Source organism: Streptomyces sp. BE303, assembly GCF_036290945.1.
Classification (GTDB): Bacteria; Actinomycetota; Actinomycetes; order Streptomycetales; family Streptomycetaceae; genus Kitasatospora.
Map to the genome: position 1 here is coordinate 1 of NZ_JAQYWZ010000485.1, position 57,671 is coordinate 57,671.

General features: G+C 73.8%; 43 protein-coding genes and 1 pseudogene (1 of these 44 running past the window's edge). 17 read left to right on the forward strand and 27 right to left on the reverse strand.

Annotation, left to right across the window (positions count from 1 at the left end):
- Positions 1 to 597 precede the first annotated feature (597 nt).
- Positions 598 to 1,170, forward strand: a complete 573-nt coding sequence (locus PUR56_RS09845) for a papain-like cysteine protease family protein (RefSeq protein ID WP_329882036.1) — start codon at positions 598 to 600, stop codon at positions 1,168 to 1,170.
- 21 nt (positions 1,171 to 1,191) lie between these two features.
- Positions 1,192 to 2,043, forward strand: coding sequence for a hypothetical protein (locus tag PUR56_RS09850; RefSeq protein WP_329948588.1), 852 nt, complete (start codon positions 1,192 to 1,194; stop codon positions 2,041 to 2,043).
- 97 nt (positions 2,044 to 2,140) lie between these two features.
- Here the strand turns inward: PUR56_RS09850 and PUR56_RS09855 are convergent, their stop codons facing one another.
- Positions 2,141 to 2,290: a hypothetical protein gene (locus PUR56_RS09855; protein ID WP_329948589.1), complete on the reverse strand. Its 150-nt coding sequence runs from the start codon at positions 2,288 to 2,290 to the stop codon at positions 2,141 to 2,143.
- A gap of 436 nt (positions 2,291 to 2,726) precedes the next feature.
- Here PUR56_RS09855 and PUR56_RS09860 point away from each other — a divergent pair, with 436 nt between their 5' ends.
- Positions 2,727 to 4,034 carry an alpha/beta fold hydrolase gene (locus tag PUR56_RS09860; protein WP_329948590.1) on the forward strand — a complete coding sequence of 436 codons (1,308 nt, stop codon included), beginning with the start codon at positions 2,727 to 2,729 and terminating at the stop codon, positions 4,032 to 4,034.
- 111 nt (positions 4,035 to 4,145) lie between these two features.
- Here PUR56_RS09860 and PUR56_RS09865 read toward each other — a convergent pair whose 3' ends face one another.
- Complete coding sequence (locus PUR56_RS09865; protein WP_329948591.1) at positions 4,146 to 4,727, reverse strand: TetR/AcrR family transcriptional regulator; 582 nt, start codon at positions 4,725 to 4,727, stop codon at positions 4,146 to 4,148.
- Positions 4,728 to 4,963: 236 nt separating this feature from the next.
- Here PUR56_RS09865 and PUR56_RS09870 point away from each other — a divergent pair, with 236 nt between their 5' ends.
- Positions 4,964 to 5,359, forward strand: a complete 396-nt coding sequence (locus tag PUR56_RS09870) for a VOC family protein (RefSeq protein ID WP_329948687.1) — start codon at positions 4,964 to 4,966, stop codon at positions 5,357 to 5,359.
- Between the two features lie 393 nt (positions 5,360 to 5,752).
- Here PUR56_RS09870 and PUR56_RS09875 read toward each other — a convergent pair whose 3' ends face one another.
- The 3 genes from PUR56_RS09875 to PUR56_RS09885 are packed head-to-tail and all read right to left on the reverse strand — an operon-like array spanning position 5,753 to position 7,544.
- Complete coding sequence (locus PUR56_RS09875) at positions 5,753 to 6,142, reverse strand: roadblock/LC7 domain-containing protein (RefSeq protein WP_329882041.1); 390 nt, start codon at positions 6,140 to 6,142, stop codon at positions 5,753 to 5,755.
- Positions 6,139 to 7,188, reverse strand: coding sequence for a DUF4388 domain-containing protein (locus PUR56_RS09880; RefSeq protein ID WP_329948592.1), 1,050 nt, complete (start codon positions 7,186 to 7,188; stop codon positions 6,139 to 6,141). Before PUR56_RS09880 ends, PUR56_RS09875 begins: the two co-directional genes overlap by 4 nt.
- Positions 7,185 to 7,544: a hypothetical protein gene (locus PUR56_RS09885; protein ID WP_329948593.1), complete on the reverse strand. Its 360-nt coding sequence runs from the start codon at positions 7,542 to 7,544 to the stop codon at positions 7,185 to 7,187. Before PUR56_RS09885 ends, PUR56_RS09880 begins: the two co-directional genes overlap by 4 nt.
- Positions 7,545 to 7,686: 142 nt before the next feature.
- Here PUR56_RS09885 and PUR56_RS09890 point away from each other — a divergent pair, with 142 nt between their 5' ends.
- A complete protein-coding gene (locus PUR56_RS09890) occupies positions 7,687 to 8,052 on the forward strand; it encodes a hypothetical protein (protein ID WP_329882044.1) in 366 nt (121 codons plus the stop codon).
- A 228-nt stretch (positions 8,053 to 8,280) separates the two neighbouring features.
- On the opposite strand, the gene PUR56_RS09895 is transcribed toward PUR56_RS09890, so the two are convergent.
- Positions 8,281 to 9,216 carry a GNAT family N-acetyltransferase gene (locus PUR56_RS09895; RefSeq protein WP_329948594.1) on the reverse strand — a complete coding sequence of 312 codons (936 nt, stop codon included), beginning with the start codon at positions 9,214 to 9,216 and terminating at the stop codon, positions 8,281 to 8,283.
- 302 nt (positions 9,217 to 9,518) lie between these two features.
- Between PUR56_RS09895 and PUR56_RS09900 the strand changes: the two genes are divergently transcribed.
- From PUR56_RS09900 to tuf, 4 genes are all read left to right on the forward strand, one after another.
- Positions 9,519 to 10,559 carry an NADP-dependent oxidoreductase gene (locus PUR56_RS09900; RefSeq protein WP_329948595.1) on the forward strand — a complete coding sequence of 347 codons (1,041 nt, stop codon included), beginning with the start codon at positions 9,519 to 9,521 and terminating at the stop codon, positions 10,557 to 10,559.
- A gap of 216 nt (positions 10,560 to 10,775) precedes the next feature.
- Positions 10,776 to 11,213, forward strand: a complete 438-nt coding sequence (locus PUR56_RS09905) for a RidA family protein (protein WP_329948596.1) — start codon at positions 10,776 to 10,778, stop codon at positions 11,211 to 11,213.
- 110 nt (positions 11,214 to 11,323) lie between these two features.
- Positions 11,324 to 12,247, forward strand: a complete 924-nt coding sequence (locus PUR56_RS09910; RefSeq protein ID WP_329948597.1) for a zinc-binding dehydrogenase — start codon at positions 11,324 to 11,326, stop codon at positions 12,245 to 12,247.
- Positions 12,248 to 12,506: 259 nt separating this feature from the next.
- The gene (tuf, locus tag PUR56_RS09915; protein ID WP_329948598.1) at positions 12,507 to 13,700 is read left to right on the forward strand and encodes an elongation factor Tu; all 1,194 of its coding nucleotides are present in this window, start codon (positions 12,507 to 12,509) and stop codon (positions 13,698 to 13,700) included.
- 78 nt (positions 13,701 to 13,778) lie between these two features.
- On the opposite strand, the gene PUR56_RS09920 is transcribed toward tuf, so the two are convergent.
- The 12 genes from PUR56_RS09920 to PUR56_RS09975 all read right to left on the reverse strand — a co-directional run bounded on the left by PUR56_RS09920 (position 13,779) and on the right by PUR56_RS09975 (position 28,249).
- The gene (locus PUR56_RS09920) at positions 13,779 to 14,213 is read right to left on the reverse strand and encodes an SgcJ/EcaC family oxidoreductase (protein ID WP_329948599.1); all 435 of its coding nucleotides are present in this window, start codon (positions 14,211 to 14,213) and stop codon (positions 13,779 to 13,781) included.
- Positions 14,214 to 14,384: 171 nt separating this feature from the next.
- Complete coding sequence (locus tag PUR56_RS09925; protein ID WP_329948600.1) at positions 14,385 to 14,981, reverse strand: hypothetical protein; 597 nt, start codon at positions 14,979 to 14,981, stop codon at positions 14,385 to 14,387.
- Between the two features lie 136 nt (positions 14,982 to 15,117).
- On the reverse strand, positions 15,118 to 16,137 hold the full coding sequence (locus PUR56_RS09930; RefSeq protein ID WP_329948601.1) for a hypothetical protein: 1,020 nt from the start codon (positions 16,135 to 16,137) through the stop codon (positions 15,118 to 15,120).
- Complete coding sequence (locus PUR56_RS09935; protein ID WP_329948602.1) at positions 16,134 to 17,438, reverse strand: MFS transporter; 1,305 nt, start codon at positions 17,436 to 17,438, stop codon at positions 16,134 to 16,136. The genes PUR56_RS09930 and PUR56_RS09935 overlap by 4 nt, the downstream gene beginning before the upstream one ends.
- A 174-nt stretch (positions 17,439 to 17,612) precedes the next feature.
- Complete coding sequence (locus PUR56_RS09940; protein WP_329948603.1) at positions 17,613 to 19,061, reverse strand: CBM96 family carbohydrate-binding protein; 1,449 nt, start codon at positions 19,059 to 19,061, stop codon at positions 17,613 to 17,615.
- A 472-nt stretch (positions 19,062 to 19,533) separates the two neighbouring features.
- Positions 19,534 to 20,553, reverse strand: a complete 1,020-nt coding sequence (locus PUR56_RS09945) for an N-acetylglucosamine kinase (RefSeq protein WP_329948604.1) — start codon at positions 20,551 to 20,553, stop codon at positions 19,534 to 19,536.
- A gap of 152 nt (positions 20,554 to 20,705) precedes the next feature.
- Positions 20,706 to 21,995 carry a 6-phospho-beta-glucosidase gene (locus tag PUR56_RS09950; protein ID WP_329948605.1) on the reverse strand — a complete coding sequence of 430 codons (1,290 nt, stop codon included), beginning with the start codon at positions 21,993 to 21,995 and terminating at the stop codon, positions 20,706 to 20,708.
- On the reverse strand, positions 21,995 to 22,909 hold the full coding sequence (locus PUR56_RS09955; protein ID WP_329948606.1) for a carbohydrate ABC transporter permease: 915 nt from the start codon (positions 22,907 to 22,909) through the stop codon (positions 21,995 to 21,997). The genes PUR56_RS09950 and PUR56_RS09955 overlap by 1 nt, the downstream gene beginning before the upstream one ends.
- Before the next feature lie 21 nt (positions 22,910 to 22,930).
- Positions 22,931 to 23,929 carry a carbohydrate ABC transporter permease gene (locus PUR56_RS09960; protein WP_329948607.1) on the reverse strand — a complete coding sequence of 333 codons (999 nt, stop codon included), beginning with the start codon at positions 23,927 to 23,929 and terminating at the stop codon, positions 22,931 to 22,933.
- 24 nt (positions 23,930 to 23,953) lie between these two features.
- Positions 23,954 to 25,309 (reverse strand): ABC transporter substrate-binding protein, encoded by a 1,356-nt coding sequence (locus PUR56_RS09965; protein WP_329948608.1) that lies wholly within the window; start codon positions 25,307 to 25,309, stop codon positions 23,954 to 23,956.
- A 278-nt stretch (positions 25,310 to 25,587) separates the two neighbouring features.
- Complete coding sequence (locus PUR56_RS09970) at positions 25,588 to 26,778, reverse strand: ROK family transcriptional regulator (RefSeq protein WP_329882059.1); 1,191 nt, start codon at positions 26,776 to 26,778, stop codon at positions 25,588 to 25,590.
- Between the two features lie 244 nt (positions 26,779 to 27,022).
- The gene (locus PUR56_RS09975; protein WP_329948609.1) at positions 27,023 to 28,249 is read right to left on the reverse strand and encodes a mechanosensitive ion channel family protein; all 1,227 of its coding nucleotides are present in this window, start codon (positions 28,247 to 28,249) and stop codon (positions 27,023 to 27,025) included.
- Positions 28,250 to 28,849: 600 nt separating this feature from the next.
- Here PUR56_RS09975 and PUR56_RS09980 point away from each other — a divergent pair.
- Positions 28,850 to 29,353 (forward strand): annotated as a pseudogene (locus tag PUR56_RS09980) (HNH endonuclease); the annotation flags it as partial.
- A 389-nt stretch (positions 29,354 to 29,742) separates the two neighbouring features.
- Here PUR56_RS09980 and PUR56_RS09985 read toward each other — a convergent pair.
- Positions 29,743 to 33,840, reverse strand: coding sequence for a beta-N-acetylglucosaminidase domain-containing protein (locus PUR56_RS09985; RefSeq protein WP_329948610.1), 4,098 nt, complete (start codon positions 33,838 to 33,840; stop codon positions 29,743 to 29,745).
- A gap of 360 nt (positions 33,841 to 34,200) precedes the next feature.
- On the opposite strand from PUR56_RS09985, the gene malQ reads away from it, so the two are divergent.
- Positions 34,201 to 36,360 carry a 4-alpha-glucanotransferase gene (gene malQ, locus PUR56_RS09990; protein ID WP_380359653.1) on the forward strand — a complete coding sequence of 720 codons (2,160 nt, stop codon included), beginning with the start codon at positions 34,201 to 34,203 and terminating at the stop codon, positions 36,358 to 36,360.
- 20 nt (positions 36,361 to 36,380) lie between these two features.
- Positions 36,381 to 36,611, forward strand: a complete 231-nt coding sequence (locus PUR56_RS09995) for a hypothetical protein (protein ID WP_329948611.1) — start codon at positions 36,381 to 36,383, stop codon at positions 36,609 to 36,611.
- Between the two features lie 205 nt (positions 36,612 to 36,816).
- On the opposite strand, the gene pepN is transcribed toward PUR56_RS09995, so the two are convergent.
- Positions 36,817 to 39,399, reverse strand: coding sequence for an aminopeptidase N (pepN, locus tag PUR56_RS10000; protein WP_329948612.1), 2,583 nt, complete (start codon positions 39,397 to 39,399; stop codon positions 36,817 to 36,819).
- Between the two features lie 201 nt (positions 39,400 to 39,600).
- On the reverse strand, positions 39,601 to 41,448 hold the full coding sequence (locus PUR56_RS10005) for an outer membrane protein assembly factor BamB family protein (protein ID WP_329948613.1): 1,848 nt from the start codon (positions 41,446 to 41,448) through the stop codon (positions 39,601 to 39,603).
- A gap of 420 nt (positions 41,449 to 41,868) precedes the next feature.
- On the opposite strand from PUR56_RS10005, the gene PUR56_RS10010 reads away from it, so the two are divergent.
- From PUR56_RS10010 to PUR56_RS10020, 3 genes are all read left to right on the forward strand, one after another.
- On the forward strand, positions 41,869 to 43,071 hold the full coding sequence (locus PUR56_RS10010; RefSeq protein WP_329882065.1) for an ROK family transcriptional regulator: 1,203 nt from the start codon (positions 41,869 to 41,871) through the stop codon (positions 43,069 to 43,071).
- A 319-nt stretch (positions 43,072 to 43,390) separates the two neighbouring features.
- Positions 43,391 to 45,310: a 1-deoxy-D-xylulose-5-phosphate synthase gene (gene dxs / locus PUR56_RS10015; RefSeq protein ID WP_329948614.1), complete on the forward strand. Its 1,920-nt coding sequence runs from the start codon at positions 43,391 to 43,393 to the stop codon at positions 45,308 to 45,310.
- A gap of 228 nt (positions 45,311 to 45,538) precedes the next feature.
- Entirely contained in the window at positions 45,539 to 47,080 is a 1,542-nt protein-coding gene (locus PUR56_RS10020) for an ArnT family glycosyltransferase (protein ID WP_329882067.1), read from the forward strand.
- A gap of 151 nt (positions 47,081 to 47,231) precedes the next feature.
- Here PUR56_RS10020 and PUR56_RS10025 read toward each other — a convergent pair whose 3' ends face one another.
- The 5 genes from PUR56_RS10025 to PUR56_RS10045 form a co-directional block, all read right to left on the reverse strand.
- Positions 47,232 to 49,361: a 3-hydroxyacyl-CoA dehydrogenase NAD-binding domain-containing protein gene (locus PUR56_RS10025; RefSeq protein WP_329948615.1), complete on the reverse strand. Its 2,130-nt coding sequence runs from the start codon at positions 49,359 to 49,361 to the stop codon at positions 47,232 to 47,234.
- Positions 49,362 to 49,363: 2 nt separating this feature from the next.
- Positions 49,364 to 50,581, reverse strand: coding sequence for a thiolase family protein (locus tag PUR56_RS10030; protein ID WP_329882069.1), 1,218 nt, complete (start codon positions 50,579 to 50,581; stop codon positions 49,364 to 49,366).
- Positions 50,582 to 50,998: 417 nt separating this feature from the next.
- Entirely contained in the window at positions 50,999 to 52,249 is a 1,251-nt protein-coding gene (locus PUR56_RS10035) for a ribonuclease D (protein ID WP_329876431.1), read from the reverse strand.
- Positions 52,250 to 52,500: 251 nt separating this feature from the next.
- Positions 52,501 to 53,220 (reverse strand): response regulator transcription factor, encoded by a 720-nt coding sequence (locus PUR56_RS10040; RefSeq protein ID WP_327681609.1) that lies wholly within the window; start codon positions 53,218 to 53,220, stop codon positions 52,501 to 52,503.
- A gap of 319 nt (positions 53,221 to 53,539) precedes the next feature.
- Positions 53,540 to 54,202, reverse strand: coding sequence for a DUF3000 domain-containing protein (locus PUR56_RS10045; RefSeq protein WP_329948616.1), 663 nt, complete (start codon positions 54,200 to 54,202; stop codon positions 53,540 to 53,542).
- Between the two features lie 247 nt (positions 54,203 to 54,449).
- Between PUR56_RS10045 and hemE the strand changes: the two genes are divergently transcribed.
- A complete protein-coding gene (gene hemE / locus PUR56_RS10050; RefSeq protein ID WP_329876460.1) occupies positions 54,450 to 55,463 on the forward strand; it encodes a uroporphyrinogen decarboxylase in 1,014 nt (337 codons plus the stop codon).
- A gap of 83 nt (positions 55,464 to 55,546) precedes the next feature.
- Here hemE and PUR56_RS10055 read toward each other — a convergent pair whose 3' ends face one another.
- Positions 55,547 to 56,605: a DUF4349 domain-containing protein gene (locus PUR56_RS10055; RefSeq protein WP_329948617.1), complete on the reverse strand. Its 1,059-nt coding sequence runs from the start codon at positions 56,603 to 56,605 to the stop codon at positions 55,547 to 55,549.
- 455 nt (positions 56,606 to 57,060) lie between these two features.
- On the opposite strand from PUR56_RS10055, the gene hemG reads away from it, so the two are divergent.
- Positions 57,061 to 57,671 carry the 5' end (the start) of a protoporphyrinogen oxidase gene (gene hemG / locus PUR56_RS10060; RefSeq protein ID WP_329948618.1) on the forward strand. The gene runs 826 nt beyond the window's last position, so only the first 611 of its 1,437 coding nucleotides appear in the window; the start codon lies at positions 57,061 to 57,063; its stop codon lies beyond the right edge, outside the window.

Below are 57,671 nucleotides of genomic sequence, written 5' to 3' on the forward strand. Positions count from 1 at the left end.
CCGGCGACCACCTCGCCGTCCCCCTCACCCGCGCCCAGGCCCGCGACCTCCTCGAAAGCCTCGCCCACCACCTCGGATACCTCCGATGACCGACTACCTCGTCGCCACCGCCTTCGCCGTCCTCCTCGCCCTCGCCCTCGCCCTCGCGACCGTCGTCGTCGGCGTGGTCACGAGCCTGCGGATCGAGGACACCCCACCCCCCCATCACCCGCCACGGCCGCTGGGAACTGCGCCACCACCCCGACGGCACCACCGAATACGCCTGGATCGCCCGCCAGGCCGGCCACTTCAGCCCCGAGAGCAATCCGATCCCCGAGCAGCGGCAGCATCCCCGGGGCCGCCACCGCATACCCCGCTGACCGACCCGCGCTGCCCGGGCCGCCCCCGGCCCGGGCCGCTCGGACGACACAGGTCGCCGCGCGTCCGGTGGAATCCAGGCGCCCCAACGTCCCTCTGGCTACGCACATTTCAAGCCATCCAGCTCTTATATGGCTAACAACCCCTTCGGCTGTAGTTTCCACGAGCCCCCTGGGGATCGGCGGCGGTCCGCGCTCTCATGTCGCTGGGCACTCACTCGCCCCATGGGAAGGCAGGGATATGAGCAGATTCAGGTTCGCGGCCACCGGACCGGCCTTGGCGCTGGCGGCCTCGGGGATCCTCCTGGCAGCAGGCGGTACGGCCCGGGCGGAGGCCGGCTACGACCAGATCACCATGCTGAAGCAGGAGAAGAGCCAGTGGTGCTGGTCGGCCGCCGGGCTCACCATCGCCAAGTTCCAGGGATTCGGCACCACGCAGGCGGACTTCTGCGACCGCGCCTCCCAGTACAGCGGCGGTCCGAGTTGCAACAACCAGCCCGCCACGCTCGGGGACATGGCCAACGCCTGGTCGAGCCTGGGCCTGTCCAAGACCGGTACCGGGATCAGCAGTGCGGCCTCGTTCGCCCAGGTCACCACTGACGTCAAGGCGGCCCGGCCGATCGGCGCCCGAATCGGATGGACCTCCGGCGGTGGCCACATGAACATCGTCTACGGCTTCGACACCTCGAACAACACCATCGCCGTCGCCGACCCGTGGCCGGACACCGCCACCTACACGTGGTGGAACTACGGCGACTACGTGAACAACAGCTCGTTCAAGTGGACCCACTCCCGTACCGGCATCTCCCGATAGACAGAGCAAGGAGGGCGACACATGCGTGACCAAGGAATGCCCGTCAAGCGGGAGACCATTCGGTTCTCCCGGCTGCCCATCGTCCTGGCGCTGAGCGCGTCCGCACTGCTGTCCGCCGTCGGCCCGGCCCGCGCGGCCGACATCCCCGACTACCAGGCCGCCCTCGACCTGGTGAAGTCGGCCGACGTCCGCGACGCCGTCTGCCGCTTTCTCGGAACGCCGCTGCCCCAGGGCGGATCCGACACCGTGGTGACGATTCCCGACACGGCCTCGCCGTGCGAGGGCCTGCCCGCGTTCACACTCAAGGACCCGCTGGCGGTGAACGAGATCACCCCGGGCTTCGCCGCGGGCACGGCCCCGCCGCTCCCCACCGAGGCCATCAGGCTGAGCCACCTCGTCTCCTCGCTCAACGCGACCGTCAACGACCGCACCGCCACGGTGCTGCTCGCCCCGACCGAGGGCGGCGGCTGGCACCTGGCGGGGGTGCGCGACGGCGACAGCGACGCCACGTACGCCGGCAAGGCGGGCTTGGGCACCCTGGTCTTCACCGAGCCGCAGATCCGCGGCTGGTACCAGCTGAAGCTCACCACCGTGGAGCCGCTCAACGACCAGGCCCGGGAGGGGCTCGACGGCCAGTCGGCGGTGTCGCTCGCCGACTACCAGAAGCTCCTCAAGGCCCGGTACGCCGACAAGCTGCCCGGTTCCGAGTACGACACCCGGGGCCTGTCCAGCGGGTACGGGACCACTGACCGGGCAGCCGACCCGTCCTCCCGGACCCCGTTGCTCGCCGGCGGCTCGATCGCGGCGCTCGCCCTCGTGGGCGGAGCCGTCGTCCTCGGCCGGATCCGGCGCCGGAACCGCGACACCGCCTGAGTCCCACGTCGCCGCCCCGGACCCCGGCAGGATGCCGGGGTCCGGGGCGGAGAGGCCGTCGGACCCGCTCCCACCGGCGGGTCCGAGTTCGTGAGACCTAGATCCTGACCTCGGCCTTGTGGGAGTCGCCCCGGGGCGTCTCCGTGGTGCTCCGGGAGTGGGCCGTGCCGGCCGTGCCCGCCGCGCCGCCCATGGCCAGCGCCATGGCGGCCACCGCGGTGGCGGCGGCCCTCTTGATCCTCTTCATCCGTGTCCCCGGGTGACGAGCGGTCCACTCCGCCGGGCGGCGGGGCGGGGCGGGCCGGACACCCACGGTCGAAGGACCGGGGCAGCGGGTGCCGGCCTCGCCGAGAACCTTCCGGAATCGGCTGTCGATTCGTCAACCTGCCATGAGAACAAGGGACTTGAAAGTCGCATCGACGTGCCTCATCGGGCACGGAATCACCGTGTGTCGCAGGTGGACGCAACCCGGCGGCGGTGGTGGCGGGTTGTTCACGGGCATGAGTATGCGTGGGAAGACCCATCCGAACCGAGGGCGGCGCGTACTGTCCGCCCTCCTGGCGCTCTCCGCCTCAGTCGCGACCCTCGCGCTGACCGGACCGGCCGCCGCCCAGAACCAGTCGGAGCCGAGTACCTCCGCGGCGCCGATCAGGTGGGGCTCCTGCCCCAGGAGCGAACCGCCCATGCCGGACCCGAACCCCGCCGCGCAGTGCGCGACGGTCGAGGTGCCGGTGGACTGGTCGAAGCCGCACGGCCCGAAGACCGGCATCTTCGTCGCCCGCCTGCGGGCCGCCGACCCGGCCCGGCGCATCGGCGTCCTGATGTCGAACCCGGGCGGCCCCTGGGCCCCCGGGGCCGACGACGCGCTGCACGCCGGTCACCCCCAGAAGGGCGTCTACACGCCGGAGATGCTGCAGCGGTTCGACATCGTCGGCTTCGACCCGAGGGGCAGCCACCGCAGCCAGCAGGCCCGCTGCGACGAGTCGATCGCGGGCGGGATCACGTCCCGCCCGCGCGACGCGGCGGCCTTCGAGCAGATGCGCACCCTGAACGGCCGGCTCGCGGCCGGCTGCCTGCGGCTCACGGGCCCGCTCGCCGCGCACATGGACACCGAGAGCGTGGCGCGGGACATGGACGCGATCCGCGCCGCCCTCGGCGAGCGCCGGATCAGCTTCCTCGGCCACTCCTACGGCACGCTCCTCGGCGAGCGCTACGCGCGCCTGTTCCCGGAGCGGCTCCGCGCGCTCGCCCTCGACAGCGTGATGGACCCGGACCGGCCGAACGCTGAGCGCTTCCTCACCGACGCCAGCGTCACCGCCGACGACACCTTCAAGCGCCTGGCGGCCTGGTGCTCGACGGCGCCGTCCTGTGCGTTGAGCGGCCGGGACCTGGCGGCCGTCGCCGCCGAACTGTTCGCCCGCGCCGAGGCCGGCACGCTCCGCGTCCCGGGACCGGACGGGCCGACACAGGCCGTGGCCGACGCCGACGGCCTGTCCGACTTCCTCACGTTCCTGACCTGGGGGTGGGACCCGGAGCGGGCGACGCGGGAGCTGGCCGCCGTGTACACCGGGACGGGCACGGTCCACTGGCCCCAGTACCAGGGCCCCAGCCGTGACATGCAGCTCGTGCTCTGCCGGGACTACGACCTCCGGATCCGCGACCACGCCGAGTACCGGGCCATCCGGGAGCGGGTCGCCCGGGCCGCGCCGCACGTCCGCGTCAGCACCCAGGGCCTGGACATCGTCCTCGGCTGCCAGGGTTGGACCGTCCCGCCGAAGGCCCGGCCCGCCCGGGTGGCGGGCGACCTCCCGCGCGTCCTGGTGGCGAACGCCACCCTCGACCAGCGGACGCCGCTGCCGGGTGCGCGCCGGATGACGCAGTCCTTCCCGAGGGCCACCCTGCTCACCCGGGACGTCGTGGGCCACTGGCTCTACTCCTCCGAACCGACGAAGGGGGCGTTCGACGCCTACCTCACCGACCCGCGGGGTTGACCCGCGAGACCGGGGCGGGCGGTGGGAGGGCCGGCGACGGGCCGCTGTGGGGGCGGCCCCTCGCCGACCGGGCATCCGTGGGGCGTTCGGCCGGGCGTCGGGTGCGAGCGATCAGGCCGACGTGCGCAGTCCCGACAGGAGCCGGTCGAGCGCCTGCTCGGCGGCCCGGGAGTCCCCGCCCCGTGCGATCCAGAGCGCGGCCTCGTTCATCGCCCCCGAGAGCAGCCGGGCCAGCGGCTCCACCGGCTGCTCGGCGACGGTCCCGGCCGCCACGAGCGCCGTCAGGGCCTCCGCCAGGTGCCGGGCGGACGACTCCTCGTCCAGCGCCCGCCACTCGTCCCAGCCCAGCACGGTCGGCGCGTCGACCAGCAGGATCCGTCGCACGGCCGGGTCGGTCCCCGAGGCGAGGAAGGCGCGGCAGCCGGCCCGGAGCTGCTCCCAGAGGTCCTCGTGCCGTTCGGCCTCCGCCGCGACCCGCTCGCCCAGCTCCTGCTGCACCTCGGCGACGACGGCCCGGAAGAGTCCGGCCTTGCTGTCGAAGTGGTGGTAGGCGGCCCCCTTGGTGACCCCGGCGCCCCGTGCCACCTCGGCCAGCACCACCTGGTGGTAGCCGTCGGCGGCGAACCGCTGCCGCCCTTCGGTCAGCAGCGCCCGCCGGGTGGCTGCCCGCTGCTCCGCCCGGTTGACCGCCATCGCGTCGCACCGCCCTTTCCATTTCGCGTACCCCGGGTATGCTAACGCCAAGATTCACATACCCCGGGTATGTGAAATGGACGCGAAGGGCCTCCGCCATGACGAACGACCTCAGGAGCGACCTCGGGACCGGCCTCGGGGCCGAGCCCGCGAACGGAACTGCGAACGGAACTGCGAACGGAACTGCTAACGGGGCCGCGAACGCGCCCGCGGCCGGGCTCGGTGGCTTCTACCCGGTGATCGCCACCCGGGACGTGGCCGCCTCCCGCGCCTTCTACACCCGCCACCTCGGCTTCGAGGTCACCTTCGAAGCCGACTGGTACGTGAGCCTGCGCCGCCCCGACGCCCCGCAGTACGAGCTGGCCCTGCTGGACCACACCCACCCGACCCTCCCCGAGGGCCACCGGACCCCACTCCGGGGCGGCCTGCTGCTGAACTTCGAGGTGGACGACGTGGACGCCGAGCACCGGCGGCTCGTCGCCGGGGCCGGCCTGCCCGAGGTGCTGCCGCTGCGCACGGAGGAGTTCGGCCAGCGTCACTTCATCGTCGCCGCCCCGGACGGCGTGCTGATCGACGTCATCACCGTCGTCCCGCCCAGCGAGGAGTACGCCGCCCAGTACACGGGCGCCTGACCCGCGGCCGGCCTCGCGGAATCCGCGGCGTGCCCCATGGGGCACGAAGGCGACGCCGCTCCGGTCCGGTCCGCCCGGGCCCCGGAGTGCGGTGCACCCCTCCAGCTGGGGCGCTGTGGCGGCCTTCGCAGCCCAAGTCCTTTCGTGAGAGCGTCCGTTGAGGCAGGCGGGTCGGTCCGCGCGGCCCTTGCCGACCGGTTGCGGTGACGACATGTCAGGCTATGGGCGACGCTGTCCGGGAGGGGCCGGTGCCTGCGTACGCGGATGCGGACGCGTCCGCGGGCGTGCCGTGACCGACGGCCGTGTCGGGCGGCCGGGCCCCGCCCGCCTGCCGTCCGGCAGGCCCGCCGTTGTGCGGATCCCGGACACCCCCGTCCGTCGCCGGGGCCTGCGCTAGGCCGCGGGGACCATCCCGAGCAGCTCGCTCAGCCGCCGGATCGAGGCGGGCGACTCGCGGTGCAGGCCGGCGATGTCGAGGCCCTCGTCGCCCAGGACCATCAGCAGCGCCTGGTCCCCGATCGCCAGCACCACGACGTAGCCGCCGTTGCAACGGGTGACCACGTCGCGCAGGCCGCCCACGCCGACCTCGGCCGCGGTGCGCCGGCCGAGGCCGAGCATGGCGGCCGACAGGGCGGCGGCCGACTCGGGGTGGACGGCGGCCGTGTCGGCGGCCACCAGCAGGCCGTCGGCGGTGGAGATGACACTCTCGGAGATGCCCATGACCCGTTCGCGGAGGGACTTCAACTCGGCGACGAGAACGGCGGTCGGTGTCTGGGTGCTCATGGTCTGCTCTTCTCGGTCGTCTCTGTCGTCTCGGTGCGGTGTGCGTTCGGTGGACCGTCGGAAGCGCCCGCCGCTTCCTCGGGCCGGGAGTCCGGCCGGCCGTGGCCGCCCGCGTTCCCTGCGCCGCGTGCGCCGGGGACGCGACGCGGCAGCGGCCCGGTCGCGGTCGGCAGCGGTCCGCTCGGCGGCGTTCGCGGGGCCACGCTCGGTGCCGTGGCGGCCGGGAGCGCCGTTTCGCGGTGGAGAAGGTGTCGGGCGTCCATCCGGACGACGTCGAGCAGCACCGAGAACACGCCGCGCCCCAGCGCGAATCCGATGTCGCGCGGGGTGCGGCGGCCGGTGGCCGCGGCCAGGACCTCCCGGTACCGGACCGGGATCCGCGACGCAGCGGACTCGGCCGCGGCGGCAGGGCGGATCCGGGTGCGGGCCAGCTCGCCGGGCGGGCCCCAGAGGCGGGTCAGCAGCGCCACCCGCCGGGCGGTCTCCTCGAAGAGCCGCTGCGGCTCGATCCCCGGGCACAGCGCGATCCGGGCGGGCGGCGCCGATTCGGCGATCTCCCAGCTGCCGGGCGGGCTGAGCACCAGGGCGAAGGCTCCGTCGAAGGCGGCGGCGGCGCAGACGGCTTCGAGTTCGGTGGCGCCGATCGACCCCTGGGCCACCAGGGCCGCGCCGAGGTCGCCGCCCCAGGCCGCGGGAGCGTCGACCGGGCGGGCGGCGGAGGCGGCCGTCTCGGCGGTCGCCCAGTCCGCCTCGCCGACGCGCCGCGCCTTCAGCAGCAGGGTCTCGGCGGTCGGGGCCCCGGGGGTCTCGATCGCCGTGACCAGCCCCTGTTCCAGGTGGATGGTGCCGCCCGGTGCGCTGGAGACGGTGACCGAGCCGGTGAAGCCCGTCCGGTGCAGCGCGAGGAGCAGCGCGGGCACGTTACGGGCCGCAGGCGGCACGGGCGGTGCCGGGTCGTGGGCCCGGCCGCCGGCCGGTCGGTGGGCAGGGTGGCGGGCAGGGTGGTGGGCCGGGTCGTGGGACAGCTCGTCGGGAGGGCCGCTCATGCCAGCAGGCCCCCCGCACGGTCGGCGGTCTGGCGGATCGCCAGCGCCAGGTTGGTCCGCCCCCGGTCCAGCACGGTGGCCAGCAGCAGGGGGTCGCCCTGACGGGGCACCACCTGGACGACCTGGTGATGGCGGGTGCTGGTGACCACCACGCTCTCCAACTCGCTCTCCACCCCGGCCTCGTACAGACGCTCGCCGATCAGATTGGTCAGCTCGGCGAGCTCGGCCCCGCTGCCGAGCAGCCGGTGGTCCCCGGCGGAGTGGTAGCTGAGGCCCGTGACGGCGTCGACGAGAGCGGCGCCGATGACTCCGGGGGAGTCGAGCACGTCGGAGAGGGAAGCTTCGAGTGCGCGCACCAGTACCCCTTCACGTTCCGAACTGTTGGCAGCGTACTTTATTCCACCATTTCCGCGGGGTGACCACCGAGGGTGGCTTCTTGCTACTTTGTTCCCGCACACGGGAGTTCTGCCCGGAAGTCACGCAAAGGACGAACAGCGCATGAACATTGACAACGCACTCAAGGACGCGATGGCCATCGAGGGCGCCATCGGCGTGGCTCTGGCCGACTACGAGAGCGGTATGTCACTCGGGTTCCTCGGCGGGGGCCAGCAGCTCGACCTGGAGGTCGCGGCAGCCGCCAACACCGAGGTCGTCCGGGCCAAGATACGGGCCCTGGCAGCGCTGTCGATCGACGACGTCATCGAGGACATCCTGATCACCCTCGGCACCCAGTACCACCTGATCCGCCCGCTGGCGCGCAGTCACGGATCCCTCTTCCTCTACCTGGCGCTGGACCGCTCGCGCGCCAACCTGGCGCTCGCCCGGCACGGTCTCAAGCGGATCGAGGCCGATCTCGACGTCTAGGGTGCGCGCCGCACCGGGAATTCCCGGTGCGAATGCGAAGCGTGATGAACCGGCTACGGCGTTCCGTCCGTGGGGGTGGGGTGCGGAAATTGCAGGTGCGCATCAATCACGGAAATGCGTGACTTTCCGATGACTGGGCGTCATATTCTCCCCCCGGCGTTCCGCACCGAGCCCTAATCCCGGAACCGTGGAGCGGCCGAACGCCGGAACGCCGCACCGCCCCCCGCCCTACCGGGGCTCCTCGTCGAGCACCTTGCCGTACATGGACGAGGTGCGCCGGACGGTCATCCCGATCCGCTCGTACAGCGGCAGCGCGCCGGTGTTCGAGTGCGTCCACAGGGTGCACAGCTCCCGCCCGTGCCGGTGGAACGCGCCGAACACCTCGCCCAGCAGCAGCCGTGCGATGCCCCGGTTCCGGTGGTCGCGGCGGACGGCCAGCCGTTCCACGTAGCCCTCGCTCCCGCCCGGCACGTCGAGCGACAGCGCCGCGCCCACCATCTCCCCGTCCGCGAGGGCCACCCGCGAGAGCGCGGGCGCGAACGCCTCCCGTCCGACGGTCCGCAGGGCCCACTCCTCGTAGGAGCTGCGCCGCACCTGCCACTCGTCGAACGCGTCCTCGGTGAGCAGGTAGGCCTCCTGCTCGTCACCGGGGGCGAAGGGCCGCACCGTGATCCCGTCCGGCGGGCCGGCCGCCACCGGGCGGGCGGGCAGTGCGATCCCCAGCTGCCACTGGGAGACGAACGGCCGGTACCCGCGCGAGCGCAGCAGTGCCACGGCGGCCCGGTCGCCGTCCTCCACGGCCTGGGCGAGCCGTACGCCGCCCGCACGCCGGGCCTGCGCCTCGGTCCAGTCGAGCAGCCATCCGCCCAACCCGGCGCCCCGGTGGGTCGGGTGGACGTCGATCCGGCTCCGGCGGCCCCCGCGGACCCACGCCCAGCCGGCCACCTCGCCGTCGCCGTCCTGCACGAGCAGCGCGTCGCGGGCCGGGTCGAGGTCGGGGAGGGCCAGGTCGGCGGCGATGTCGTCGGACCCGGTCTCGGCCCGGCCCAGCAGGTCGCGCTCGCAGGCGTCGACCAGCCGGTGGACGGCCGGGGCGTCGTCGGCGGCGGCCGGCCGGCTCCGGTAGCGGGCGGGGAGCGGCGGCAGTTCGGGGAGCACGGTCATGCTTCCCGACTCTCCGCCACCCGGGCCGCTCCTGTCGACCGGTTTCGCCGCACCGGCGTCGTTCGCACCGGCGTCCTTCGCACCGGCGGACGTGCGGGCGTCCGCGCCGGACGCCCGGGCCGAGGGTTCCCGCACCGGAAGTCGGCCGGTCCGACGTCCCGTGCGCATGCCCGCCGGGCGGCCCTGTGCGTACGGGCCGGGCGGCCGTGCGCGGACCGTCAGCCGATCGTGCGAGGCCCCCGGCAGAGTCTTCCTCGTCAGCAGGAAACGGCAGCACCGGACGAAGAACGAGGAAGCCCGCCATGAGCACCCAGCAGACCACCGTGACCCCCGCCACCACCTTCTCCGCCGAGGTCCGGCTCGCCTCCCGCCCGGTCGGGTCGCCCACCGCCGACACCTTCGAGCTGGTCCGCACCGCCGTCCCCGAGCCGGCCGAGGGCGAGATCGTCGTCCGCAACACCTGGATGTCGGTGGACCCGTACATGCGGGGCCGGATGGACGACGCGCCGTCCTACATCCCGCCGTTCGAGCTCGGCGCGGCCCTGGACGGCAGCGCGGTCGGCGTGGTGGTCGCCTCCCACTCCGACGCCGTGCCGGTCGGCGCGACCGTCTCCCACTTCCTCGGCTGGCGCGAGTACGCCGTCCTGGACGCCGCCGCCGCGACCGTCGTCGACACCGGCCTCGCCCCGGCCTCCGCCTACCTGGGGGTGCTGGGCACCACCGGCCTCACCGCCTACGCGGCGCTGACCGAGATCGCCCCGGTCCGCGAGGGCGACGTCGTCTTCGTCTCCGCCGCCGCCGGGGCGGTGGGCAGCGTCGCCGGGCAGCTGGCCCGCAGGCTCGGCGCCTCGAAGGTGATCGGTTCGGCCGGCGGCCCGGAGAAGGCAGCGAAGCTGGTGACGGACTTCGGTTACGACGCCGCGATCGACTACCGGGCCGGCTCGCTGGACGAACAGCTCGCCGCAGCCGCCCCGGAGGGCATCGACGTCTACCTCGACAGCGTCGGCGGCGACCACCTGCGGGCCGCCATCGGCGCGATGCGCACCGGCGGCCGGATCGCCCTCGTCGGCGCGATCAGCACCTACAACGCGACCAGCCCGGCCCCGGGTCCCGACAACCTGTTCCAGGCGGCGGCCAAGGAGCTGAACCTGCGCGGGATGCTGGTCAGCAGCTACTTCCACCTCTTCCCCGAGTGGATCGGCCGGGCCGCCGGCTGGCTCGCCGACGGGAGCCTGCGGACCGAGCAGACCGTCGTCGAGGGCATCGAGCAGGCGCCGGCCGCCTTCCTCGGCGTGATGCGCGGCGCCAACACCGGCAAGATGCTCGTCCGCCTGGAGGGATGACCGGCCCGGAGGAGGACCGCCCGGAGGAGGACCGCCGGAAGGAAGCCCGGCGGGCGGGGGGACCGCCCGCCGGGATGATCGCCGCCGCGCGGAGCGTTGCCACCGGAGGGCTCCGGGTCGACGCCGAGCCGCCGGAAGGCGTGCGCAGCACCGCACCTGACGTCACGACAACGACCCGTCGCACCCACCGCACCACAACCGAAGGAACCGTCGACCATGAGTGACCTCCACGACCACCGCGCCCTCACCAACCCCGCCGGCCTGCACGACCCCACGCCGTTCGGCTACAGCCACGCCGCCTCCGCGCCCGGCGAACCGGTCTTCATCGGCGGGCAGTACGCCTCCGACGAGAGCGGCCAGGTCGTCCCCGGCGACTTCGCCGCCCAGGTCGAGCGGTCCTTCGACAACCTGCGCACCGCGCTGGCCGGCGTCGGCCTCGGCTTCGAGCACGTCGTCCGGCTCGGCTCGTACGTCGTCGACCACGACCTGGAGAAGCTGGGTGTGCTGGGGAAGGCCCTGCACGCCGCCTGGGGCGACCGGCTGCCCGCCCAGACGCTCAGCGGCGTCGCGTCGCTGGCGCTGCCCGGGATGCTCTTCGAGATAGACGCGGTCGCGGTGCGCCCGGTCGACGGCGCGGAGAGCGCCACCCGCTGACCCCGCGGCGCCCGGCGCCACTCCAGGGGGCCGCCGATCGTGGCGGCCCCCCTCCGCGGCACCCCTCCGCGGCACCCCCTCCTCCGATCCTCCGCACTGAAGGGCCCGCCATGAAGGCACTCGTCCACGACCCGAACGCCCCCCGGCAGCTGAGCTTCGCCGAGGTGCCGGATCCGAAACCCGGGCCCGGACAGGCGCTGATCGAGGTCGACGCGGTCTCCTTCAACTTCGGTGAGATCGTCTACCGGTCGCCGGACACCCCACCCGGCACGGTGCCGGGCTGGGACGCGGCGGGTGTCGTCGTCCGGTCGGCCGACGACGGATCGGGTCCACCCGTCGGGGCCCGGGTGGTCACCTTCGGGTGGGGCGGCGCCTGGGCGCGGCTGCGGGCGGTGGACACCGCCGAGCTGGCGGTCGTGCCCGACGCCGTCGAGCTCGGGACGGCGAGCGCCCTCCCGGTGGCCGGGGTCACGGCGCTCCAGGCGGTCCGCCGCCTGGGCTCCGTCCTCGGCCGTCGGGTCCTGGTCACCGGCGCCTCGGGCGGGGTGGGGCGCTTCGCCGTCCAGCTCCTCGCGCTGGGGGGTGCGCACGTCGTCGCCTCGGTCGGCGGCCCGGCCCGTGCGGAGGGCCTGCGGGAGCTGGGCGCGGCCGAGATCGTGCACGGCCCGGAGGAGCTGACGGCGCCGGTGTACGGCGTGCTCGACAACGTCGGCGGCAGCCAGCTGGCCGAGGCGTTCTACCACCTCGAACGCGGCGGCGTCGTCCAGGCGATCGGGAAGGCCTCCGGCGAGCCGACCGTCATCGACTTCGAGCGGGCCCGCGTCGAGAGCCCGAACGGTCGGCTGGAGAACTTCAACGTCAGCACGCCCGTCGGTGCCGACCTCGGTCACCTGCTCCACCTGGTGGCGACGGACCGGCTCTCCCCGCAGATCGGCTGGCGCGGCTCCTGGACCAGGGCCCACGAGGCGGCGGACGCGCTCGTCGGGCGCTGGGTCCTCGGCAAGGCCGTCCTGGACCTGGGCCCGGACGACTAGCCCGGACGACTGGCCCGGACGGCCGGGCCGGGACCGGCGGGCCCGCGGGGCCGGGCCCGCCGGAGGGCGTGGTCCCGGCTCCGCCGCACCTCCGGCCAGCTATGGTTACCCTCTGCGCGGGGTCGGTCACTCCTGGTCGCGGCGGCGGGGGTACGCCCTCCCCGCGTGCGACGGCCGCGCCCCGCGCTTTCCATGAGCAGCGCGGGCAGGCGGTCGGCCGATGGCTCTCCGCCCCGGTCCGACATCTGAGGAGGAGCGCGTGGCGAAGGCGAAGTTCGAGCGGACGAAGCCGCATGTCAACATCGGCACCATCGGCCATGTCGACCACGGGAAGACGACGCTGACGGCGGCGATCACCAAGGTCCTGCACGACGCCTATCCGGACCTGAACCCTTTCACGCCGTTCGACGAGATCGACAAGGCGCCGGAGGAGCGGCAGCGCGGCATCACGATCTCGATCGCGCACGTCGAGTACCAGACCGAGGCGCGTCACTACGCCCACGTCGACTGCCCGGGTCACGCGGACTACATCAAGAACATGATCACCGGCGCCGCCCAGATGGACGGGGCGATCCTCGTCGTCGCCGCCACCGACGGCCCGATGCCGCAGACCAAGGAGCACGTCCTGCTGGCCCGCCAGTCAGGGGTCCCGTACATCGTCGTCGCCCTGAACAAGGCCGACATGGTGGACGACGAGGAGATCCTGGAGCTCGTCGAGCTGGAGGTCCGCGAGCTCCTCTCCGAGTACGAGTTCGACGGCGACAACACCCCGGTGGTCCAGGTCTCCGCCCTCAAGGCCCTGGAGGGCGACAAGGAGTGGGGCGAGAAGCTGCTGGGTCTGATGAAGGCCGTCGACGAGAGCATCCCGCAGCCCACGCGGGACATCGACCACCCCTTCCTGATGCCGGTCGAGGACGTCTTCACCATCACCGGCCGCGGCACCGTGGTGACCGGCCGGATCGAGCGCGGGGTGCTGAAGGTCAACGAGACCGTCGACATCATCGGCATCAAGCCGGAGAAGACCACGACCACGGTCACCGGCATCGAGATGTTCCGCAAGCTGCTCGACGAGGGGCGGGCCGGCGAGAACGTCGGCCTGCTGCTGCGCGGCATCAAGCGCGAGGACGTCGAGCGCGGGCAGTGCATCATCAAGCCCGGATCGGTGACCCCGCACACCGAGTTCGAGGCGACGGCCTACATCCTGTCCAAGGACGAGGGCGGCCGGCACACCCCGTTCTTCAACAACTACCGGCCCCAGTTCTACTTCCGCACCACCGACGTCACCGGGGTGGTGACCCTCAAGGAGGGCACCGAACTGGTCATGCCCGGGGACAACGTCGAGATCACCGTCACCCTGATCCAGCCCGTCGCGATGGAGGAGGGCCTGCGGTTCACCATCCGGGAGGGTGGCCGGACCGTCGGCGCGGGCCAGGTCACGAGGATCACCAAGTAGGAGAAGAGGGAGAAGGGGGCCGCCTCCTGGCACGATCGAAGGATCGGAGGCGGCCCCCGGCTCGGGACCGGTCGTCACTCACCCTGCGGACGGGGCATCGACCGCGTTGTTCTGACCGGCCACGATCTTCCAGCCGTCCGCCTGGCGGGCCACCACGTAGAGGGCGGCGCCGTGCGCCCCCTCCACGGGTTCGCCCGCGGCGTCGGTGGGCGTCTGGGCGACGTTCACCGCGACCACGTCCTCCGCGATCGCCAGGATCTTCACCACGTCGTACCGGGCGTAGGAGTCCCGCAGGAAGCTCTCCATCGCCGGCCTGCTGAACTCGGCGATCGCCGTCCGTCCGTCGAGCCGCAGGCCGCGGGCGTTGGTCCACGAGGCCTGCTCGCCGAACTGCTCGCCCAGCGCGGTCGCGTCCTTGGTGTTGAACGCCTTCTCCAGGGCGGCGACCACCCCGGTCACCGCGTTCCTGACCTCGGCCGGAACGGCCCCCACCACCAGTACGTCGTTCGCCATGGCGAACCCCTCCTCACGTGCCGTGCCGGCGGTGGTGATCACCGCCTGGGCCCTATCCGACAACGTGAACCCCACTTGAGGTCAAGCCCGGTGGGCGGAGGCCGGTACGGGCCACCGCGGGAGGCCGGCGCCGTCCGGGGCGGAGGGGCAGCGCCCCGGCGCCTCGGGTCCTCAGGGGCGGTACAGCTCCGTGATGCGGGTGATGCGACCGCGGGCGTCGAGGACGATGTCGTAGGTGTCGCCGTAGCAGCCGTACGGCGGGTCGGGCTCACGGTCGGCCAGGCAGTCGCCGAGGTGCTCCAGGAGGACGGGGAGCTGGACCTCCTTGGCGGGCTCACCGTCCTCAAGGGCGACGAGGGTGGCGGTCACCCGGGCGGCGAGCGGGTAGGCGGTGGGGATGCCGACCGGGTCGTAGGAGCCGTCGTCGGGGGCGTCGGAGTCGCAGACGTACCGGGTGGGGAGGGCGGTGAGGCGGCCCTCGATCTCGCCGACGACCCGGACGACCTGGTGGCCGGGGCTCAGCGAGAGGTCGGTGCACTCGGGCGAGGGGGCCGTCGGCGCGGAGTCGGTCGCGGCGCCGTACGCCTCCTCCGTGCCGTCCTCCCACGGGGTCGCGTCGTCGAGGTCCTCGGCGTCGACCGTGTCCTCGTCGTCGTCCGAGGCCATCGCCACCGTCGGGTCCTCGTCGATCGGGGTGCAGGCGGCCAGGCCGGCGGTGACGGTACAGCAGAGCAGCACGGCGAGGAGGAGGCGACGGGGGGCGGTCATGGGGCGAGTCTCCCAGGAAGACGACCGGACACGGCACCCCCGTACACGCGGAATCCGTACACCCGGTTCCGCTCCGCCGGTTCCGCCGGTCCGGCGGAACCGGACGGCGGCGGGCAGGCGGGCGGACGGCGCACGGTCAGGACAGCGGGGCGGGGGAGTTGGCCTCGGGGACGAGCAGCGCGGGCGCCGCCGAACCGTCGGCCGGTACCCCCCAGACGTCGTTGACCCCGTCCGAGCGCTGGATCGCGTACGCGACGGTGGCGTCGTCGAGCCAGGCGGGCTGGTCGTCCACCGAGCGCTGCTCGGGCAGCCGGGTGGCGGCCATCGTGGCGAGGTCCAGCACGGCGGGGCGCCAGCCCTTGGCGGGGTCGCCGTCGACGGCCTGCTTGAACGCGATCCGGCGGCCGTCGGGGGAGAGCGACGGGCACTCGACGTTGTCGGCGAGCGTGCGGACGGTCCGGGCGGCGAGGTCGCCCTCCACCAGGTAGCGGTGGCCGTCGGTGGCGAGGGTCGCGTAGAACCGGTTGTCGTCCGCGGTGAAGGTCACCCCCCAGTAGTTCACGTCGGCGGCGCGGTACGGCCGGCCCTCCCGGGTGATCGTGAACTCCTCCAGAGTGTTGAGGAGTTGCCCCCCGGAGGTGTCGAGGACGCCGGTCCGGGTGGAGAAGGAGTTGCCCGCGTAGGAGTCGCCGCCGACGAAGAGCGTCCAGGAGACCATCCGGCCGCTGGCGGAGACCCGGAGCCGGTTCGGGAGGCCGGTCAGCGAGACCTTCCTGCGCTCGTTCGACGCCCGGTCCAGCACGACGAGTTCGGGCCCCTCCAGGGCGCCGGCCGGGGCGAGGCAGGCGACCGTCCCGGCGGCGGCGTACGCGCGCTCGCAGCGGCGGCTGCCGACCTCGCGGCTTCCGCCCGGGTCCTGGCGGGAGACGGACGAGAGCAGGCCGTTGCTCAGGACCTGGATGCGCGGACCGGCCGCCGTGCCGCCGGGGTCGCCGTCGGGATCGGAGTCGGAGTCGGGGGCGGAGCCGCGGCCCGGGGCCGTCGCGGCGGTGCCCGGTGCGGAGCCGGCGGTCAGGGTGTACGTCGTGGCGGCGCCGCCGAGCAGCAGGGCGGCGGTGGCGATCGCCAGCAGCCGGGCGCGCGGGGTGAGGTTCAACGGGGGTCCTTCGCAGGGGTGTCGGAGGTGGTCACGGGAGCGGCCGGGCCGGCGGGGCGGCGCGGACCGCCGGACAGCAGGACGACGGTCCCCAGCAGCGCCACCGCGACGGCCGCCGCGGCCGCCCGGCTGGCGGTGGCCGGCCCCCAGTACTGCCAGGCCAGCCCGAACAGCACCGAGGAGGCCAGGTAGGCCAGGGCCTGTCCGCTCTGCACCAGGGCGATGCCGGTGGTCCGCAGCGCCTCGGGCAGCCGGGGCCCGGCCAGGGCCATCAGCACGCCGTCGGTGGCCGCGTAGAAGAGGCCGTGCAGCGCCAGCACCGCCACCGTCGCGCCCGTCCCGTCGAGCGGCCCGTACAGCAGCAGGTACGCGCCGGCCAGGGCCGCGTAGCCGCCCAGCAGCACCGGGAGGCGGCCGATCCGGTCGGCGAGCGCGCCCAGCGGCGCGGCCAGCAGCAGGTACGTCAGGCTGGTGCCGACCGCCAGCAGCGGGAACCAGCCCAGCGAGAGGTCCGAACGCCGCTGCAGCAGCAGGTAGACGAAGCCGTCGCCGATCGTGGCCAGCCCGAGCAGCGCGGCGGCCAGCACCAGCCGCAGCACCGGGCCCTGCCGCAGCAGGCCCAGCGCGGCGCGGGCGGAGATCGCGCCGGCCGCGGGCATCGGGGTGCGGTGGTCGCGGACGAACAGCACCAGGATCAGGACGCCGAAGGCGGCGACGCAGAAGCTGGTGACGAAGACCGCGTCGAAGGCCTGTCCGGCGGCGGCCAGGACCGCCAGCGCGAGCAGCGGGCCGGCGAAGGCGCCGGCCGCGTCCATGGTGCGGTGCAGGCCGAACGCCCGGCCCAGCGAGCCCTCCGGGGCGGAGAGGGTGATCAGGGCGTCCCGCGGGGCGCTGCGCAGGCCCTTGCCGGCCCGGTCGGCGGTGATCACCAGGCCGAGCGCGGCCGGTGCGGAGCCGGCGGCGAGCAGGCCGAGCTTGGCGACGGCGGAGATCGCGTAACCGGCCCCGGCGACGACCTTGCGGCGCTGGATCCGGTCGGCGACGAAGCCGCCGACCAGGCGCAGCAGCACGGTCGCGCCGCCGTAGAGACCGTCGATCACCCCGTACGCGGCCGGGCCGAGGTGCAGGGCGGCGGTCAGGTAGAGCGGGAGGACGGCGGTGACCATCTCGGAGGAGACGTCGGTCACCAGGCTGACCGTCCCGAGGGCGACGACGTTGCCGCCCACCAGGGCCCAGCGGCGCTTCCTCGGGCCGGCGGGGGGATCGGCGGCGGCCGGGCGGCCGATGGTGGACAGGTACACGGGTGGCCTTTCGCCGGTGCGAGCTCGGCACGGGGACGGTCGGCGCGGGACGGTCGGCGCGGGACGGTCGGCGCGGGACGGCGGCGCGGGGTGGTCCGCGCGGGGTCGGCGGAGCGGCGGGACGCGGCCGGGGGAGGTCCCGGCCGCGTCGTCGCTCGGGGGGTGCGCCGGGCGTCAGTGGCAGGCGGTGGTGCCGCTGTCGTTGTACGTCTTGCCCGCCTCGGGGACGAACTGCCAGGTGTAGCCGTTGTTGTGCAGCGTGAACTTCAGCACGCCGTAGGTGTCGCTGTTGCGCGCCTCGCTGTTGGCCTGGATGGTGCCGAAGCTGTAGTGGCTGGCGCCGCCCATCCCGGCCACGAAGTGCCGGATGCCGCGGGTGGTGTCGAGCGCGCCGCCCGGGTTCATCGGCGCGAACCGCTCGTACTGGTGGTTGTGGCCGGTGACGATCACGTCGGCGTTGTAGTCGTACAGGGCCTGCACCAGCGGGCCGACGGACGTGCTCGGGCCGTGGTTGGAGCCGGACGTGAACCGCGGGTGGTGCCAGTACGCCAGCGTGCAGGGCTTGTTGCTCGCGGCGAGGTCGGCGCGGAGCCACTGCTCCTGGGCGGAGCCGGTGCTGGTGGAGATGTTCGAGTTGAGCGCCACGACGTGCCAGTTGCCCAGGTCGTAGGAGTAGTAGCCCTGGCCGGCGGTGCCGGCCGCGGCGCCGAAGTAGTTGTAGTAGCCGGTGGCGCCCGAGGTGTTGTACTCGTGGTTGCCCGGCGCCGGCTTGGTGCGTGCCTTGTGGCGGCCCCAGGTCGGTGCGTAGTAGTTGGTGTAGTCCGAGGCGCTGCCGTCGGGGTAGGCGTTGTCGCCCGCGTTGAACACCGTGCCGGGGATGCCGTCGAGCAGCTTGGCGGTGGCCTCGTCGCCGTTCCCGGAGTTGGCGATGTCGCCGGCGCCGACCAGCACCGGGTCCGCGCCGCCGGTCGGGGAGGTGGTGGGGGTCGGGGTGGCGGTGGGCGTGGCGGTCGGCGACGAGGTCACGGTCGGCGACGGGGAGGGCGTGCCGGTGTCGGTGGTGATCACCAACTGCGGTGCGGTGGAGCCGGATTCGCGCGAGTCGTAGTCGGCGCCGTCGCTGGACGCGGAGGTCACGCCGATGGCGAAGGTGCCGTTCCCCTGGACGTAGGAGGTGACGTCCACCTCGTACCAGGCGTTGCGGGAGACGGAGCCGATCGAGCCCAGCACCGGGCCGTCCACGGCCGGCTGGTTGTTCCAGGTCAGGCCGGTCTCGGACCAGGTGGTGCTGCTCAGCGAGCGGAAGGTGCCGCCGCTGCCGCTCTCGGCACCGGACACGTCGTCGGTGTGGATGCGCAGCTTGGCGCCGGTCACCGGTGCGGTGAGGCCGGCGACGGTGAACTTCAGGAAGGTCCGCTTGGCCGGGCTGTTGTCCACCCCGAGCTGGCCGGACGTTCCGTAGTTGGTGCTCGGGTTGCTGCTGTACGCGTAGGTGTCGGCCACCGGGGTGAACGTGGTGGTCCCGACCGCCGCGGTGGCGGCACCGGAAAAGGCGGTGACGGCCAGCGCGCCGGCGGTCATGGCGCCGAGGGTGGCCGCGGCGACGACTCTGCGTCCGGGCATGGGGTGACCCTTCGTGAGAGGAGGGGGACGGTCGGCGGTGCGTCGGGAGACGCTAGGGACGGCAGCCTTCTCCCGGGTGATGGACTTCCCCTGGACCGATGGCCGGTCGGTGAACGCCTGGTGCCGTCGCCCCACCGGCCTCTCCGGTCCCACCCCGCCCCGGCCGTCGGCCCCCGCGCCGCCTCGCTCGACCGGTCCGTCGACCGGTCCGAGCAACTGACTGTCCGTCAGGTTACCGCGCCGTAGCGTCCCGTCCACCCCTCCCGTCGCCACCCGCCCGTCCGCCGCCCACCCGCCCGATCCCGCCGCCCCGCCGTGAACACCCCGCCGTGAACGCCCCGCCGCGCCGCCCGGCCGTGAACGCACGACCGCCCCCGCCGGGTGTGCGGACCCGGCGGGGGCGGAACCTGTGGGGACGGAAGCGGCGAGGGCGGAAGCGGTGCGGCGGGGGCGGAAGCGTCGGGACCGGGCGCTACGCCGCCACCGGCCGGTCGGTGTCGTACGCCTCCCGCACCCGGGCCTGCGCCTCGGCGCCCGCCGCCAGGTGGTCGAGGCCGAGCAGCGCCGCGCCCAGCACCGGCGGTGCGACGACGACGCGCGGCTCGGCGAGCGGCGCGGCCTCCGCCAGCCGGGCGGTGAGGTTGTCGATCAGCAGCGACTGCCGCGAGGCGAGCACGCCGCCACCGAGCACCAGCGGGGTGGGTTCCTCCAGGAGTTCCAGCCGGCGCAGGGCGACGACCGCGAGCCGGGTGATCTCGTCGGCCTGCCGGTCGATCAGCTCCAGCGCGACCCGGTCGCCACCCTCCGCGACCGCGAACAGCACCCGGACGATCTCGTGCAGCCGGCCGTACGGCAGGTGGTCCAGGTGGACGGCCTCGGCGACGGCGCCGGCGCTGGGCAGGCCGAAGTGCTCGGCGATGGCCGGGGCCAGGACGGTCGGCCCGCCACGGCCGTCCTCCGCGCGGACGGCGTGCCACATGCTGGTGAGCGCGAGGCCGGCGCCGCCGCCCCAGTCGCCGGTCAGTTCGCCGAGGGCGGGGAACCGGGCGGTGCGGCCGTCGGGCAGCAGGCCGACGCAGTTGATGCCGGCGCCGCAGACGACGGCGACGCCGCGCGGGCCGTCGGTTCCGGCGCGCAGCAGGCCGAAGGTGTCGTTGACGACGGTGTTGCTGGCGCCCCACGGGTGGGACTCCAGGGCCACCCGCAGCGCCTCCTCCTCGACCGGGAGGTCGGCGTTGGCGAGGCAGGCGCTGACGTGACTGGTCAGCGTGCCGTTCCAGGCGGTGATCCCGGACGCCGCGGCGGCCTGCTCGACCAGCGGCGCCAGGTCGGCGACGGCGGCGGCGCCGCCGACCTTCTGCGGGGTGAAGCCGCCACCCCGGGCGGAGCCGAGGACGGTGCCGTCGGCGCCGATGAGGGCGACGTCGGTCTTGGAGTTACCCGCGTCGATGGCGAGGACGCCGGGCAGGTGTGGTTCGGGCTGGTGGGTCATCAGGTCCCCGCGGCTCGTACGTGGCCCGGCCGTGGTTGGTCCCGGCCGGGGGTGGGAGGTCTCCTCGCGGCCTCCTCGCGGAGGGCCGGCGGGCCCTCGGCGGCCCGGCCCGCACCCCCCACGGAGTGCGGGCCGGAGTTCGGCCGGGCGGGTCAGGCCCAGGCGAGGTGCTCGCGGTTGTGGGCGAGCAGCCGGTCCGTCAGCCGGTCGGCGAGGTCGATCTGGCCGACCAGCGGGTGGGCGAGCAGGGCGTCGAAGACCCGGTCGCGGCCGCCGCGCAGGGCGGCGTCCAGGGCGAGGTTCTCGTACGCGGTGACGGAGGCGATCAGGCCGGCGTAGAGCGGCTCGACCGGCCGCTGCGGCAGGGCCCGTACGCCCGCCGCGTCGACCTCGGCCGGCACCTCGATGACGGCGTCGTCCGGCAGGAACGGCAGGACGCCGTCGTTGCGGGTGTTCACCACCTGGACCGAGGTGGCGCCGTCGGTGCCGAGCAGCGCCGCGATGAGCTGCACGGCCGCTTCGGAGTAGAACGCGCCGCCGCGCTTGCCGAGCAGTTCGGGCTTGGTGTCGAGCGCGGGGTCGGCGTACATCTCCAGCAGCTGCCGCTCGATCTCGGCGACCTCGGCGGCGCGGGAGCCCTTGACCTTGAGCTCCTCCACCACCTGGTCGTGCTGGTAGAAGTACCGCAGGTAGTAGGAGGGGACGACGCCGAGCCGCTCGATCACCCGCCGGGGCAGGAGCAGGTCGTCGGCGATCTCCTGGCCGAAGCCGGCGAGCAGCTCCGGCAGCACCTCCCGGCCACCGGCGGCGCCGGGCGCGTCGAGCAGGGTGACGCCGCGCTCCCAGGTGAGGTGGTTGAGGCCGACGTGGTCGAGCCGGATCAGCTCCGGGTCGACGCCCAGGTGCCTGGCGAACCGCCGCTGGAAGCCGATGGCGACGTTGCAGAGGCCCACGGCCTTGTGGCCGGCCTCCCGCAGGGCCCGGGTGACGATGCCGACCGGGTTGGTGAAGTCGACGATCCAGGCGTCGGGGTTGGTGCGCCGGACCGTCTCGGCGATGTCGAGCACCACCGGGACGGTCCGCAGCGCCTTGGCGAGCCCGCCCGCGCCGGTGGTCTCCTGGCCGACGCAGCCGCACTCCAGCGGCCAGGTCTCGTCCTGGTTGCGGGCCGCCTGCCCGCCGACCCGCAGCTGGAGCAGGACGGCGTCGGCGTCCGCGACCCCCGCCTCGACGTCGGTCGTGGTGGTCACCACGGCGCCGTGCCCCTGCTTGGCGAAGATCCGCCGGGCCAGCCCGCCGATCAGCTCCAAGCGGTCCGCGGCCGGGTCGATCAGGACGAGCTCGCCGATCGGCAGGGTGTCCCGCAGCCGGGCGAAGCCGTCGATCAGCTCCGGGGTGTACGTCGAACCGCCGCCGACGATGGCCAGCTTGAGTGTGGACATCAGCCCTTGACCCCTGTCAGTGTCACGCCTTCGATGAAGGCCTTCTGTGCGAAGAAGAAGAGGAGGATCACCGGGGCCATCACCAGCAGCGTGGCGGCCATGGTGAGGTTCCAGTTGGTGTGGTGGGCACCCTTGAAGGACTCCAGGCCGTAGGAGAGCGTCCAGGCGCCGGGCTTGTTGCTGGCGTAGATCTGCGGGCCGAAGTAGTCGTTCCAGCAGTAGAAGAACTGGAAGAGGGCGACGGCGGCGATGGCCGGCTTGGCCATCGGCAGGACGACCTTGAGGAGGGTGCGCAGGTCGCCGCAGCCGTCGATCCGGGCCGCCTCGATGTACTCCTTGGGGATGGTCAGCAGGAACTGCCGCAGCAGGAAGATCGAGAAGGCGTCGCCGAAGGCCATCGGGATGATCAGCGGCCAGAGCGAGCCGCTGAGCCCGAGCTCCTTCGCCCAGAACAGGTACATCGGGATGATGGTGACCTGGGGCGGCAGCATCATCATCGAGATGACCGCCATCAGCGCCAGATTGCGGCCGCGGAAGCGGAACTTGGCGAGCGCGTAGGCCACCGGAAGGCTGGAGACGATGGTCAGCAGGGTGCCGAGGCCGGCGTACAGCAGGGTGTTGCGCCACCAGGTGAGGAAGCCGGGGGTGTCCCACACCTTGGCGTAGTTGCCCCACTCCCAGGAGGTGGGCCAGTAGTCGGTGGTGAGCGCCTGGCTGTCCGTCATCACCGACGTGAGGAAGGCGAAGACGAGCGGGAGCAGGAAGAACAGCGCGGCGGCGACGGCCAGCGAGTGCACGGCCACCCAGTTGAGCAGCGCGCGGCGGCGGGCGGCGCGGGCCGCGGCGCCGGGGGCGCCGCGCCGGGCGGGCCCCTCCGCGGGGGCCTTCGCCGTGAGGGTGGAGCTGAGAGTCATGATCGTGTCCTCACTGGGCCGCTAGTCGTCGCTCGCCATGAAGCCGGACTTGCGGCGGAGCAGGAGCGAGGTGACGGCCATCGAGATGGCGAACAGCACCAGGGCGACGACGCACGCCGCGCCGTAGTTGAAGCGCTGGAAGCCGAGGTTGTAGACCATCTGCGGCAGGGTCCAGGTGGATCCCTGCGGGTAGCCCGGTTCGAACTGCTGCCCGGAGTTGCCCGCGTTGCCGCTGGTGACCTTCGCGGCGACGATCGCCTGGGTGTAGTACTGCATGGTCTGGATGACGCCGGTGACCACCGCGAACATGATGATCGGCGAGATGTTCGGCAGGGTGACGAACCGGAACCGCTGGAACGGCCCGGCGCCGTCGAGTTCGGCGGCCTCGTACTGGTCCCTCGGGACGTCCAGCAGGGACGCCATGAAGATGACCATCAGGTCGCCGATGCCCCACATGGCGAGCATGGTGAGGGCGGGCTTCGACCACGTCGGGTCGGCGAACCAGCCCGGCTGGGGCAGTCCGATCTCGCCGAGGAAGTGGTTGACCGGTCCGGTGCCGGGGTTGAGCAGGAAGGCGAAGGCGACGGTCGCGGCCACCGGCGGTGCCAGGTACGGCAGGTAGAACGCGGTGCGGAAGAGTCCGGCACCGGTCTTGACCTTGGTGATCAGCAGCCCGATGCCGAGGCCGAACGCCACCCGCAGGCTCACCATGATGAAGACCAGCCACACGGTGTTGCGCAGGCCCTTCCAGAAGGCCGGGAGGTCGTTGAAGACGTAGTCCCAGTTCTTCAGGCCGTTGAAGGCGGGTGCGCCGAAGCCGTTGTACTTGGTGAACGAGAAGTAGACCGTGGAGATCAGCGGGTACAGGAAGAAGACCGCGAAGCCGATCAGCCAGGGGGAGAGGAAGGCCAGGGTGCGGGCCGCCTCCCGGCGGCGCTTCCGGCGCAGCAGGTGCTGCGTGGAGGGCGCCGCCGGGTCGGTCGGTCCGGTGCCCCTGCGGGTGTCGGACGCGAGTGACATGGGAGCTCCGTGAACCGTTCCGCGCTACTTGGCCTGGGCGATGGCGGCGTCGATCTCCTTGGCGGTGGCCGCGAGACCGGCCGCGAGATCGGTCTGCCTGCCGGACTCGAACTCGTAGCCGAGGTTCTGCACCGAGACGATGTAGCCGCCGCCGTTGACGCTGGCCGGCGTGGTGCTGGAGTTCGCGTTCTTCGCGATGTCCAGGAAGGTCTTGAAGTTCGGGTCGCTGATCAGCTTCGGCGAGTCGAGCGCCGCGAAGGTGCTGGGCACGTTGTGGATCGCGTTGGCGAACGAGACCACCGCGTCGGTGTCGGTGGTGAGGAACTTCGTCAGCTCCCAGGCGGCGGCCTGCTTCTTGCTGGTGCTGGCGATGCCGATGATGGTGCCGGTCTGGTAGCCGCGGCCCCAGGTGGAGGCCAGCTCGTCCGGCACCGGGAACGGCGCGGTCGCCCACTCGAAGTCCGGCTTGTTCTCGGCGAGCGAGGCGGTGCGCCACTCACCGTCGATGGCCATCGCGACCTGGCCGGTGTGGAAGGGGTTCTTGGCGCTGAACTCCTCGCCGAAGGTGGCCCGGAACTTGTCCAGCTTGTCGTAGCCGCCGAGCTTGTCGACCAGGCCCTTCTGCCAGTTCATCATCGCCGCGACCTTCGGGTCGGCGGCGATGCTGGACTTGCCGGAGGCGTCGAAGTAGCTCGGGCCGTACTGGCCGAGGAAGTGCTCGGTGGTCGACTCGTAGCCGTGGTACAGCGGCATGAAGCCGAGCTGCTTGTAGCTGTCGCCCTCGGCGAGGGTGAGCCTGGCGGCGGTCTCGGCGAACTCGCTGAAGGTCTTCGGCGGGCCGGCGATCCCGGCGTCGGCGAAGGCCTTCTTGTTGTAGTACAGGCCGAAGGCGTCGCCGAGCAGCGGCAGGGAGCACTGGTTGCCCTGGAACTGCGTGTAGTTGAGCATCGCGGCCGGGAAGGTCTTGGCCGGGTCGATGTTGTCCTTCGCCAGGAAGGGCTTGAGGTCGGCGAAGGCCTTGGTCGAACAGAACATGCCGACGTTGTTGGTGGTGAACGAGGAGACCACGTCCGGGGCGGCGTCGCCACCGGCCCGCAGTGCCTGGTTGACCTTGTCGTCACCGATGTTCTCGGTCGTCTTGACGTGGATGTTCGGGTGGGCCTTCTCGAAGGCGGCGATGTTGTCGTTGATCGCCTTCACCTCGGCGGGCTGGTTCCAGCCGTGCCAGAAGGTGATGGTGACGTCCTTGCCGCTGGCCGAGTCGTCGCTGCCGCTGCCGTCGCTGGATCCGGTGCAGGCGGTGGCCAGCAGGGCCAGGACGGCGCTGCCGGTGACGGCGGCGATCGTACGGCGGCCTCTGCGGGAGGTGGTGGAGTGCACTTCGAGGTCCTCCTGGGGGTGCGCGGGCAGGCGTCATTGCCTCGGGTCCCGCGTAGGGGGTTGGGGAGAGTGGGTGCAGGGGTCGAGCGGTGCGGGTGGTGCGGGTGGAGCCGGGTGGTTCAGGCGGTGCTCGGTGGGAGCGCCGGTGACTCGGGCGCCGATGGGTCGGACGCCGGTGGTTCTGAACCGGTGGTTCTGAACCGGTGGTTCGGACGCCGGTGGTGGAAGCGTCCGTGGTGGGAGCGTCGCTGGTGTGAACTTCGGTGGGCGGGTGGACCTCAGTGGGTGGAGAAGACCGCCTCGCGGGCGGCCGCCAGCGCGCGTTGCAGCGCGCCCAGCAGGACGGGCGAACCGGACAGGGTGCTGCTGCGGACCTCCGGGCGGGCGATCGAGATCCGGGCCAGCTCCTCCTCGACCAGCGCCCGCAGCCGTTCGCCGCCCGCGGTCGGCACACCGCCGGAGACCACCACGAGCTGGGGGTCGACGACGGCGACGATCACGGCCAGTCCGACGGCCAGCCGGCCCGCCAGCTCGGTGAGGAACGCGTCGCCGGCGCCCGGGGTCCGCAGCGCCTTGGCGAGCGTCTCCTCCGCGGTCGGCGCGCCGAGTCCGTGCTCCCGGGCCAGGGCCCGGACGGCGGGGGCGCCGACCAGCTCCTGGAACCCGCCGGAGTTGCGGCGGCGCACGTCCCGCAGCACCGGGGCGCCGGGCACCGGCATGTAGCCGACCTCGCCTGCGCCGCCGGTGAAGCCGCGGTGCAGGCGGCCGGCGATCACGATCGCGGCGCCGGTGCCCTCGCCGGCCCAGAGCAGGACGAAGTCCTCGAACCCGTGCGCCGCGCCGGAGGCCTGCTCGGCGACGGCGGCCAGGTTCACGTCGTTCTCGATCGACACCGGCGCGCCGATCGCCCCGGACAGCTCCTCGACCAGCCGCGGCGCGTGCCAGCCGGGCAGGTGGGAGGCGTACCTGAGCTTGCCGGTGCCGGGGTCGGGCGCCCCGCCGACGCCGATCACGACGGTGTGCAGGCTGCCCTCGGCCAGCCCGGCGGACCGGGTCGCGTCGGCGACCACCCGGGCGACCCGGGGGACGGTCTCGGCGGCCGTCCACCCCTTGGTGGGGACGACGTCCTCGGTGAGCGTGGAGCCGGTGATGTCGGCGACGGCGACCCGGACGTGGCTGTTGGTGACGTCCAGCCCGGCGACGTGGCCGGCGGCCGGATTCACCTGGTACAGCTGCGCGTTGGGGCCCGGTCCGCCCGCCGTGGTGCCCACCGGCAGGACCAGCCCGGCCGCCTCCAGACGGGCCAGCAGCTGGGAGGCGGTGGGCTTGGAGAGTCCGGTCAACGTGCCGATCTGGGTACGGGAGAGCGGGCCGTTCTCCAGCAGTAGTTCGAGGGCGGCGCGGTCGTTGATCGCGCGCAGCAGGCTGGGGGTGCCGGCGAGGGGGGCCTTGGCGGTGGTCCTGGTCACGCGGAGATCCTCCTCCTCTTCCTGCTGGTCGGCTGCCCGGCGGACGGGCCCGGGCGAACTGTTAGGAAACTTTCCAGTCGCTTGAGACAGGACCGTACGGTCCCCGTCACGAGGGTGTCAATGGCCCTTCCCCCGGTGGATGCCGAAGCGTTACCGGGCAGCAGTGAGCCCCGCCTCCGGCGTGCGCGGAGACGGGGCCCTCGTTCGTTCACGGGCTCCGCCGGGGCGGCGGCCCGCTACCCGGTCAGGGCGCCTTGGCCGCGTCGTCGACCGGCTTCACGGGAGCCGGTATCGGCGCCGTCGCCTGGTAGCGGGGCGAGTTCGGGTCGGCCAGCGCCGACGGCGGTGCCGGGTCGGCGCCCGGCGAGGCCGCCGACGCGGTGGTCAGCACCACCCCGGCGGTGGCCGTTCCGGTGGCCGCGCCCGCATCGGCGGCGACCGGCGCGACCTCCTCCTTGACCTTGATCCCGGCCTGGTCGAACGCGACCTTCAGGCGCTGCCGCAGGGCCCGCGCCACGCTCAGCGACTTGCCCGGAGCCGTCCGCGCCTCGACCCGCAGCACCACCGAGTCCACGGCCACCGACTCCACGCCCAGGATCGAGAACGGCGCCCAGACCAGCTCGTCGAACGGCGCCTCCTTGGCCAGGGCCTCCGCCGTCTCCTGGATCAGCGCCTCGACCCGCAGCAGGTCCTCCTTGTACCCGACCTGGACGTCCACCGAGGCGGTCGACCAGCCCTGGCTCATGTTGGCGATCCGCTTCACCTCGCCGTTGCGGATGTACCAGATCTCGCCGCCCGCGCCGCGCAGCTTGGTCACCCGCAGGCCGACCTCCAGCACCGTGCCGGTGGCCACCCCGGTGTCGATCTCGTCGCCGACGCCGTACTGGTCCTCCATGATCATGAAGACCCCGGAGAGGAAGTCGGTGACCAGGTTGCGGGCGCCGAAACCGATCGCCACACCGGCCACACCGGCACTGGCCAGCAGCGGGGCCAGGTTCACCCCGAGCGCCGACAGCACCATCAGCGCGGCCGTCCCCAGGATGCTGAAGGACGCGACGCTGCGCAGCACCGAGCCGATCGCCTCCGAGCGCTGCTGCCGCCGCTCGGGGTTGACCACCCCGGTGTTGGCCAGCAGCCCGCCCAGCCGTCCGGGCTCGTCCTCGCCCTCGCCGGGCTTGACCATCCGCGCGATCAGCTGGGAGATCAGCTTGCGGACCATCGCGCGCAGCACTAGGGCCAGCACGACGATGAAGACGATCCGGACCCCGCTCGCCAGCCACTCCTGCCAGTGCGAGTCGAACCAGCTGGCGGCCTGCCGGGTGGTGTCGGAGACCTCCTGCGCGCTGGTCGGGATTCTGAGGTCGAGCTGCGGCAGCCCCGGGGCCGTGGGACTGGGGGACGGGTTCGGCGTCGAGGCCGACGGCGTGACGGACGCGTCGGCGAGGAGGCCGGCGGCACCGGACCTGAACACGTGCGGGACCTTCCTGCAGGGTGCGTGGCACAGCCCGCCGCCGCGGAGGCACACCCGGGAGGCACGCCCCTGGCCTGCGGACCGTCCGCTCTACCCTATCCGCCGCCCACCCGGCACCCTGACACGCCGACGGCCTCTGCACCGCCCTCCCACGGCTCTCCCACGGTCCGGCCACCGCTCTTCCGAGGGCGCGCGGCGGCCGGACGGACGCCCCGTCAACGCCCCGGCGCGCTGCCCGCGGCCCCGCCCGCCCCGCGGTTCACCCCCGCCGCCCCCTCCGGCCGGGCCCGCCGTCCGCGCTGCTCCGACGGGGTCCGACCGGTTCCCGCCCCGTGCGCCCCGCTGCTCCGACCGGCCCAGCCTTCCCCCGCGAGGGCGCCCCGGAGCACCCTCCGGGCACCGGGGTGCAACCCGCCCTTCCCCCGGGCATACCGGGTATGACAGAAGCCACATCCGGAGTTCACGTCAGGTCCGTTACACAGGAGTGGTGGCGCCGTACAAAGGCGTAAGGCGACACTGGGGGAGATCACGCACCCGCTGTGTGATCCAACCGCTCGTCCCGGCGCGAGCCACGCGCCGCAGGCGTCCAAGGAGGCATCCGTGCCGCATGTCCTGGTCCTCAACGCGTCCTACGAGCCACTCGGCGTCGTATCGATGCGCCGCGCACTCATCCTCGTCCTCAATCACAAGGCAGTCAGCCTCGAGGACTCGGGTGTCACTCTGCACAGCGCCACCAGCGCCCTTCCGGCGCCGTCCGTCGTCCGACTGACCCGCTTCGTCCGGGTCCCGTTCTGCGGGCCCGTCCCGCTCACCCGTCGGGCGCTGTTCGCCCGCGACCACGGCCGTTGCGTCTACTGCGGGGCCGCCGCCACCAGCGTCGACCACGTCATCCCGCGCAGCCGGGGAGGCCAGCACCGGTGGGACAACGTGGTGGCCGCCTGCCGCCGCTGCAACCACACCAAGGCCGACCGCCACCTCACCGAACTCGGCTGGCGGATGAAGCGCCCGCCGGCCCCGCCGTCCGGCCTGGCCTGGCGGATCATCGGCACCGGGATCAAGGATCCGCGCTGGCGGCCCTACCTGGAGCCGTACGGCGGCGGCGACCAGCTGCGCGCCCCGCAGTGGGGCGAGTACGAACACCACGACCATACCGAGGCCACCCATCCGGTGCCGCTCGGCCGGGCGCACTCGGCCCACTCCGCCCACTCGGCCCACTCCGCCCACTCCGCACCCGTCCGCCGCGGTGAGCAGCCCGAACCGCTCTCCGCCTGACCACCGCTCCACAAGGGCTTGCCCGACAGATTTCCCGGTACGCCTCATGGGCCGCCACGCACCCCGCAAACGGGGAGCGCGGCGGCCCGCCGCGTTGCCGGGCCCGGCCGCGCTCCCGCCCACCGTGCGCACGCAGGCCCCGCGTGCCCGTGCCCGGGCGGCCGTGCGTGCCCGCGGGGGCGGACCGGGCGCAGGAACCCGCGCCCGGTCCGGCACCCCCGCTACGGCTTCGCCGGCGGACCCGTCGGGGCGCCGGTCGAGCCGGACGGGGCCGGAGTCGGCCCGGTGGGCGTGGCGGACGGCGCCGGGGTGGTCGCCGGGGCGGTCGGCACCGTGGTCGGCTGTCCGCCGGCCTGTCCGCCGCCCTGCTGTCCGCCGCCCTGCTGGCCGCCACCGCCGGGCTGCCCGCCCGGAGGCGTCACCGGCGGCGTGAGGGGCGGTGTCACCGGCGGGGTCGCCCCCGCCGCCGCGGCGACGGCGTACAGCTCGACGCCCCAGAGCGAGTAGCCGTACTTGGTGGCCCGGGCCACGCCCTGCACCCGCAGGTACTTCGCCCCCGGCGCGTCGAACCGCACCGTCTCGTTGCCGCCCCTGCCGTCCTCCACCGTCGCCACGGTGGTCCAGGAACGGCCGTCCGCCGAGGCCTGGATCTTGTACGCGGCGGCGTACGCGGCCTGCCAGTGCAGCACCGCCGAGCCCAGGTGGACGGCCCGCGGCAGCTCCAGCTGCACCCAGGCGTCGTCGGCGGCCGGCGAGGACCACCGGCTCTTCGGATCCTGGTCGGCCACGGCCGAGGCGGGGAAGTGCGGCGTCTCGTCGGCCGACGAGGTCGCCTCGGCGGTGATCGCCAGGTCCGGCCCGCCGGTCGGCGGCACCACGTGCACCTGGAGCACCTGCCGCATGCTGGTCTGCCCGGTCACGAACACCACCGGCACCTGGTAGGTGCCCGACGGCGTGTCCGGCCCCGCGGTGACCAGCAGCGGGACGCCGACCCGGCCGCCGCGCGGCACGCTCACACCGGTCGCGGGCGTCACGGTCAGCCCCTTGGCGACGGCCGGCACCTCCGTCCGCAGCTCGCCGGTCACCCCCTCCGGCCGGCCGGCCTCGACGGTGGCCCGGGCCTGGACGGGCGCGCCGGCCCCGATGACCGCGTCGACCGCCGTGTCGGCCAGGCTGAGCCGGGCCGCCGGGGCGTCCGCGTACCAGGGGATCACCTGGTTGACCACCGGAGGCTGCCCGCCCGGCTTCCAGGCCAGGCGGAACGCGTCGGCGGGCAGCCCGCCGGCCGACAGCTCGTTCCAGCCCGGCTGTATGGTGCCGATCTCCGCCCAGCTGCCGTCCGCGCGCCGGACCGCGACGGCGGCGGAGGCACGCACGTTCGGGTCGGTGAGGATGGTCAGCCGGTCCAGCGGCCGGGCGGCGCCCAGCTCGACGGTGAGCGGCTCGTCCAGCGAGGTCGGCGCGGTGGCCGCCCGGTAGGCGGTGTCCGGGTTGCCGTCCAGCACCGCGGCGGCCGAGGAGCCGGGCAGTGCGGCCGGGCCGCCGGAGACGCTGGCCGGTGCCTCGTCCGGCGCGGTGACCGAGAACTCGCGCACCGCGACCGCGGTCTTCTGCGCCGAGGTGGCACGCAGCCGGACCGCCCGGACGACGGTCCCGGCGGGCAGCTGGGCGGAGACGGACTTCTGGTTCTTCACCTGGGCCAGCCGCTTCCAGCCGCCCTCGCCGGTGGAGTACTCCAGCACGCCCTCGCGCAGGTAGTCGTCGAGCGCGTTCTGGCCGTCCGGGCCGTTGCCCCAGGAGCCCATCAGCACGGTGACGCTGCCGACCGGGCGGCCGTCGCCGAGGTCCAGACCGACCGAGTCGCCGGGCTGCGGCGGCGCCGAGCTCCAGTAGAACGTGTCGGCGACACCGTCGGTCATCAGCGCGGGGAGGTGGTCGTGCGCGGTGCCCAGGGTGGTGGTCGGGGTGACGCCGCCGTCGAGCACGCCGGCCCAGGTGTCGGCGGCCCGCAGCGCCCGCTCCAGGAACGGGCCGAGCACGCCCGCGCCGACCGTCGCCGGGCTCTGGCCGAGCTGCTCGCGGAGCTTGTTCAGCTCGACCCGGGCCTTCCAGGCGGCCCCGCCGTCGCCGCCCCGCTGGGCCACCAGCATGTCCACGGCCGCCTGTCCGGCCAGGCCGTAGTCGCGCAGCGGAGCAAGCCAGGAGGCGGACTCGGCGGCCAGCTGGGCGGTGGCCGGCGCCGAGGCGAGGGTCTGCTGCGCGCCGGCCATCGCGGCGAAGGATTCCCGCAGCGGGGCGGCCGCCTCGATCAGCCGGGCGAGGTCGGGCGCCACGCCGGAGGTCGGCTCGGCGGTGGCCCAGAACCGATCCAGCAGCGGCAGCAGGTAGCCGGACTCCTGCTTGGCGAGCGGCGACGAGGCGCTGTTGCCGGCCAGCGCGGTGACGGCGGCCAGGGCCGCGCCGGCGGGCGTCGCGGCCGAGGCGGTCGGACCGGCCAGCGAGCGCAGCGCGGCCTGCCAGGACTCCTCCGGCTTGTACCCGGCGGGGTTCCAGGCGAAGTCACCGGCGGTGGCCAGCGCGATCCGGGAGGCGACCGGCTGCTGCATCGCGCCCGTCAGCATGACGGCCGAACGGGTCACCACCTCGGTGTCGCGCCCGGTGTAGGCCCCCAGGAAGAGCCGGTCCGGGGTGGCGTCGTTGACCGGGTAGTTGTCCATGGTGACCAGCGGGTGCCCGTACAGGCTCGCGGTGTCGGCGGCCTGGGTGCCGGTGATCCGCTCCGGGATCACGCCGACCCCGCTCCAGGCGACCTGGACGCCCGGCGGCAGTGCCGCGGCCAGCGCGGTCCGGTACGGGGTGGCGCCCTGCTGGTGGTACTCGGTGGGCACCACCGAGAGCGCGGCCAGCCCGGGGTTGCGGGCGATCAGCCGGTCCTGCACCCGGCCGGCCAGTTCGGCCTGCGCCTTGGCGGCGGCGGCCGGCCCGGTGCCGTACTTCGCGCGGTCCTCGGAGCAGTGCCACTCGTCGTAGGAGACGTCCAGGAACTGCAGCTGGAACGCGCCGAAGCCGAGCTTCCGCAGCCCGTCCAGCTTGGCCACCAGCGCGTCCGCGTCCTTCGCGGAGCTGTAGCAGAAGGACTGACCGGGGTCGATCGCGTACCCGGCCGTCACGTGGTTGTGCGCGGCCCGGGCGGCCAGGGCCCGCAGGTCGTCGGCCTTCCCCTGCGGGTAGGCGTCCCGCCAGCGGGAGAGCCGGTACGGGTCGTCGCCCGGCGCGTAGAGGTAGAGGTTCTGCTTGGCCCGGCCGAGGAAGTCCAGCTGGTCGAGCCGCTGCTGCTGGGTCCACGGGGTGCCGTAGAACGCCTCGGCGGTGCCGCGCACCGGCGCGCCGGACGGCCAGTCCCGCAGCGTGACGCCCGGCAGCCCGAGACCGGCCGCACCCGGCGCCTGCCCCTGCCCGGCCGGGACGACGGCCAGCAGCTGGCGCAGCGACTGCGCGGCGTAGAAGGTGCCCGCCGCGTCGGTGCCGGCCAGCACCACCACGCCGTACGTCCCGCCGCCCTGCACCGGCAGCTGACCGGCCGACAGCACGTACCCGCCGGCCGGCATCCCGGCCGTGGTCGGCGCCGCGGTGTCCTTGCCGCCCGCGGCCGCGGTCAGCTCCCGCAGCACCCGGTCGGTCGCGCCGCCCGCGCCCTCGGCGGGCCCGCCGACGTACACCACCAGGTCGCCGGCGACCGGCGTGCCGGGCTCCGACCGCGGGGTGATCACGGTGGCCCCGGCCACGCCCAGCACCTCGTGCACCGCGTCCACCGCACCGTGGTCCGCCTTCGGCGAGACCACCAGGGTGACGCCGGTCGGCACGGTGACCGGCTTCCCGGCCACGCCCATCTCCTGCGGACGCGGGAACACCTGAGGGTTGCTCACGTTGCCCAGCGGCGTCTGCGCCGCGTTGCTCGCGGTGCTCACCACGTCCGGTCCCGGCGAGTACGCGTACGCGGCCGGACCGCTCACCAGCAGTCCGCCGACCACGGCCGCCGCCGACAGCGTCGCCGCCACCTGGAGGGTCCGCCGGCTCGGTGCCCCGGGCCGCGCGGCCAGCGCGCGCTCGGCGCGCACCGACGGCAGCAGCGGAGACGTCCCCTTGAGATCGGCGATCAGCCGGTCCGCCGTCCTCGGCGCCAGCTGACGGCAGGTCCGTGCTGTCGCCCGCCGCGCCGCGAGGGCCGCCGGGTGCTGCAACACGTCACGCAGCGCCGGGCTCTGCTCCAGCTGCTGACGCAGCCGCCGCCCGGCTACCTCGGACACTCGGGCTTGCACAGGAGCCTCCTCGCCAGGAACCACATCGCGCCAAAGCCCACCAGCTACCCCTCCCGGTGTCAACGTCGCCGACGGGTATGACTACTTTGTCCGATTTACCCCGGACTCCAACCCTTCGCCCCCGCACCGAAAGCCCCGGTCGCGAACGCGCCCGCCGGGGGCGGGACGCAGGCCCGGCCGACGTCCCGTGCGCGCGCCCCCGGCGGACCCGGTGCTCCCGCGCCACCCCCGGGTCCGTGTGTCGCGCAGGGTCGCCGGGGCGTCACGCGGGTAGGACTGTGGCTGTCCTGACTGGGCGTTGCCGAGACATCGCAGGAGCCGCGAGTGGCCGCTTATCTCGACCGTGACGGAGCCGACGGCCTGGAGGTGCCGGCGCAGGACGCGCCGCCCCCTCCGCCGGAGCTGGTGGCGCTGGCCCAGGCGTACGGAGTGGACGCCCGGTACGGGCCCGGAGGAGTGCCGGCGGGCGCACGGACGCTGGTCGCGGTGCTGGCCGCGCTCGGCGTGGACGCGGCCACCCCCGACGCCGCCCGGGCCGCGCTGGAGCACCACCGCACCGAACAGCGCGCCCGCCTGCTGCCCCCGACCGTGGTGGTCCGGGCGGGCCGGCGGACCGCACTGGACGTGCCCGCCGACGCGCGGCTGACCGTCGAGCTGGAGGACGGCGGCCGCTGGGACCTCCCGCGCGGCCACGCCCACTGGCTCCCCGCCGACCTGCCGCTCGGCCGTCACGTCCTGCGGGCCGAGATCCCCGGGCGGACCGGGGACGAGCGGCGGACCGGCACCGCCCACCTGATCGTCGCCCCCGAGCGGCTCCCCGCGCTGCCCGGCCGCAGCTGGGGCTTCCTCGCCCAGCTGTACTCCGTGCTCTCGGACCGCTCCTGGGGCATGGGCGACCTCGCGGACCTCGCCGACCTCGCCCAGTGGGCCGGCGCCGGCCTGGGCGCGGGCTTCCTGCAGATCAACCCGCTGCACGCGGCCCTGCCCGCCGTCCCGTCCGACCCGTCGCCCTACCGCCCGTCGTCCCGCCGCTTCGCCGACCCCGTCCACCTGCGGGTCGAGGCGGTCCCCGAGTACGCCTACCTGACCGGCGAGGACCGCGCCGAGGCCGACGGGCTGGTCCTGCGCGCCGCCCGCCTGCGGGCCGAGGTGCTGCAGCACGACGGCCTGATCGACCGCGACGGGGTGTGGGCGCTCAAGCGCCGCGCGCTGGAGCTGCTGTACGCGCGGTTCGAGCGGTACGCGGCGGAGCACGGCGCGGTCCGGCGGGCCGCCTTCGAGGCGTACCGGGCCCGCGAGGGCGCGTGGCTGGAGCGGTACGCGGTCTGGAACGCCCTGGCCGAGAAGCACGGCGCCGACCGGCACGCCTGGCCGAAGGGGCTGCGCCACCCGGACTCCCCGCACGTCGCCCGCGAGGCCGCCGAGTCGGCCGACCGGGTCGGCTTCCACCGCTGGCTGGCCTGGCAGGTCGACCGGCAGCTCGCGCACGCCCAGCAGGCGGCCCGCACCGCCGGCATGCCGGTGGGCCTGGTCCACGACCTCGCGGTCGGTGTCCACCCGGACGGCGCCGACGCGTGGGCCTTGCAGGACGTCCTCGCCACCGGCATCTCGGTCGGCGCGCCCCCGGACGCCTTCAACGCGCACGGCCAGGACTGGGGCCTGCCGCCCTGGCGCCCGGACGCGCTGGCGGAGGCCGGCTACGCGCCGTTCGCCGAGCTGATCCGCGCCGCCGCCCGGCACGCCGGCGCGATCCGGATCGACCACGTCATGGGCCTGTTCCGGCTCTGGTGGGTGCCGGCCGGGCACGCGCCGATCGAGGGCGCCTACGTCCGCTACGACGCCGAGGCGATGCTCGGGGTGCTGGCGCTGGAGGCGCACCGGGCCGGCACGGCGGTGATCGGCGAGGACCTGGGCACGGTGGAGCCGGGTGTGCGCGAGGAACTGGCTGCCCGCGGGGTGCTGGGCACCTCGGTGCTCTGGTTCGAACGGGACTGGCAGGCGAAGGGCGAGATCCTGCCGCCCGGGCGCTGGCGCCCGGGCAGCCTGGCGACGCTGACCACGCACGACCTGCCGTCGACGGCCGCCCGGCTGTCGGGCGAGCACGTGGAGCTGCGGCACCGGCTCGGCCTGCTGGCCAGGGCGCTCGGCGACGAGCAGGCGGAGGCGGCGGCCGAGCTGGCCGACTGGCGGGCCGAGCTGGCCCGGCTGGGCCTGCTGGGGGAGGACGAGCCGCTCTCGGCGACCGCGCTGTACCGCTTCCTGGCGGACACCCCGGCCGAGCTGGTCGGGGTCTGGCTGCCGGACGTGGTGGGCGATCCGCGCCCGCAGAACCTGCCGGGCACCTGGGACCAGTACCCGAACTGGCGGCTTCCGGTCGCGGACGGCTCCGGCCGGCCGGTCACGCTGGACGCGCTGGCCGCCGCTCCGGCCGCGGGTGCCCTGGCTGACCTGCTGCGGACCGTCGGGCAGCAGACCGGGCCCGGGCCCGAAAGGCCGACCCCGCCGAGCGGCCCCTCGTAAGTGGCGGGTAAGTTGGCATCGTGGACAAGAGGAACGCTTTGCGAGCCGGCGCGGTCACCGCAACGGTCACGCTGATGATGCTGCTGTCGTCGCCCGCCATGGCCCTCACCAGGGACGACGGCGACGACCCGGGTAGCGGCCTGAGCGTCGCCCAGACCCTCGGTCTGTTCGTGGTGCTCCCGATCGCGTCCTTCGTGATCATCGCCGCTCTGGCCGCGCTGCCGTACGGCGGCGGCAAGGAGAAGAAGTAGCGGCCGCAGGCCTTCCGGCCACAGAGCCCAGCAAGACCCCGAGGGGGCGCCGGACCACGTCCGGCGCCCCCTCGGGCGTTTCCGCGCCGGGTGCGCCCGCCCGCCCCGGCCCTGCCTCCGACCCCGCCCCCCGCCCCCTGCCTCCCGCCACCGGGAAGGCCCGCGGCGGGAGGCAGGGGGGACGGCGGTCGGCCGCGCCGGGACCTCAGCCCCGTGCGCCCGCCGCCCGGTCGGCGGCCTGCGCCTTGAGCGCCCGCTCGATCCCGGCCCGCGCCTCGACGACCTGACGCCGCAGCGACGGCGCCGGGTCGGCCGAGTCCAGCCACGCGTCGGTGGCGTCCAGCGTGGCCTGCTCGACCAGCAGGCCCGGGTAGAGCCCGCCGATGATCTGCTGCGAGATCTCGTGGCTGCGGGACTCCCAGACGTCCTTGACCGCCGCGAAGTACTTCGCCACGTACGGCGCCAGCAGCTCGCGCTGGTCGGTCTGCTGGAAGCCGCCGATCACCGCCGCCTGCACGTAGTTGGTGAGCGTGTCCGACTCGACGACCGAGGCCCAGGCCTCCGCCTTGGCCTCGGCGGTCGGCCGGGCGGCCCGGCAGCTGGCGGCGTGCTCCTGGCCGGCCGCGGTGTTGTCGCGGGCGAGTTCGGCCGCGATCGCGGCCTCGTCGGCGCGCCCGGTGGCGGCGAGCCGGCCCAGCAGGGTCCAGCGCAGCTCGGTGTCGACGGCCAGGCCGGCGATCTCGACGGAGCCGTCCAGCAGACCGGCGATCAGGCCGAGCTGACCGTCGGTCCGGGCGACGGAGGCCAGGACGCGGGCCCAGGCCAACTGGTGGTCGCTGCCCGCCTCGGCGGTGCGCAGCCGGTCCTCGGCGGCCTCGGCCCAGCGGGACAGGCCCTGCTCGCGCCAGGCCGGGTCGGCGTAGGCGTCGAGGGCGAGCCGCACCTGGCGCTGCACCGACTGGACGACGCCGATGTCGGACTCCCGCCGGAGGCCGGAGAGGGCCAGCGTCAGGTAGTCGCGGGCGGCCAGCTCGCCGTCCCGCGTCATGTCCCAGGCGGAGGCCCAGCACAGGGCGCGCGGCAGCGAGTCGGGGAAGCCGCCGAGGTGCTCGGTGACGACGGCCAGCGAGTCCTCGTCGAGCCTGACCTTGGCGTAGGAGAGGTCGTCGTCGTTGAGCAGGATGACGGCCGGGCGGTGCCGGCCGGTGAGCTCGGGCACCTCGGTGCGCGGGCCGTCGACGTCCAGCTCGATCCGGTCGGTGCGGATCAGGGCGCCGTCGTTCAGCTCGTAGAGGCCCACGGCGATCCGGTGCGGGCGGAGCACGGCGTGGCCCTTGGCGCCGGCGGGCAGCGCGGGGGCCTCCTGGAGGACGGCGAAGGACTCGATCTCGCCGTCGGTGTTGAGCGTGAGGGCGGGGCGGAGCACGTTGATGCCGGCGGTCTCCAGCCAGGCGGTGGACCAGGCCTTGAGGTCGCGGCCGCTGGCCTCCTCCAGGGCGCCGAGCAGGTCGCTGAGCCGGGTGTTGCCCCAGGCGTGCCGCTTGAAGTAGGCCCGCACGCCCTCGAAGAACGCGTCCTGGCCGACGTACGCCACCAGCTGCTTGAGCACCGAGGCGCCCTTGGCGTAGGTGATGCCGTCGAAGTTGACCTGGACGTCCTCCAGGTCGTTGATGTCGGCCATGATCGGGTGGGTGGACGGCAGCTGGTCCTGCCGGTACGCCCAGGTCTTCATCTGGTTGGCGAAGGTGGTCCAGGAGTTGGGCCACTTGGAGCCGGGGGCCTCGGCCTGGCAGACGGCCTCGGCGAAGGTCGCGAACGACTCGTTGAGCCAGAGGTCGTTCCACCACTCCATGGTGACGAGGTCGCCGAACCACATGTGGGCGAGCTCGTGCAGGATCGTCGCGGCGCGTGCCTCGTACGCGGCGTCGGTCACCTTGGACCGGAACACGTACTGGTCGCGCAGGGTGACGGCGCCCGCGTTCTCCATCGCGCCGGCGTTGAACTCCGGGACGAACAGCTGGTCGTACTTGGCGAAGGGGTAGGGGAAGTCGAACTTCTCCTGGAAGTAGTCGAAGCCCTGCCGGGTGACCTCGAAGATCGCCTCGGCGTCCAGGAACTCGCGCAGCGAGGGACGGCAGTAGATGCCCAGCGGCACCTCCTGGTCGCCGTTCCGGTACGCGTCGAAGACACCGACGTACGGGCCGGCGATCAGCGCGGTGATGTAGGTGGAGATCCGGCCGGTCGGCTCGAACCGCCAGACCTGGCTGTCGCCCTCGTCCTCGGGCGTCGGGGTGGGCGAGTTGGAGACCACCACCCAGCCGGTGGGCGCGGTCACGGTGAACGTGAAGGCGGCCTTGAGGTCGGGCTGCTCGAAGGAGGCGAAGACCCGGCGGGCGTCCGGCACCTCGAACTGGGTGTACAGGTAGGTCTCGCCGTCGACGGGGTCGACGAACCGGTGCAGGCCCTCACCGGTGTTGGTGTAGGCGCAGTCGGCGACGATCCGCAGCTCGTTCTCGGCGGCGAGGCCCGGGAGAGCGATCCGGCTGTCGGCGAAGTTGGCGTTGTCGAGCCGCTCGCCGTTGAGGACGATCTCCTCCACGCTCGGCGCGACCAGGTCGATGAAGGTGGCCGCGCCGGGGGTGCGGGCGGTGAACCGGACCACGGTGGTGGACCGGAACGTGCCCCCCTCTCGGGCGGAGCTCAGGTCGAGCTCGATCTCGTACGCGTCCACGTGCAGGAGGTCGGCCCGGGTGCGGGCCTCGTCACGGGTCAGGTTGGTGCCGGGCACTCGCTGGACTCCTTCGTCAGGCTGATGCCTGGCATCCTGCCATGCCCGCCCGCCGGGTCCGGAGGAATATGCCCGCGGCCGTCGGACGGGAGGGGCGGGCCGGGCCGGAGGGGGGACGACGAAGGCGGGGCGGGGGTGGTCCGTGGACCACCCCCGCCCCGCCCGTCCCGCCGGGTGTCCGGCGGGATCACCGTTGCGGCGTCACTTCTTGACGTACTTGGCCACCGGGGCGTCGGAGCTGCTGCGCCCGAAGCCGTACAGCGACCCGTCCGACTGCATCACGAACTCGGTGAGGCTGAGGCCGATGTTGAGGTCGACGTTCTTGCTCTCGATGATGGCGCCGAGCTCGGTCGCCGCACCGTCGGTCGGCGAGAGGGTCACCAGCTTGGCGTCCTTGCCGTAGCCCATGTCCAGGATGGCCCGGACCTTGCCGTCCTTGTCGGTGCCGGAGACCAGCCGCAGCCCGTCCTTGGCGTCACCGGTGGTCGACCAGAGCCGCTTGCCGGTGTTCAGGTCGTACGCGTTGATCGCCGGCTTGGTCGGGTTGGTCTGCACGTACAGGGTCGTGCCGCTGATCACGTTCAGGCTGAACGCGTCGGCCTGGCCGCTGAGCCGCAGGCTGTCGTAGCCGGGCTCCTTGACCGACATCTGGTTGCCGGCCTTGTTGGTCTTGTCGAACGGCAGGATGTAGTCGCCGTTCGGACCGTTCGTCACCAGCAGCACCAGCGGCTGGTCCGAGAGGACCTTGTCGACCCGCTCGATGGTGCCGCCGAGCGTGATCGGCGCGGGCGAGGTGACCTTGCCGCTGTCCGTCTCCACGACCACCAGCTGCGACTTGACGGTGGTGTTGAGGCCGTAGCAGCGGTCGGTGACGACGATCTGGGCGCCGGCGGCGGTGCCGTAGACGCTGCAGTCCTTCTCGCGCGGCTGGAACGCCCAGACCGGGGTGCCGTCGGTGATGTTGATCGCGGCGGCCGTGTTGGCGCCGATGCCGACGACCTTGTCGGTGACGGTCAGCGACGGGGAGGACATCCGCTGCTGGCCGACCTTGACCGTCCAGAGCAGCTTGCCGGCGGCGACGTCGACCGCGGCGATGGTGGAGCAGTCGCTGTCACCGGTGTTCAGCGAGATCGCGGCGATGTGCTTGGCGTTGGTGCTGTACGAGGCGGAGCAGAACTCCTTGGTGCCGGCCGGCACCGGGATGTTCCAGGCCTCCTTGCCGTCGACCGTGCTGATCCCCCGGACACTGGTGGTGTCGACGCGCACCGCGGTCTTCTCGGCGCCCCAGATGGCGAGCAGCCGCGAGCTGCTGCCCCCGGCGGCCGGCTTCTCGGCGGCCCACGCGAGGTTGTAGGCACCGGCCTTGCCGCCGCCGCCCGTGGTCGGGCTGCTGGTGGCCCCGGTGGTGGGGGCGGTGGTCGTGCCGCTGGTGGAGCCGCCGGTGACCTCGCCGCTGGTGCCGCCGGTCGCGGCCGGCGGGTCGTCGTTCTTCTTCTTGTCGTCGGTGAACAGCACGATCAGCGCGGCGACGATGGCGATCGCCAGCACACCGCCGATGATGCCGCCCCAGATCATCACGGGGTTGCGCTGCTTGGGCGCGGCCGGCACCGGCGCACCGGGGAAGCCGTAGCCGCCCTGCTGCGGGTAGCCGTACCCGGCGCCGCCGTCGGCGGGCGGCGGGGCCGCGTAGCCGTAGGGCTGGCCCGCGTTCGGGGCGCCGAACTGCTGGCCCGCGTTCGGGTCGTACGGGCCGACCGGGGCGCCCGGGGGCGGACCCTGCGCGGGGAAGGCGGGGGCGGTGGGCGCGTAGGCGTAGCCCTGGCCCGCGGCCGGGGGCTGGGCCGGCGGCGTGCCCGGTGCCGGGGGCGCGCCGGCCGGTGCGGGCGGCGCCGCCTGCCCGGGCACCGCCGACCCGTCGAGCTGTGTCTGCTGGTCCGCCACGGCCGCCGGGTCCACGCCACCGGGCTTGCGCCCGAGCGAGACGCCCCGGTTGTCCTGACCGCCGCCGGGCGTGTCGCCCGCCCCCGGCGTAGGGTGATCCCCTGCCATCTGATGCCCCGTCATGTCTGGAAGCGTCCCCCGGCCGGTTCACGTCCGCGGCCGGTGGGACGGGTGAGATTGGGCACCATCGTACGGGGGGACGGTTTTCGGACGGTCCCTGGCGCCCGTATCGCCGTGCACCGCGGCCCTGACCTGGGGTCGGACCGGCCGGTTGTCCGCCCGCAGGGCCCGGCGGGCCGGTGCCGGGGCGCCCTGCGCCCCCGTTCTCCCCGCTCTCTCCCCAGCCTCTCCCCGGTCCCGCTCCGGTTTCTGTCCGGAGTCCTCACCCGTCCCCGGGCCGCCACCGCCCCGGCGCCGCTCCTCCCGTTCACGGATGACCGCGCCCTCCCCTCGCCGCAGGCCCTAGGCTTCAGGACTTGAAAGGGGACGCCCGGCGGAGGGGTCCCCGCGCCCTTGGGAGGGTGGATCATGTCCACGGACACACCGGGCTCGCAGTCCTCACTGCACCGCGCCAACCTGGAACGGGTGCTCCGCGCGGTGCGGATGGCCGGCTCGCTGACGCAGGCCGAGATCGCCCGCGGCACCGGTCTCTCGGCGGCCACCGTGTCCAACATCGTCCGGGAACTGAAGGAGAGCGGCACCGTCGTGGTCGCCGACACCTCCTCCGGCGGGCGGCGCGCCCGCAGCGTCTCGCTCAGCGGGGACGCGGGCATCGTGGTGGGGATCGATTTCGGCCACACCCACCTGAGGGTCGCGGTCGGCAACCTCGCGCACCGGGTGCTCGCCGAGGAGAGCGCCCCGATCGACGTCGACGTCTCGGCCGCGCAGGGCTTCGACCGGGCCGAGGCCCTGGTCGAACGGCTCCTCGCCGAGGCCGGGTTCCGGCCGGAGAAGGTGATCGGCGTGGGCCTGGGCGTCCCCGGCCCGATCGACGTGGAGACCGGCGCGCTGGGTTCGACCGCGATCCTGCCCGGCTGGACCGGGATCGCCCCCGGGCGCGAGCTGGCCCAGCGGCTGGGCATGCCGGTGCACGTCGACAACGACGCCAACCTCGGCGCGCTCGGCGAGCTGGTCTGGGGCGCGGGACGCGGGCTGAGCGACCTCGCCTACATCAAGGTGGCGAGCGGCGTCGGCGCCGGGCTGGTGGTCAACGGGCAGATCTACCGCGGCCCGGGCGGCACCGCGGGCGAGATCGGTCACATCACCCTGGACGAGGCCGGCCCGGTCTGCCGCTGCGGCAACCGGGGCTGTCTGGAGACCTTCGTCGGCTCGCGCTACCTGCTCAACCTGCTCGTGCCGACCCTCGGCCCGGAGCTCTCGCTGCCCCGGGTGGTCGAGCTGGCCCACCAGGGCGACCTCGGGTGCCGCCGGGTGATCGCCGACGCCGGCCGGCAGATCGGCACCGGCGTGGCGACCCTCTGCAACCTGCTCAACCCGCGCCGCGTGATCCTCGGCGGTGACCTCGCGGAGGCCGGTGAGCTGGTGCTCGCCCCGATCCGCGACTCGGTGGCCCGCTACGCCATCCCCAGCGCCGCCCGCCAGCTCTCGGTCGTCCCCGGCACCCTGGGCGGCCGCGCCGAGGTGCTGGGCGCGCTCGCGCTGGTGATGAGCGAGATGGGGGAGTCCGGCGCACTCGGCCGCCCGACCCCGGCCGCCACCGCCCGCCCCTGAGCCCTCGGGCCGCGGACGGCCGCCCCCGGGCCCACCCTTCCCCGTCGGCGGCCGGGTCACGGCCGTCCCGGGCGCGGTGCGCCCCGGGCCCGTCCGGGCGCGCCGACACGCCGGTTTCTGCGGTTCACCCGAAAGAGTGACCGTCGAGGTGACTGGCGTGTACCGGCCGGTGGCACCGGACGCCCCGCCCGGTGTCCGGCGGCCGGAGATTAGACTCGACCGGTCGACACCGACCGCGAGGCGGCGGGGAGTGCCGCCGCACCGGGCAGCGACGCCCGTCGGACCTCGCGGTCCGCGAACACTGAACGAGGAGGAACGGGTGGCCCTGCTGACCCGCATTCGGGGACCGCGCGATCTCGACCGGCTCACGCCCGGACAGCTGGCCACCCTGGCCCAGGAGATCCGGACCTTCCTGGTGACGGAGGTCTCCAAGACGGGCGGCCACCTCGGCCCCAACCTCGGCGTGGTGGAACTCACCATCGCGCTGCACCGGGTCTTCGACTCGCCACGCGACCGCATCCTCTTCGACACCGGCCACCAGAGCTACGTCCACAAGCTGCTCACCGGCCGCCAGGACTTCTCGCAGCTGCGGATCAAGGGCGGCCTCTCCGGCTACCCCTCCCGCGCCGAGTCCGAGCACGACGTGATCGAGAACTCGCACGCCTCCACCGTGCTCTCCTACGCCGACGGCCTGGCGAAGGCCAACGAGCTGCTGGGCAAGCACGACCCGGTGGTGGCCGTGATCGGCGACGGCGCGCTCACCGGCGGCATGGCCTGGGAGGCGCTCAACAACATCGCCGACTCCAAGGACCGCCCGGTCGTCATCGTCGTCAACGACAACGAGCGCTCCTACTCGCCGACCATCGGCGGCCTGGCCAACCACCTCGCCACCCTGCGCACCACCCAGGGCTACGAGCGGTTCCTCTCCTGGGGCAAGGACGCGCTGCAGCGCACCCCGGTGGTCGGCCAGCAGCTGTTCGAGACCCTGCACGGCGCCAAGAAGGGCCTGAAGGACTTCATCGCGCCGCAGGGCATGTTCGAGGACCTCGGCCTCAAGTACATCGGCCCGATCGACGGCCACGACCTCACCGCCCTGGAGTCCGCGCTGACCAAGGCGCGCGGCTTCGGCGGCCCGGTGATCGTGCACTGCCTCACCGAGAAGGGCCGCGGCTACCACGCCGCCGAGAACAACGACGAGGACCGCTTCCACGCGGTCGGCGTGATCCACCCGGAGACCGGCCTGCCGATCAAGAGCGCGGGCAAGGACTGGACCTCGGTCTTCGCCGAGGAGATGGTGGCGCTCGGGCACGAGCGCGAGGACATCGTCGGCATCACCGCCGCGATGCTCCACCCGGTCGGCCTGGCCCCGTTCGCGCAGGCGTTCCCGGACCGGATCTTCGACGTCGGCATCGCCGAGCAGCACGCCGTCACCAGCGCCGCCGGCCTGGCCACCGGCGGCCTGCACCCGGTCTTCGCGGTGTACGCGACCTTCCTGAACCGCGCCTTCGACCAGGTGCTGATGGACGTCGCGCTGCACAAGCTGGGCGTCACCTTCGTGCTGGACCGGGCCGGCGTCACCGGCACCGACGGCGCCTCGCACAACGGCATGTGGGACATGTCGATCCTCCAGGTCGTCCCCGGCCTGCGGCTCGCCGCGCCGCGCGACGCCGACCAGGTGCGCGCCCAGCTGCGCGAGGCGGTCGACGTCAAGGACGCCCCGACCGTGGTCCGCTACTCGAAGGGCTCGGTCGGTCCGGCCGTCCCGGCGGTCGGCCGGATCGGCGGCATGGACGTGCTGCGCGAGGCGGCGCCGGACGCCGCCGGGCCGACGGCCGACGGCCGCCGCGCCGACGTGCTGATCGTCTCGGTCGGCGCGCTGGCCCCGATGTGCCTGGAGGTGGCCGACCTGCTGGCCGCCCAGGGCGTCACCGCCACCGTGGTGGACCCGCGCTGGGTCAAGCCGGTCGACCCGGCCCTGCCGGGCCTGGCCGCCGAGCACCGGGTGGTCGTCACGGTCGAGGACAACGGCCGGGTCGGCGGTGTCGGCGCCGCCGTCGCCCAGGCGCTGCGCGACGCCGGCGTGGACCTGCCGCTGCGCGACTTCGGCATTCCGCAGCAGTTCCTGGACCACGCCTCGCGGCCGGAGATCCTCGCCGAGATCGGTCTCACCGCCCCGGACGTCGCCCGTCAGGTGACGGCGCTGGTCTCCAAGCTGGACGTGGCCGCCGTCGAGGCCTGACCGACCTCCGCCGACCCGGCCGGGTCACCCGCCCGGCCGATCGGGGCGGGGGCGGGTCGGCCGGGCCCTGCGGGGCCGTCCCGGCCGTCCGACGTCGACGGCTCGGCAACAGTTCGGCACGGATCAGGTACGGATCAGGTACGGATCGGGTACGGATCGGGCTGATAATCGCACCGAAAGGCGGGACCGGCGCTTCCGGCGCCGATCCCGCCCGGTAGGTTGTCATCCGTGCCGACCCCCACCCGATCCCGCCTGACCGCGCTCGCCGAGCGCCTGCCCTTGGGGGTACCCCCGGCCGAGGGCTGGGAGCGCGTCCGCGTCGGCTACTGGACGCGGCTGGTGCCGTTGCTGGCCCTGGTCGCGCTCGTCACCCACATCCCGTCCTTCGTCCGGCCGGTCTGGAGCCCCGACGAGGGCTTCCTGGCCACCCAGGCCCGGATGCTCGCCGACGGCGGCGTCCTGTACGACACCGTGGTCGACCGCAAGCCGCCGCTCCTGCCCTGGCTCTACCAGGCCTCGTTCGCGGTCTTCGGCTCCGCCTCGCTCTGGCCGCTGCGCACGCTGGCGGTGGGCGCCCACCTGGTCACCGCGATCCTGCTGGCCTCGATCGCCCGCGGCCGCTGGGGCAACCGGGCCGGCGCCGGCGCCGGGCTGCTCTACCTGCTGGTCTCCATCGGGCTCTCCCCGGAGGACACCCAGGCGGCGACCTTCGAGGTCTTCATGCTGCCCGCCATGGTGGCCGCCTTCCGGTACGCCGAGCGGCGCCGCTGGCTGGCGGCGGGCATCGCGGTGGCGCTCTGCTCGCTGACCAAGCAGACCGGCGGCGCGGTGCTGCTGGCCGTGCTCTGGATGCTCTACCAGGACGCCCGCCGGCGCGGCGTCCGGTGGCCGCCCGCCCTGTTCAAGATCGGGTTCGGCTTCACGCTGCCGATAGCGCTGGTCGCGGTCATCCTCACCAAGCCCAAGGGCTTCCTCTTCTGGGTGGTCACCGGCAGCGGCGACTACGCCTCGGCGGGCGGCGCCCTGCTGCAGATGGTCGGCCGGGCGCTCGGCAACTCGGCGATCCTGCTCGGGGCCGGGCTCGGCTTCCTGCTGCCGGTCGGCCGACGGCTCTGGCTGAAGTACCGCCACCGCCCGCTGCCCGTCGCCGGGGAGGAGCACGGCTCCACCACGGACCTCTGGGTCTGGCTGCTGTCCTCGGTGATCGCGGTCAGCGTCGGCTTCCACTTCTTCGGCCACTACTACCTGCAGCTGATGCCCCCGCTGGTGCTGCTGGGCACCGGGGCGGTCGCCACCTCGGCGGTCCGCTGGAAGCCTGTCCTGGTGTACACCACGGCCGCCGCCACGGTCTTCTGGGGCCTGGCGCTGGCCTGGCCGGGGGAGCGGCTCAGCCGCACCACCGAGGTCGCCACGGCGGTCGCCGCCCAGACCTCGCCCAAGGACACCGTGCTGGTCTGGGGCATGCACCCGGAGCTGTACTGGCTCGCGGACCGCAAGCCCGCCACCCGGTACCTGACCGCCGGATTCCTCACCAACTACAGCGGCGGCAAGGACAGCAGCCTCAACGTCGGCGAGCAGTTCTCCGTGGACAACGCCTGGCAGACCTTCGACCAGGAGATCGCCAAGGGCCTGCCCGAGGTCGTGGTCGACGACTCCGGCCTCGCGCCGTACCAGCCCGGCATGATCCCGAAGATCGAGGCGCTGCTGGACACCCACTACGAGATGGTCGGCGTCTTCGCCGACACGGTGGTCTACCGCCTCAAGCGCTGACGCCCCCGGCGGTCGGGGCCGGGCCCGCCCGGCCGCCGCCCGGTCCGGCAGCCCCGGCACGGGACGGAGCGCCGGCACGCGGAGGAGCCCAGGCACGCGGAAGAGCCCCGGTGACCGATCCGTCGGTCACCGGGGCTCCGTCGTGCACTCCTCAGGCGGGCACCGAGGCCACACCGGGGGCGAGGAAGGGCTTGCCGTTCACGCGCTCCGAGATGCCCTCACGGTCCAGGTACGGGGTGATCCCGCCCAGGTGGAAGGGCCAGCCGGCGCCGGTGATCATGCAGAGGTCGATGTCCTGCGCCTCGGCGACGACACCCTCCTCCAGCATCAGGCCGATCTCCTGCGCGACGGCCTCCAGCGACCGCGAGAGCACCTGCTCCTCGGTCAGCACGCTGTCGCCGAAGGAGAGCAGCTCCAGCACCTCGGGGTCGAGGATCTGCTTGCCGTCGACCCAGGTGTAGAAACCGCGCTTGCCGGCCTTCACCACCTTGCCGAGGTTCCCGGAGACGGTGAAGCGCTCCGGGAAGGCCCCGTGCAGGGTCTCCGAGACGTGCAGCGCGATGGCCGGGCCGACCAGCTCCAGCAGCACGATCGGGGACATCGGCAGGCCGAGCGGCTCGACGCCCTTCTCGACGGTGGCGATCGGGGTGCCCTCGTCGATGATGTTCTGGATCTCGCCCATGAAGCGGGTCAGGATCCGGTTCACCACGAACGCCGGGGCGTCCTTGACCAGCACCGAGGTCTTCCGCAGCTTCTTCGAGACGCCGAAGGCCGTGGCCAGCGCGACGTCGTCGGTCTGCTCGCCGCGGACGATCTCCAGCAGCGGCAGGATCGCGACCGGGTTGAAGAAGTGGAAGCCGACGACCCGCTCGGGGTGCTTCAGCTTCGAGGCCATCTCGGTGACCGACAGGGAGGAGGTGTTGGTCGCCAGCACGCAGGTCGGCGAGACCACGTTCTCCAGGTCCGCGAAGACGGTCTGCTTGACGCCCATCTCCTCGAACACGGCCTCGATCACGAAGTCCGCGTCGGCGAAGCCGGCGGCCTTGTCGAGCGAGCCGGTGACCAGGCCCTTGAGACGGTTGGCCTTGTCCTGGCCGATCCGGCCCTTGCCGAGCAGCTTGTCGATCTCGGCGTGGACGTAGCCGACGCCCTTGTCGATGCGCTCCTGGTCGATGTCGGTGAGGACCACCGGCACCTCCAGACGGCGGGCGAACAGCAGCGCCAGCTGCGAGGCCATCAGACCGGCGCCGACGACGCCGACCTTGGTGACCGGGCGGGCCAGCGACTTGTCCGGCGCGCCGACGGGGCGCTTGGCCCGGCGCTGCACCAGGTTGAAGGCGTAGATGCCGCTGCGCAGCTCGCCGCCCATGATGAGGTCGGCCAGGGCCGCGTCCTCGGCGTCGAAACCGGCCTGGAGGTCCTGGTCCTTCACCTGGGCGATGATGTCCAGCGCCCGGTAGGCGGCGGGGGCCGCACCGTGGACCTTGGCGTCGGCGACCAGACGGCCCCAGGCGACGGCGTCGTCCCAGGCCTTGCCGCGGTCGATCTCCTCGCGCTCGACGGTCACGTCGCCCTTGAGGACACGGGCCGCCCAGAGCAGCGACTGCTCCAGGAAGTCGGCCGGCTCGAAGATCGCGTCGGCGATCCCCAGCTCGAACACGTCCTTGCCCTTGAGCTGCTTGTTCTGCGCCATCGAGTTCTCGATGATGACCTTGACGGCCTTCGCCGGGCCGATCAGGTTCGGCAGGACGGTACAGCCGCCCCAGCCGGGGACGAGGCCGAGGAAGACCTCCGGCAGCGAGAACGCCGGGACGCCCGCGGACACCGTGCGGTAGTCGCAGTGCAGGCCGACCTCGACGCCGCCGCCCATCGCCGCGCCGTTGTAGAACGCGAAGGTCGGGACGGGCAGTGCGGCGATCCGCTTGAAGACCTCGTGGCCGCCCTTGCCGATGGCCAGCGCGTCCGCGTGCTCCTTGAGCAGCTCGACGCCCTTGAGGTCGGCGCCGACCGCGAAGATGAACGGCTTGCCGGTGATCGCCGCACCGACGACGGTGCCCTCGGCGGCCTCCGCCTCGACCTGGTCCAGCGCCGCACTCAGCTTGAGCAGCGAGCCCGGGCCGAAGGTGGTCGGCTTGGTGTGGTCGAAGCCGTTGTCCAGGGTGATCAGGGCCAGCCGGCCGGCCTGCAGCGGCAGGTCCAGGTGGCGGACGTGCGCGGTGGTGACGACCTCGCCGGGGAAGAGTTCGGCGCCGCGGGTCAGCAGCTCAGTCGTGGTGCTCATGGTCACTTACCACCCTCGAAGTGCGGGTTCTCCCAGATGATGGTGCCGCCCATGCCGAAGCCGATGCACATCGTGGTGAGGCCGTAGCGGACGTCCGGGCGCTGCTCGAAGCGGCGGGCCAGCTGGTTCATCAGGCGCACGCCGGAGGAGGCCAGCGGGTGGCCGAAGGCGATCGCGCCGCCGTACGGGTTGACCCGCTCGTCGTCGTCCGCGATCCCGTAGTGGTCCAGGAAGGCCAGCACCTGGACGGCGAAGGCCTCGTTGACCTCGAAGGCCTGGATGTCGTCGATGGTCAGACCGGCCTTGGCCAGCGCCTTCTCGGTGGCCGGCACCGGGCCGATGCCCATCACCTCGGGCTCGACGCCCGCGAAGGCGTAGGAGACCATCCGCATCTTGACCGGCAGGCCGAGCTCCTCGGCCACGTCCTCGGCGGCCAGCAGCGAGGCGGTGGCGCCGTCGTTCAGACCGGCCGAGTTGCCCGCGGTGATGTTGCCGTGCGGGCGGAACGGGGTCTTCAGACCCGCCAGGCTCTCCATCGTGGTGCCCGGGCGCAGCGGTTCGTCCACGGTGGCCAGGCCCCAGCCGGTCTCGCCGACCTCGGGGTTGGTGTTGCGGATCGAGATCGGCACCAGGTCGGGCTGGATGTCGCCGTTGGCGTACGCCTTGGCGGCCTTCTCCTGTGAGCGCACGGCGTAGGCGTCGCAGCGCTCCTTGGTGATGTGCGGGAACCGGTCGTGCAGGTTCTCCGCGGTCATCCCCATGAACAGGGCGGACTCGTCGACGAGCTTCTCGGAGACGAAGCGCGGGTTCGGGTCGACGCCCTCGCCCATGGGGTGGCGGCCCATGTGCTCGACGCCACCGGCGACGACGATGTCGTACGCGCCGAAGGCGATACCGCCGGCAGTCGCGGTGACGGCGGTCAGCGCGCCGGCACACATGCGGTCGATCGAGTAGCCGGGGACGGACTTCGGCAGGCCGGCCAGCAGCGCGGCGGTGCGGCCGATCGTCAGACCCTGGTCGCCGATCTGCGTGGTGGCCGCGACGGCGACCTCGTCGATGCGCTCGACGGGCAGGTTCGGGTTCCGGCGCACGAGCTCCCGGATGCACTTGACGACCAGGTCGTCGGCGCGCGTCTCGTGGTAGATGCCCTTCGGGCCGGCCTTGCCGAACGGGGTGCGGACGCCATCGACGAAGACGACGTCCCTCGCGGTACGAGGCACGGGGGCTTCTCCTCCCAGGGACCAACAGGTTGAGGTGGGCAGGCTGCCGCCGTCCGTCGCACGAGGGGACGTGAGCGGCGCTGCTTCACCGTCATGCTACCCGCCGGTAACCAACCTGCCCAGGCCCGACGGGTGCATCTCCCCGTGTGTCCCGCAACACGTGCTGTCGCCCGCTCGCCTCCGGGCCGCTTCGGTCCGGTGCCGACGGTCGGCGCTCCCGCGCTCCTTCGTCGCTTCCTCGCTTCTCCCTCTCGGCACCGGCGCGGTCCTTCGGCTCGGGGCGGGTGTCGCCCGCTCGCCATGGGCCGGCTCGGGGCGGGGCCCTCGCCCCGCCCGTCTCCGGGTCGTTCCGGAGCCGGACGTGGGAGAGGGGATGTCACCCACCCGGGTGACATCCCCTCTCCCACGTCCGACCGCTCAGTCCTGCTGCTCGGCGGCGGCGGCCTCCGCGAAGGCCGTGGCCAGCGCGGGCGCGACCAGGTCCACCTGCCACTGGCGGGCGCCCAGCCGGCGCAGCGCCGCGGCCACCTCCCCGGCGCCGGCGCCGGCCGGCGGCTCCCACGCGACCCGGCGGACGAGGTCCGGCGTGATCAGGTTCTCGGCGGGGAGGTTGTGCGACTCGGCCAGATCGGTGACGGCGGCCCGCGCGCCGGTCAGCCGGGCGGCGGCCACCGGGTCCTTCTCGGCCCAGGCCCGCGGCGGCGGCGGGCCGTCGTGCGGCGCCGCGGACGGCGGCAGCTGGTTCTCCGGCACCTCCCGGCCGCGCTGGACGGCGGCCAGCCACTGCTCCAGCTGGCGCCGGTGCACCCGCGGGCCGAAGCCCTGGACGCCCTGGAGCGCGGCGATGTTCAGGGGCATGGCCAGCGCGGCGTTGACGATCGCCGCGTCCGAGAGCACCCGGCCCGGCGAGACGTCCCGCTCCTGGGCCATCCGGTCGCGGGCCAGCCAGAGCTCGCGCACCACGGCCAGCTGGCGCCGCCGGCGCACCTTGTGCAGCTGCGAGGTGCGGCGCCACGGGTCGGTCCGCGGGGCGGGGCGGGGCGCCGCGGCGATCGCGGCGAACTCCTCCAGGGCCCAGTCGAGCTTGCCCTGGGCGTCCAGCTCCCGTTCGAGCGCGTCGCGCAGCTCGACCAGCACCTCGACGTCCAGAGCGGCGTAGCGGAGCCACGGTTCGGGCAGCGGCCGGGTGGACCAGTCGACCGCGGAGTGCTCCTTGGCCAGGCTCAGCCCGAGCACGCTCTCGGTCATCGGCCCGAGTCCGACCCGCGCGAAGCCGGCGATCCGCCCGGCCAGCTCGGTGTCGAACAGCCGCCGGGGTCTCATGCCGACCTCGGCCAGGCAGGGCAGGTCCTGGGTGGCGGCGTGCACCACCCATTCGGTGTCCGCGAGGGCCTCGCCCAGCCCGCTGAGGTCGGGGCAGGCGATGGGGTCGATCAGCGCGGTACCGGCGCCCGCGCGGCGCAGCTGGATGAGGTACGCCCGTTGGCCGTAGCGGTAGCCGGAGGCCCGCTCGGCATCGACGGCGACCGGTCCGGTTCCCGCGGCGAAGGCGGCGACGGTGGCGGCAAGCGCCTGCTCGTCCGCCACGACCGGAGGGATCCCCTCCTTCGGCTCCAGGAGCGGGACCGGGGCTGCTTCTTCTGGGATGGCTGCTACGGCGTCGGTCACCTACCAAGGGTACGACGGTCCCCGCAGCCGGGAGTGTTGTCGGACTGGTCAGACCGCTTTGTGACCTGCCCGTGCGCCTCCGGGGCGCCCTGATCGGGTGTCGACGGCCGCCGATCCGGAGCGGGGCCGTCCACGGCTCCGCCCCGGGGAGACATCTCCCCGGGGCGGAGCCGTGGATCACGAGCGGCCCGGAGACGGGCGGGCGACGGTACAGAAACGTTCCTCCAGGCCGCCGCGGCGGTCCACCAGGGTCAGTGGATGATGCCGGTGCGCAGGGCGACCGCGACCATCCCGGCGCGGTCCCCGGTGCCCAGCTTGCGGGCGATCCGGGCGAGGTGGCTCTTCACCGTGAGCGCGGAGAGGCCCATCGCCACGCCGATCGCCTTGTTCGACTGGCCCTCGGCGACCAGCCGCAGCACCTCCACCTCCCGGCCGGAGAGCTCGCGGTAGGCGGCCTGCTGGGCTCCCGGCGCACCGGGGGCCCCGGGCGCGCCGCCCGGAGCGCCGGCCGCACCGGGCATGCCCGGCATGCCGGGGCGCCGCATCCGTCCGGCGAGGCCGCCGGCGCCGAGGGGGAGGCCGGGGCGACCCGGCATCGCGACGTTGGTGCGGGTGCCGGTGACGACGTAGCCCTTCACACCGCCGGCCAGCGCGCTGCGGACCGCGCCGATGTCGTCGGCGGCGGACAGCGCGAGCCCGTTGGGCCAGCCCGCGGCGCGGGTCTCGGCGAGGATGGTGAGTCCGGAGCCGTCGGGGAGGTGGACGTCGGCGACGCAGATGTCGCGGGGGGTGGAGACCCGGGGGCGGGCCTCGGCGATCGAGGACACCTCGATCACGTCCCGGACGCCGAGCGCCCAGAGGTGGCGGGTGACGGTGTTTCGGACGCGGGGATCGGCGATGACCACCATGGCGGTGGGCTTGGTCGGCCGGTAGGCGACCACGTTTGCGGGGTGCTCAAGAAGGACCGACACCAGGCCTCCTGCGGGGAGTGGCGGACGGAACCCCGAGGGGGCGGTCGGAGTGTTCCGCGTTCGGAAAGGGTCACAGTCTGCTTCGGCATCATCCGTGCCCGGCTTTAGCGAAAGATCACGATCTAGTGAGTAACAATACGGACAAATCGCGCAAGTGACTGATACGAGGTGCCTGGAAATCGCACAAAATCGATCAGATCGATCGCGGAGTGGTCAGGTTCGAGCGGTTCGTTGACGGAGGGCCCGCGTGGGATCACACGTCGTCAGCCCTGGAGGACGTGCCGGGCACGGCGGCGCCGGGCATCCCGGGCGCCACTCGTCAGTGCGAGCGCGGGCGCCGTCGCGCGGGCATCGGGACCACTCCACCGAGTGACGCGACGTCGGCCGGTGACTGCGGGGCCGGGGCGACCGGCGGCAGACCCGCGCTGATGCAGAGCAGGTCCCCCCAGGCCGCGAGGTGCCGTTCGAAACGGCCGTCGGCCGGCGTCCAGGACGCCCGGATCTCGATCTCGGTGCTGGACTCGCGGTCCGCCAGCCCGCCGAAGTACTGCGAGGCGCACCGGGTCACCGTGCCGGAGGTCTCCGCGTACCCGGCGCCGTGCGCCTGCAACGCGTCGAGCAGCCAGGCCCAGCCGACCTCGGAGAGCATCGGGTCGCCGGCCATCTCCGGTTCCAGCTCCGCCCGGGTCATGGTGACCACGCGGAAGTCCCCGTTCCAGGCCTCCTGGCCGGCGGGGTCGTGCAGCAGCACCAGCCGGCCGTCGGCGAGCTCCTCGCCGTCGACCTCGACGGCGGCGGTCACCGCGAACGCGAACGGGGCGAGCCGGCGCGGCGCGGGGGCGGGGGAGAGGACGACCTCGGGGCGGAGCCGCGCTCCGGAGAACGCCTCCACGGCGGCCCGGAACTCGCTCGGCGCCGCCTCCCGACCCGTTCCGCCACCTGCTCCGCCACCCTGTGCGGGGTGCCCTCCGACCGCTGCCATGACCCGAAGACTAGGTCGAAAACTCGGTTAATCGCCGCAACTTCTTTCCGCGCGGCGCGCCGGGAGGGCAATCCGGCCAGATCTTGGAGGAACCGACGAGACCGGGCGAGGGGGCCGGTCCGGGGCGCGTGCGAAGATTTGGGGCGTGAGCGAGACAACGGCAGACACCACGGCAGCCGCCCAGGCAGGCGCCGCCCCCGGCCAGCAGCCCCCCGCGCGCCGCGGCGCCGCGTACGACTCCGCGTTCCTGCGGGCCTGCCGGCACGAGCCGGTACCGCACACCCCGGTGTGGTTCATGCGCCAGGCCGGCCGCTCGCTGCCCGAGTACCTGAAGGTCCGCGAGGGCATCCCCATGCTGGAGTCCTGCATGCGGCCCGAGCTGGTCAAGGAGATCACCCTCCAGCCGGTGCGCCGGCACCAGGTGGACGCGGCGATCTTCTTCAGCGACATCGTGGTGCCGCTCAAGGCGGTCGGCATCGACGTCGACATCAAGCCCGGCATCGGTCCGGTCATCGCCGACCCGATCCGTACCTTCGAGGACCTCCGGCGGCTGCGCCCGCTGGAGCCGGACGACGTCCCCTACATCACCGAGGCGATCGGCCTGCTCGTCGACGAGCTCGGCTCCACCCCGCTGATCGGCTTCGCCGGCGCGCCCTACACGCTGGCCAGCTACCTGGTCGAGGGCGGCCCGTCCAAGAACCACGAGAACACCAAGGCCATGATGTACGGCGAGCCCGAGCTGTGGGCCGCCCTGGTCGACCGGCTGGCCGACATCACCTCGGCCTTCCTCAAGGTGCAGATCGAGGCGGGCGTCTCCGCGGTCCAGCTCTTCGACTCCTGGGTCGGCGCGCTCGCTCCGGACGACTACCGGCGCTCGGTCATGCCGGCCAGCACCAAGGTGTTCGACGCCGTCGCCGGCTACGGCGTCCCGCGGATCCACTTCGGCGTCGGCACCGGCGAGCTGCTCGGCCTGATGGGTGAGGCCGGCGCGGACGTGGTCGGCGTCGACTGGCGGGTCCCGCTGGACGTCGCCGCCGAGCGGGTCGGCCCCGGCAAGGCCCTGCAGGGCAACCTCGACCCGGCCGTGCTGTTCGCTCCGACCCGGGCCGTCGAGGCCAAGGCGCGCGAGGTGCTGCAGGCCGCCCGGGCGCTCGGCACCAGCGGCCACATCTTCAACCTCGGCCACGGAGTGCTGCCCAGCATGGACCCGGACGCGCTCAGCCGCCTCGTCGCCTTCGTCCACGAGTCCAGCGCCCGCTGAGGTCTGCGGGCCGGCGCCCGCCGGTACGGCGGCGGGACCTCCCGGAGGGGTCCCGCCGCCGTACCGGCGGTTGCGCTGCTGAGCTACTCCTCCCCGGGAGCGCCCGGGCGCCCGGGCGGGACGGCCGGGACCTTCGGGCTCTCGACGGGGGCGGCGGGGACCTCGGGTGCCGCCGGCCGATCGCCCTGACCGCCCTGGCCGCCTTGACCGTCCGGGGTGACCGGGGTGACCGGTGCCGTCCCCGCTCCGGCCCGCCGCCGCCGGCGCAGCACCCAGAGCACCAGCGCCACCGGTCCGGCGACCAGCAGGAACGGCGCCGCCGCGGCCACCGCGACCGCGACGCCGCGCACGATCGCCGCCAGCACGTCCCAGCCGCCGCCCAGCGCGTCACCGACCGAGGTCCAGAAGCCGTCGTCGTCCTCGGCATCCGGCTCGTCCGGCGCCGGGGTGTCCGCCCGCTGCCGGACGTCCAGCGTGATGGTGGACAGCGAGGTCTTCGCCGACAGCTCCTTCAGCTGCTTCTGCAGGGACTCCAGGTCCGCCTCGCGGCGGCTCAACTCGCCCTCCAGGCTGGTGATCTCGGCCAGCGTCTTCGCCTGCGCCATCAGCGCCCGGACCCGGTCCACGCTCACCTGCTGGGTCTGCACCCGGCTGCCGACGTCCGCGACCTGCTGGGTCAGGTCGTCCGCCTGGCTGCGGCGGGACAACACCTCGCCCAGCCCGGCCAGCTGGTCCAGCGTCTGCTGGAACGCCGCCGACGGCACCTTCACCGTCAGCTGCCCGCTCTGCGGGCCGGGCGGATCCATGTCGACCGGGTGCTTGCCACCCCCTCCGCCGCCGGGGACCCCGGCGGAACCGCTCACCGTCTCGCTCGCCACGTAGCCGCCCGCCCCGACCGCCAGGTCGCGGGCCCGCGCCAGCGCGGCGTCCGCCTTCGCCACCCGGACGGACAACTGCGCGCTGTAGGCGATCTGACGGGTGTCCGCCACCGGCACCGCGTTCGGCTTGCCGGCACCCGCCTCCGGCGCGGCCTTCTGAGCGGCCGAGGCCGCACCCGCCGCACCGGGTGCGGCCGGCGCGGCCGGCGCGGCTGCCGGTGCCGCCGCGTCACCGGCGACCGCCGGCGCCGCGTTGCCGCTCATGCTGCTGTCCCTCTTGTCGGACGCGCTGCACCCCCCGGCCAGTACCGCCGCCACGGCCACCGCCGCCAGCGCCCCCGCTCTCCGCCGTCCTCGTTCCACGATCGAGTCCTCCCCGCGTCCACAGTTCCGGCGCCGATTCCTTCCGGCACCCGGACCATTCGACGGGCGCGGAGCCGGATCGGACCCGCTCCGGAGGTCGCAGCTCGATCACAGCTCGGCTGCGGCCCGGACAAGGCGTCGGACCGTCTCCACCACGCTCCCCGCCCGCCGCAGCAGTGCCGCCGTCACCCCGCCGCACCGCCCCGCCGGGCATCCGGGCGCCGACCTCCCGTACGACCCCGACCGGACGTGGTTCGCGCGCGCGGATGTCGCGCCCGCCCCCGCCCCCGGGGCCTCGAACGGGCGGAAGCGGGCGGATTGAGGCAAAGGTGTAAAGACCTGCAAGACTGCGAGGCATGTCGCAAGCACATGTCGTCGTGATCGGCGGCGGGATCGCGGGGCTGACCGCGGCCGCCGTGCTCAGCGGGGCCGCCGGGGGAGCGGCCCGGGCGCGGGTGACGCTGCTGGAGGCGTCCGACCGGCTGGGCGGGAAGCTCTGGGGCGGCGAGGTGGGCGGGGTCCGGGTGGACCTCGGGGCCGAGTCGATGCTGGCCCGGCGGCCCGAGGCGGTCGACCTGGCGCGCGCGGTCGGACTGGACGGGGAACTGGAACCGCCGACCACCGCCAGGGCCGCGATCTGGACGAGGGGCGCGCTGCGGCCCCTGCCCGGCGGACAGGTGATGGGCGTTCCGGGAGACCTCGCCGCGCTGGAGGCCTCCGGGGTACTGAGCGCCGAGGGCCTGGAACGGGCCCGGCACGAGGGGGCCGGCGAGGCCGTCACGGACGACGTCGCGATCGGGCGGTACGTCGCCGACCGGCTCGGCCGCGAGGTGGTGGACCGGCTGGTCGAGCCGCTGCTCGGAGGTGTCTACGCCGGCCGCGCCGACGAGATCTCGCTGCGCGCCGCCGTCCCCGCCCTGCTGCCCGTCGCCCGCGGCGGCGGCTCGCTGGTCGCCGGCGTGCACGA

What these genes read in the sequence shown, in the direction of transcription:
- PUR56_RS09845 (WP_329882036.1), top strand. Translation starts at nt 598, where the DNA reads ATGAGCAGATTCAGGTTCGCGGCCACCGGACCGGCCTTGGCGCTGGCG.
- PUR56_RS09850 (WP_329948588.1), top strand. Translation starts at nt 1,192, where the DNA reads ATGCGTGACCAAGGAATGCCCGTCAAGCGGGAGACCATTCGGTTCTCC.
- PUR56_RS09855 (WP_329948589.1), bottom strand. Translation starts at nt 2,290, where the DNA reads ATGAAGAGGATCAAGAGGGCCGCCGCCACCGCGGTGGCCGCCATGGCG.
- PUR56_RS09860 (WP_329948590.1), top strand. Translation starts at nt 2,727, where the DNA reads ATGCCGGACCCGAACCCCGCCGCGCAGTGCGCGACGGTCGAGGTGCCG.
- PUR56_RS09865 (WP_329948591.1), bottom strand. Translation starts at nt 4,727, where the DNA reads ATGGCGGTCAACCGGGCGGAGCAGCGGGCAGCCACCCGGCGGGCGCTG.
- PUR56_RS09875 (WP_329882041.1), bottom strand. Translation starts at nt 6,142, where the DNA reads ATGAGCACCCAGACACCGACCGCCGTTCTCGTCGCCGAGTTGAAGTCC.
- PUR56_RS09880 (WP_329948592.1), bottom strand. Translation starts at nt 7,188, where the DNA reads ATGAGCGGCCCTCCCGACGAGCTGTCCCACGACCCGGCCCACCACCCT.
- PUR56_RS09890 (WP_329882044.1), top strand. Translation starts at nt 7,687, where the DNA reads ATGAACATTGACAACGCACTCAAGGACGCGATGGCCATCGAGGGCGCC.
- PUR56_RS09895 (WP_329948594.1), bottom strand. Translation starts at nt 9,216, where the DNA reads ATGACCGTGCTCCCCGAACTGCCGCCGCTCCCCGCCCGCTACCGGAGC.
- PUR56_RS09900 (WP_329948595.1), top strand. Translation starts at nt 9,519, where the DNA reads ATGAGCACCCAGCAGACCACCGTGACCCCCGCCACCACCTTCTCCGCC.
- PUR56_RS09905 (WP_329948596.1), top strand. Translation starts at nt 10,776, where the DNA reads ATGAGTGACCTCCACGACCACCGCGCCCTCACCAACCCCGCCGGCCTG.
- PUR56_RS09910 (WP_329948597.1), top strand. Translation starts at nt 11,324, where the DNA reads ATGAAGGCACTCGTCCACGACCCGAACGCCCCCCGGCAGCTGAGCTTC.
- PUR56_RS09920 (WP_329948599.1), bottom strand. Translation starts at nt 14,213, where the DNA reads ATGGCGAACGACGTACTGGTGGTGGGGGCCGTTCCGGCCGAGGTCAGG.
- PUR56_RS09925 (WP_329948600.1), bottom strand. Translation starts at nt 14,981, where the DNA reads ATGACCGCCCCCCGTCGCCTCCTCCTCGCCGTGCTGCTCTGCTGTACC.
- PUR56_RS09940 (WP_329948603.1), bottom strand. Translation starts at nt 19,061, where the DNA reads ATGCCCGGACGCAGAGTCGTCGCCGCGGCCACCCTCGGCGCCATGACC.
- PUR56_RS09945 (WP_329948604.1), bottom strand. Translation starts at nt 20,553, where the DNA reads ATGACCCACCAGCCCGAACCACACCTGCCCGGCGTCCTCGCCATCGAC.
- PUR56_RS09950 (WP_329948605.1), bottom strand. Translation starts at nt 21,995, where the DNA reads ATGTCCACACTCAAGCTGGCCATCGTCGGCGGCGGTTCGACGTACACC.
- PUR56_RS09955 (WP_329948606.1), bottom strand. Translation starts at nt 22,909, where the DNA reads ATGACTCTCAGCTCCACCCTCACGGCGAAGGCCCCCGCGGAGGGGCCC.
- PUR56_RS09960 (WP_329948607.1), bottom strand. Translation starts at nt 23,929, where the DNA reads ATGTCACTCGCGTCCGACACCCGCAGGGGCACCGGACCGACCGACCCG.
- PUR56_RS10005 (WP_329948613.1), bottom strand. Translation starts at nt 41,448, where the DNA reads ATGGCAGGGGATCACCCTACGCCGGGGGCGGGCGACACGCCCGGCGGC.
- PUR56_RS10010 (WP_329882065.1), top strand. Translation starts at nt 41,869, where the DNA reads ATGTCCACGGACACACCGGGCTCGCAGTCCTCACTGCACCGCGCCAAC.
- PUR56_RS10025 (WP_329948615.1), bottom strand. Translation starts at nt 49,361, where the DNA reads ATGAGCACCACGACTGAGCTGCTGACCCGCGGCGCCGAACTCTTCCCC.
- PUR56_RS10045 (WP_329948616.1), bottom strand. Translation starts at nt 54,202, where the DNA reads ATGGCAGCGGTCGGAGGGCACCCCGCACAGGGTGGCGGAGCAGGTGGC.
- PUR56_RS10055 (WP_329948617.1), bottom strand. Translation starts at nt 56,605, where the DNA reads ATGAGCGGCAACGCGGCGCCGGCGGTCGCCGGTGACGCGGCGGCACCG.